55 protein-coding genes and 5 pseudogenes (1 of these 60 cut by a window edge) are annotated in these 54,145 nt (G+C 64.5%); 21 read left to right on the forward strand and 39 right to left on the reverse strand.

All coding sequences use genetic code 11. From position 1 onward, the window contains the following. From tsaA to ACVWYI_RS24265, 4 genes and pseudogenes are all read right to left on the reverse strand, one after another. Positions 1 to 330, reverse strand: partial view of a tRNA (N6-threonylcarbamoyladenosine(37)-N6)-methyltransferase TrmO gene (gene tsaA, locus ACVWYI_RS24250; protein WP_354104966.1) — the 5' portion only. Its footprint begins 162 nt before the window's first position; the window shows 330 of its 492 coding nt (coding positions 1-330); its start codon is at positions 328 to 330; its stop codon lies off the left edge, out of view. Positions 331 to 361: 31 nt separating this feature from the next. Continuing rightward, on the reverse strand, positions 362 to 712 hold the full coding sequence (locus ACVWYI_RS24255; protein WP_247340677.1) for an AzlD domain-containing protein: 351 nt from the start codon (positions 710 to 712) through the stop codon (positions 362 to 364). Continuing rightward, a pseudogene (locus ACVWYI_RS24260) lies at positions 709 to 1,450 on the reverse strand (AzlC family ABC transporter permease). The gene ACVWYI_RS24255 and the pseudogene ACVWYI_RS24260 overlap by 4 nt, the downstream one beginning before the upstream one ends. A gap of 106 nt (positions 1,451 to 1,556) precedes the next feature. Next, positions 1,557 to 2,598 (reverse strand): annotated as a pseudogene (locus ACVWYI_RS24265) (transglycosylase SLT domain-containing protein). 21 nt (positions 2,599 to 2,619) lie between these two features. On the opposite strand from ACVWYI_RS24265, the gene ACVWYI_RS24270 reads away from it, so the two are divergent. Next, a complete protein-coding gene (locus ACVWYI_RS24270) occupies positions 2,620 to 3,636 on the forward strand; it encodes a TRAP transporter substrate-binding protein (RefSeq protein ID WP_456663398.1) in 1,017 nt (338 codons plus the stop codon). A gap of 55 nt (positions 3,637 to 3,691) precedes the next feature. Here ACVWYI_RS24270 and ACVWYI_RS24275 read toward each other — a convergent pair whose 3' ends face one another. After that, a complete protein-coding gene (locus ACVWYI_RS24275; protein ID WP_247340679.1) occupies positions 3,692 to 3,892 on the reverse strand; it encodes a hypothetical protein in 201 nt (66 codons plus the stop codon). A 76-nt stretch (positions 3,893 to 3,968) separates the two neighbouring features. Beyond that, entirely contained in the window at positions 3,969 to 4,250 is a 282-nt protein-coding gene (locus ACVWYI_RS24280; protein ID WP_247444336.1) for a type VI secretion system-associated protein TagO, read from the reverse strand. A gap of 232 nt (positions 4,251 to 4,482) precedes the next feature. Here ACVWYI_RS24280 and ACVWYI_RS24285 point away from each other — a divergent pair, with 232 nt between their 5' ends. Next, complete coding sequence (locus ACVWYI_RS24285) at positions 4,483 to 5,121, forward strand: HAD family hydrolase (RefSeq protein WP_456663399.1); 639 nt, start codon at positions 4,483 to 4,485, stop codon at positions 5,119 to 5,121. Positions 5,122 to 5,124: 3 nt separating this feature from the next. Here ACVWYI_RS24285 and ACVWYI_RS24290 read toward each other — a convergent pair whose 3' ends face one another. Both ACVWYI_RS24290 and ACVWYI_RS24295 read right to left on the reverse strand, forming a co-directional pair. After that, the gene (locus ACVWYI_RS24290; protein ID WP_456663400.1) at positions 5,125 to 6,165 is read right to left on the reverse strand and encodes a phenylacetaldoxime dehydratase family protein; all 1,041 of its coding nucleotides are present in this window, start codon (positions 6,163 to 6,165) and stop codon (positions 5,125 to 5,127) included. Positions 6,166 to 6,193: 28 nt separating this feature from the next. After that, complete coding sequence (locus tag ACVWYI_RS24295; protein WP_456663401.1) at positions 6,194 to 7,210, reverse strand: carbon-nitrogen hydrolase family protein; 1,017 nt, start codon at positions 7,208 to 7,210, stop codon at positions 6,194 to 6,196. A gap of 187 nt (positions 7,211 to 7,397) precedes the next feature. On the opposite strand from ACVWYI_RS24295, the gene ACVWYI_RS24300 reads away from it, so the two are divergent. The 5 genes from ACVWYI_RS24300 to ACVWYI_RS24320 all read left to right on the forward strand — a co-directional run bounded on the left by ACVWYI_RS24300 (position 7,398) and on the right by ACVWYI_RS24320 (position 11,996). Then, positions 7,398 to 8,354, forward strand: coding sequence for an AraC-like ligand-binding domain-containing protein (locus tag ACVWYI_RS24300; protein ID WP_456663402.1), 957 nt, complete (start codon positions 7,398 to 7,400; stop codon positions 8,352 to 8,354). A gap of 101 nt (positions 8,355 to 8,455) precedes the next feature. Continuing rightward, on the forward strand, positions 8,456 to 8,692 hold the full coding sequence (locus tag ACVWYI_RS24305) for a hypothetical protein (RefSeq protein ID WP_456663403.1): 237 nt from the start codon (positions 8,456 to 8,458) through the stop codon (positions 8,690 to 8,692). A gap of 117 nt (positions 8,693 to 8,809) precedes the next feature. Then, positions 8,810 to 9,835: an aldo/keto reductase gene (locus ACVWYI_RS24310; protein ID WP_247444342.1), complete on the forward strand. Its 1,026-nt coding sequence runs from the start codon at positions 8,810 to 8,812 to the stop codon at positions 9,833 to 9,835. A 175-nt stretch (positions 9,836 to 10,010) separates the two neighbouring features. Continuing rightward, on the forward strand, positions 10,011 to 11,432 hold the full coding sequence (locus ACVWYI_RS24315) for an MFS transporter (RefSeq protein WP_456663404.1): 1,422 nt from the start codon (positions 10,011 to 10,013) through the stop codon (positions 11,430 to 11,432). 213 nt (positions 11,433 to 11,645) lie between these two features. Next, positions 11,646 to 11,996 carry a hypothetical protein gene (locus tag ACVWYI_RS24320; RefSeq protein WP_456663405.1) on the forward strand — a complete coding sequence of 117 codons (351 nt, stop codon included), beginning with the start codon at positions 11,646 to 11,648 and terminating at the stop codon, positions 11,994 to 11,996. Positions 11,997 to 12,102: 106 nt separating this feature from the next. On the opposite strand, the gene clpA is transcribed toward ACVWYI_RS24320, so the two are convergent. Together clpA and clpS are read right to left on the reverse strand one after the other, a co-directional pair. Then, positions 12,103 to 14,499 (reverse strand): ATP-dependent Clp protease ATP-binding subunit ClpA, encoded by a 2,397-nt coding sequence (gene clpA / locus ACVWYI_RS24325; protein WP_247444344.1) that lies wholly within the window; start codon positions 14,497 to 14,499, stop codon positions 12,103 to 12,105. A 286-nt stretch (positions 14,500 to 14,785) separates the two neighbouring features. Then, positions 14,786 to 15,118, reverse strand: a complete 333-nt coding sequence (gene clpS, locus ACVWYI_RS24330; RefSeq protein ID WP_247340690.1) for an ATP-dependent Clp protease adapter ClpS — start codon at positions 15,116 to 15,118, stop codon at positions 14,786 to 14,788. 478 nt (positions 15,119 to 15,596) lie between these two features. Here clpS and ACVWYI_RS24335 point away from each other — a divergent pair, with 478 nt between their 5' ends. After that, positions 15,597 to 16,949: a pilus assembly protein TadG-related protein gene (locus ACVWYI_RS24335; protein WP_456663406.1), complete on the forward strand. Its 1,353-nt coding sequence runs from the start codon at positions 15,597 to 15,599 to the stop codon at positions 16,947 to 16,949. Between the two features lie 73 nt (positions 16,950 to 17,022). Here the strand turns inward: ACVWYI_RS24335 and ACVWYI_RS24340 are convergent, their stop codons facing one another. Then, entirely contained in the window at positions 17,023 to 17,361 is a 339-nt protein-coding gene (locus tag ACVWYI_RS24340; RefSeq protein ID WP_456663407.1) for a phasin family protein, read from the reverse strand. 387 nt (positions 17,362 to 17,748) lie between these two features. Here ACVWYI_RS24340 and ACVWYI_RS24345 point away from each other — a divergent pair, with 387 nt between their 5' ends. Next, positions 17,749 to 19,596 (forward strand): serine hydrolase, encoded by a 1,848-nt coding sequence (locus tag ACVWYI_RS24345; RefSeq protein ID WP_456649576.1) that lies wholly within the window; start codon positions 17,749 to 17,751, stop codon positions 19,594 to 19,596. Positions 19,597 to 19,910: 314 nt separating this feature from the next. On the opposite strand, the gene ACVWYI_RS24350 is transcribed toward ACVWYI_RS24345, so the two are convergent. The 4 genes from ACVWYI_RS24350 to ACVWYI_RS24365 all read right to left on the reverse strand — a co-directional run bounded on the left by ACVWYI_RS24350 (position 19,911) and on the right by ACVWYI_RS24365 (position 23,703). Continuing rightward, positions 19,911 to 20,636 (reverse strand): DnaJ domain-containing protein, encoded by a 726-nt coding sequence (locus tag ACVWYI_RS24350; RefSeq protein ID WP_247444347.1) that lies wholly within the window; start codon positions 20,634 to 20,636, stop codon positions 19,911 to 19,913. 66 nt (positions 20,637 to 20,702) lie between these two features. Next, positions 20,703 to 21,452, reverse strand: coding sequence for a VWA domain-containing protein (locus ACVWYI_RS24355; protein ID WP_456663408.1), 750 nt, complete (start codon positions 21,450 to 21,452; stop codon positions 20,703 to 20,705). Between the two features lie 120 nt (positions 21,453 to 21,572). Further along, positions 21,573 to 22,433, reverse strand: a complete 861-nt coding sequence (locus ACVWYI_RS24360; RefSeq protein ID WP_247340699.1) for an alpha/beta fold hydrolase — start codon at positions 22,431 to 22,433, stop codon at positions 21,573 to 21,575. 346 nt (positions 22,434 to 22,779) lie between these two features. Next, positions 22,780 to 23,703 carry a division plane positioning ATPase MipZ gene (locus tag ACVWYI_RS24365; protein WP_456649574.1) on the reverse strand — a complete coding sequence of 308 codons (924 nt, stop codon included), beginning with the start codon at positions 23,701 to 23,703 and terminating at the stop codon, positions 22,780 to 22,782. 281 nt (positions 23,704 to 23,984) lie between these two features. Between ACVWYI_RS24365 and panC the strand changes: the two genes are divergently transcribed. Then, a complete protein-coding gene (gene panC, locus ACVWYI_RS24370) occupies positions 23,985 to 24,836 on the forward strand; it encodes a pantoate--beta-alanine ligase (protein ID WP_456663409.1) in 852 nt (283 codons plus the stop codon). On the opposite strand, the gene ACVWYI_RS24375 is transcribed toward panC, so the two are convergent. From ACVWYI_RS24375 to ACVWYI_RS24395, 5 genes are all read right to left on the reverse strand, one after another. Beyond that, the gene (locus ACVWYI_RS24375; RefSeq protein WP_456663410.1) at positions 24,833 to 25,273 is read right to left on the reverse strand and encodes a DUF1489 family protein; all 441 of its coding nucleotides are present in this window, start codon (positions 25,271 to 25,273) and stop codon (positions 24,833 to 24,835) included. The two genes, panC and ACVWYI_RS24375, sit on opposite strands and share 4 nt — an antisense overlap. Before the next feature lie 42 nt (positions 25,274 to 25,315). After that, positions 25,316 to 26,287, reverse strand: a complete 972-nt coding sequence (locus ACVWYI_RS24380; protein WP_456663411.1) for a hypothetical protein — start codon at positions 26,285 to 26,287, stop codon at positions 25,316 to 25,318. Between the two features lie 157 nt (positions 26,288 to 26,444). Beyond that, complete coding sequence (locus ACVWYI_RS24385; protein ID WP_007603227.1) at positions 26,445 to 26,648, reverse strand: hypothetical protein; 204 nt, start codon at positions 26,646 to 26,648, stop codon at positions 26,445 to 26,447. 178 nt (positions 26,649 to 26,826) lie between these two features. After that, positions 26,827 to 27,195: a YidB family protein gene (locus tag ACVWYI_RS24390; RefSeq protein ID WP_456663412.1), complete on the reverse strand. Its 369-nt coding sequence runs from the start codon at positions 27,193 to 27,195 to the stop codon at positions 26,827 to 26,829. Between the two features lie 88 nt (positions 27,196 to 27,283). Next, complete coding sequence (locus tag ACVWYI_RS24395) at positions 27,284 to 27,946, reverse strand: glutathione S-transferase family protein (RefSeq protein ID WP_456663413.1); 663 nt, start codon at positions 27,944 to 27,946, stop codon at positions 27,284 to 27,286. Positions 27,947 to 28,070: 124 nt separating this feature from the next. On the opposite strand from ACVWYI_RS24395, the gene ACVWYI_RS24400 reads away from it, so the two are divergent. Next, positions 28,071 to 28,784 (forward strand): DUF599 domain-containing protein, encoded by a 714-nt coding sequence (locus ACVWYI_RS24400; protein ID WP_247340708.1) that lies wholly within the window; start codon positions 28,071 to 28,073, stop codon positions 28,782 to 28,784. Positions 28,785 to 28,799: 15 nt separating this feature from the next. Here the strand turns inward: ACVWYI_RS24400 and ACVWYI_RS24405 are convergent, their stop codons facing one another. The 4 genes and pseudogenes from ACVWYI_RS24405 to mgtE all read right to left on the reverse strand — a co-directional run bounded on the left by ACVWYI_RS24405 (position 28,800) and on the right by mgtE (position 32,774). Further along, on the reverse strand, positions 28,800 to 29,747 hold the full coding sequence (locus ACVWYI_RS24405) for a hypothetical protein (RefSeq protein ID WP_456663414.1): 948 nt from the start codon (positions 29,745 to 29,747) through the stop codon (positions 28,800 to 28,802). Between the two features lie 49 nt (positions 29,748 to 29,796). Next, a complete protein-coding gene (locus tag ACVWYI_RS24410) occupies positions 29,797 to 30,615 on the reverse strand; it encodes an aldo/keto reductase (protein ID WP_456663415.1) in 819 nt (272 codons plus the stop codon). Positions 30,616 to 30,772: 157 nt separating this feature from the next. Then, positions 30,773 to 31,105, reverse strand: coding sequence for a helix-turn-helix domain-containing protein (locus ACVWYI_RS24415; RefSeq protein WP_247445856.1), 333 nt, complete (start codon positions 31,103 to 31,105; stop codon positions 30,773 to 30,775). Positions 31,106 to 31,351: 246 nt separating this feature from the next. After that, positions 31,352 to 32,774, reverse strand: a pseudogene (gene mgtE, locus ACVWYI_RS24420) (magnesium transporter). A 116-nt stretch (positions 32,775 to 32,890) separates the two neighbouring features. On the opposite strand from mgtE, the gene ACVWYI_RS24425 reads away from it, so the two are divergent. Together ACVWYI_RS24425 and ACVWYI_RS24430 are read left to right on the forward strand one after the other, a co-directional pair. After that, complete coding sequence (locus tag ACVWYI_RS24425) at positions 32,891 to 33,664, forward strand: polysaccharide deacetylase family protein (protein ID WP_456664571.1); 774 nt, start codon at positions 32,891 to 32,893, stop codon at positions 33,662 to 33,664. Between the two features lie 179 nt (positions 33,665 to 33,843). Further along, a pseudogene (locus ACVWYI_RS24430) lies at positions 33,844 to 35,126 on the forward strand (polysaccharide deacetylase family protein). Positions 35,127 to 35,131: 5 nt separating this feature from the next. Here ACVWYI_RS24430 and ACVWYI_RS24435 read toward each other — a convergent pair. Beyond that, complete coding sequence (locus ACVWYI_RS24435; RefSeq protein ID WP_456663416.1) at positions 35,132 to 35,506, reverse strand: hypothetical protein; 375 nt, start codon at positions 35,504 to 35,506, stop codon at positions 35,132 to 35,134. A 279-nt stretch (positions 35,507 to 35,785) separates the two neighbouring features. On the opposite strand from ACVWYI_RS24435, the gene ACVWYI_RS24440 reads away from it, so the two are divergent. Beyond that, positions 35,786 to 36,058, forward strand: a complete 273-nt coding sequence (locus ACVWYI_RS24440) for a hypothetical protein (RefSeq protein WP_354053088.1) — start codon at positions 35,786 to 35,788, stop codon at positions 36,056 to 36,058. Positions 36,059 to 36,079: 21 nt separating this feature from the next. Here ACVWYI_RS24440 and ACVWYI_RS24445 read toward each other — a convergent pair whose 3' ends face one another. The 6 genes from ACVWYI_RS24445 to ACVWYI_RS24470 form a co-directional block, all read right to left on the reverse strand. Beyond that, complete coding sequence (locus ACVWYI_RS24445; RefSeq protein ID WP_354107098.1) at positions 36,080 to 36,268, reverse strand: hypothetical protein; 189 nt, start codon at positions 36,266 to 36,268, stop codon at positions 36,080 to 36,082. A gap of 11 nt (positions 36,269 to 36,279) precedes the next feature. Beyond that, the gene (locus ACVWYI_RS24450) at positions 36,280 to 36,609 is read right to left on the reverse strand and encodes a four-helix bundle copper-binding protein (protein WP_247340719.1); all 330 of its coding nucleotides are present in this window, start codon (positions 36,607 to 36,609) and stop codon (positions 36,280 to 36,282) included. A 101-nt stretch (positions 36,610 to 36,710) separates the two neighbouring features. After that, a complete protein-coding gene (locus tag ACVWYI_RS24455) occupies positions 36,711 to 37,655 on the reverse strand; it encodes a cation diffusion facilitator family transporter (protein ID WP_456663417.1) in 945 nt (314 codons plus the stop codon). A gap of 18 nt (positions 37,656 to 37,673) precedes the next feature. Continuing rightward, positions 37,674 to 38,579, reverse strand: coding sequence for an NAD(P)/FAD-dependent oxidoreductase (locus tag ACVWYI_RS24460; RefSeq protein WP_456663418.1), 906 nt, complete (start codon positions 38,577 to 38,579; stop codon positions 37,674 to 37,676). Then, positions 38,576 to 39,652: a flavodoxin family protein gene (locus ACVWYI_RS24465; RefSeq protein WP_456663419.1), complete on the reverse strand. Its 1,077-nt coding sequence runs from the start codon at positions 39,650 to 39,652 to the stop codon at positions 38,576 to 38,578. Before ACVWYI_RS24465 ends, ACVWYI_RS24460 begins: the two co-directional genes overlap by 4 nt. Before the next feature lie 66 nt (positions 39,653 to 39,718). Then, positions 39,719 to 39,925, reverse strand: a complete 207-nt coding sequence (locus ACVWYI_RS24470) for a hypothetical protein (protein WP_247340726.1) — start codon at positions 39,923 to 39,925, stop codon at positions 39,719 to 39,721. Between the two features lie 62 nt (positions 39,926 to 39,987). Here ACVWYI_RS24470 and ACVWYI_RS24475 point away from each other — a divergent pair, with 62 nt between their 5' ends. Beyond that, positions 39,988 to 40,383 carry a hypothetical protein gene (locus ACVWYI_RS24475; RefSeq protein ID WP_456663420.1) on the forward strand — a complete coding sequence of 132 codons (396 nt, stop codon included), beginning with the start codon at positions 39,988 to 39,990 and terminating at the stop codon, positions 40,381 to 40,383. Between the two features lie 41 nt (positions 40,384 to 40,424). Here the strand turns inward: ACVWYI_RS24475 and ACVWYI_RS24480 are convergent, their stop codons facing one another. The 6 genes and pseudogenes from ACVWYI_RS24480 to ACVWYI_RS24505 all read right to left on the reverse strand — a co-directional run bounded on the left by ACVWYI_RS24480 (position 40,425) and on the right by ACVWYI_RS24505 (position 46,661). Continuing rightward, on the reverse strand, positions 40,425 to 40,625 hold the full coding sequence (locus tag ACVWYI_RS24480; protein WP_247340728.1) for a hypothetical protein: 201 nt from the start codon (positions 40,623 to 40,625) through the stop codon (positions 40,425 to 40,427). A gap of 134 nt (positions 40,626 to 40,759) precedes the next feature. Further along, complete coding sequence (locus ACVWYI_RS24485) at positions 40,760 to 40,942, reverse strand: hypothetical protein (protein WP_249803826.1); 183 nt, start codon at positions 40,940 to 40,942, stop codon at positions 40,760 to 40,762. A 173-nt stretch (positions 40,943 to 41,115) separates the two neighbouring features. Further along, the gene (locus ACVWYI_RS24490) at positions 41,116 to 41,862 is read right to left on the reverse strand and encodes a Crp/Fnr family transcriptional regulator (RefSeq protein ID WP_247340730.1); all 747 of its coding nucleotides are present in this window, start codon (positions 41,860 to 41,862) and stop codon (positions 41,116 to 41,118) included. Continuing rightward, complete coding sequence (locus tag ACVWYI_RS24495) at positions 41,862 to 45,023, reverse strand: CheR family methyltransferase (RefSeq protein ID WP_456664572.1); 3,162 nt, start codon at positions 45,021 to 45,023, stop codon at positions 41,862 to 41,864. The genes ACVWYI_RS24490 and ACVWYI_RS24495 overlap by 1 nt, the downstream gene beginning before the upstream one ends. 352 nt (positions 45,024 to 45,375) lie before the next feature. Then, complete coding sequence (locus tag ACVWYI_RS24500) at positions 45,376 to 45,642, reverse strand: hypothetical protein (protein ID WP_354053080.1); 267 nt, start codon at positions 45,640 to 45,642, stop codon at positions 45,376 to 45,378. Between the two features lie 10 nt (positions 45,643 to 45,652). After that, positions 45,653 to 46,661, reverse strand: a pseudogene (locus ACVWYI_RS24505) (chemotaxis protein CheB). Positions 46,662 to 46,748: 87 nt separating this feature from the next. On the opposite strand from ACVWYI_RS24505, the gene ACVWYI_RS24510 reads away from it, so the two are divergent. Next, positions 46,749 to 47,153 (forward strand): response regulator, encoded by a 405-nt coding sequence (locus ACVWYI_RS24510; protein ID WP_354053082.1) that lies wholly within the window; start codon positions 46,749 to 46,751, stop codon positions 47,151 to 47,153. A gap of 344 nt (positions 47,154 to 47,497) precedes the next feature. Here the strand turns inward: ACVWYI_RS24510 and ACVWYI_RS24515 are convergent, their stop codons facing one another. Then, positions 47,498 to 48,280, reverse strand: a complete 783-nt coding sequence (locus ACVWYI_RS24515) for an SDR family NAD(P)-dependent oxidoreductase (RefSeq protein ID WP_456663421.1) — start codon at positions 48,278 to 48,280, stop codon at positions 47,498 to 47,500. Between the two features lie 173 nt (positions 48,281 to 48,453). Here ACVWYI_RS24515 and ACVWYI_RS24520 point away from each other — a divergent pair, with 173 nt between their 5' ends. From ACVWYI_RS24520 to ACVWYI_RS24540, 5 genes are all read left to right on the forward strand, one after another. Continuing rightward, a complete protein-coding gene (locus tag ACVWYI_RS24520; protein ID WP_456663422.1) occupies positions 48,454 to 49,629 on the forward strand; it encodes a zinc-dependent alcohol dehydrogenase in 1,176 nt (391 codons plus the stop codon). 12 nt (positions 49,630 to 49,641) lie between these two features. Then, on the forward strand, positions 49,642 to 50,181 hold the full coding sequence (locus ACVWYI_RS24525) for a hypothetical protein (protein ID WP_456663423.1): 540 nt from the start codon (positions 49,642 to 49,644) through the stop codon (positions 50,179 to 50,181). A gap of 27 nt (positions 50,182 to 50,208) precedes the next feature. Continuing rightward, positions 50,209 to 51,813, forward strand: coding sequence for an alpha-amylase family glycosyl hydrolase (locus ACVWYI_RS24530; RefSeq protein WP_456663424.1), 1,605 nt, complete (start codon positions 50,209 to 50,211; stop codon positions 51,811 to 51,813). A 157-nt stretch (positions 51,814 to 51,970) separates the two neighbouring features. Then, complete coding sequence (locus tag ACVWYI_RS24535) at positions 51,971 to 52,150, forward strand: CsbD family protein (protein ID WP_247340741.1); 180 nt, start codon at positions 51,971 to 51,973, stop codon at positions 52,148 to 52,150. A gap of 53 nt (positions 52,151 to 52,203) precedes the next feature. Next, positions 52,204 to 53,322, forward strand: a complete 1,119-nt coding sequence (locus ACVWYI_RS24540) for a DUF305 domain-containing protein (RefSeq protein ID WP_456663425.1) — start codon at positions 52,204 to 52,206, stop codon at positions 53,320 to 53,322. 12 nt (positions 53,323 to 53,334) lie between these two features. On the opposite strand, the gene ACVWYI_RS24545 is transcribed toward ACVWYI_RS24540, so the two are convergent. Beyond that, positions 53,335 to 53,943: a cysteine hydrolase family protein gene (locus ACVWYI_RS24545; RefSeq protein ID WP_247445875.1), complete on the reverse strand. Its 609-nt coding sequence runs from the start codon at positions 53,941 to 53,943 to the stop codon at positions 53,335 to 53,337. Positions 53,944 to 54,145 lie beyond the last annotated feature (202 nt).

The raw sequence follows: 54,145 nt of genomic DNA on the forward strand, positions 1-54,145 counted from the left end.
CGGATTGGGCCGGACCGGCGAGCGCAGCGAGAAGGTGCCCCGGGTCTTCTCGTTGTTCTTAGGGCTTTGCAGGACGATGTCGCGGCGCGACTGGTCGAGCCAGTAGAGCACTTCGAGGTTGCTGTAAAAATCGACGCCCTTGATCGCCGGCACGAACGGTTCGAAGATCTCGAGCCGGCATATAGGGCCGTCATGCCGGCCTTGCCGCGGGGTCTCCAGCCGCGAGGTCCAGGGCGTGCGGATGCGGCCGATGAAGACGAGGCCGGCATCCTGCGTCGATGGCAGCTCGATAGAGACTTCACCCTCGCGGAGCTGGTTTTCGCGAACCATATTTCCAATTCCCTGCTGTTCGCCGGCGGTTTTAGCCCAACCACCACGTACCGGCCAGCATGAAGACTTCGCCCGCGACCACGCCGGCGAAGATCGAGCGGCGGGTCAGCAGGAAGACGATGAGGCCGGCGCCGACCGCACCGTAGCGCAAGGCATCCGGCACGCTCGCAAGCGCCCCGGGCGGCTCGACCACGATCTGGGCGATGACGCCGGCCAGGATCGCGGTGGCGACCGCCCGTACCCAGACCAGAAGCTCGGAGCCCTCGTCGATGCCGCCGCCGAACCACAGGCCGAGCATGCGCCATATCTGGTTGGGAACAACGCCAGCGACGAACAGCACGGCGAGCGCGTGCCAGTCGCCAATGAGCTGTGCAAAGCTCATGCGCGCACCTCGCGCCACCAATGCACACCATAGGCAATCGTGCCGGCCACGAGGCCGCTGACGAGGATGTCGAGGCCGGAGTTCATCTTCGCGGCCAGCGGATAGAGCAGAACCCCGAGCGCCAGCGCGACGCCGTCGGCGACCTCGCGGCTGTTGCGTGCGGTCGAGAACAGGAAGGACAGCGGCGTCAGCAGCAGGATCGCGGCGCCCAGCGTCTGCGTCAGATTTGCAGCGAGGAAATAGCCGACCGTGTTGGCGGTAAGACACACCGAGACGAGACCGAAGCCAAGTCCGTTGACAAAGGCGATCCGGCGCTCACGCGGCACCTGCGGCAGGAAGCGATGGCATTCGACCCACAGTGTCACCGCGGTGAGATGCGCCGCGAAAAACAGCTCGCGCCGTTTTGTCGTCGGCGTGCGCATCAGCGGCAGCACCGAGACCACCATCGGAAACAGGGCGGACGGCGCTGACCGTGACTGCGATCGCCGACTGGATGACGGTCGCGCCAGAGCCGAGCGTGGTGATCAGGATGATCTGCGCCGGTCCCGCCCAGACGAACAGCGTCGAGCAAAGCGCCCATAGCAGGCTGAAATGGCTATCGTGGGCGAGCGCACCAATGCCGAGATAGGTCGCGAACAGGACGAGGGTGAGGATCGTCTGCGTGATCGAGCGCAGTCCCCACGCAAAGGCGCGCCAGGGACTTTGCCATTGAGGTGAATCGAGCGGAGGAAGCGCCACGGGAGTCTTGGACGGATGAGGAATCGTGCCTGCATAACGGGCAATGCGGCGCCTCGCGTCAAGGAAGCGCGCGGCGGGGCTGGCATGCACGCCGGGACAGATGCCCCTACCCGCTCACGCCGCGGTTCTTCAGCACGAAGCACGCCCCGCCGGCCTTGCGGATGCGACCGCAGAGTTCATCCGCCTCGCTCCGCGTATCGGCGCCGATGCGCACCTGGTGAGAACGCGCGCGTGCCGCGGCTGCGCATCACCGAGCTCAGCAGGCTCGGATCACGTTCGCCGATCACGGCGCTCAGCCGTGTGACCGCGCGGGAATACATCGCCAGCGCCCGGTTGCGGTCGAAGCCGGCGGCGAGCTGCACGCCCCAGATCTTTGCGGCCGCGAGCTCCACATGCTGCTCGAGCTCGGCGACGAAGGCATTTGGCGCGCGCTTCAGGAGCACCATCAGATCGCGGCAGCTCGTCGGCGGCGAGCTCGGCGGGCCCTTGCCGGTGCTGCCGGCCTTGGCCCATGCATCGACGCTCGTGCCGGTGATGGCGAAGACGTAGTTGCGCGTCTGGTCCGGCATCGGACCGGCGCCGGCGAGCCATTCCTGGACCCGGCGCGGGCCGGCATTGTAGGCGGCGGCCGCCAAGCCGAGATTGCCGAATTGATTGCGCAGCTCGTTCAGAAATTCCGCCGACTTCGGCAGCGCCTGCACCGGATTGAAGGGATTGAGCAGTCCTCGCTCGCTCGCGGTGCCCGGCATGAATTGCGCGATCCCCTGCGCGTGCTCGCCGCTGCGCGTCATCGGCCCCACCGCATCAGCCTGGAAGCGGCTCTCCTGCCAGATCACGCGGGCAAAGAACTCCAGCGGCAGATTGGCATCGCGCGCGGCGGCCTCGATGATCAGGCAGATCGACTCCCGCGTATCATTCTCGCGCGCATCGCCGGACTTCGCCGGCGGCGTCGCGAGTTCCTCGACGCTGGGGACGGCGACGTCAGTCTTTGCAGGCGAGCTGTCCCATGCTGCGACCCGTGTCGCCGAGACAAGCAGTGTGGTGATGATGCACAACGCAATCTGCACCCATCTCGTGCAGGCATGGTGATGGCGCGCGCCGGCGCGGCGTGCAACAAGATGATCTGCCATGTTGTGGCATCGTGCCATGGTTCGACGAGTTGCCAATATATGCTGCCTGACCTGCTTTTCTCAATGCGATATCCCGCCAAACGGATCCGCGCGATCCTTGCCCTCGCCGCAATCATCCTGAGCGTCGCGCCAGCCGCCGCGCAGGTGAAATGGCGGATGACCACGGAATATCCTGAGAATAACATCTCCGGGATCGGGCTGACGACCTTCGCCAGCCGCATCTCCGAGCGCACCCACGGTTTCGTGACCCTGACCAACGCTTTCGACAACGAGCTCAAGATCAATTCGGGCGAGATGCCGCGCGCGGCGCTGGACGGCCGGATCGCGGGCGGCGATGCCTTCGCGGGCGCGCTCTCGGGCCTCGACCCTGTGCTCGGATTGTCCACCCTGCCCTTTCTCGTGCAATCGGTCGAGATCGCCCGCGCCGGCAATTTGCGAGCGCGCCCGCTCTATGAGAAGGCGCTCGCTGCGCGCGGCCTCAAGCTGCTCTATCTGACGATCTGGCCGGCCACGGGCCTCTGGTCGGAACGGTCGCTCGACAGCGCCGACGATCTGCCGAAACTGAACTTGCGGGCCTACGATGCCAATTCCAGCGAGGTCATGCGCGCGGCCGGCGCGAACGCGCAATTCCTGCCGATGGACGCGGCACTTGCCGGACTGAGGGAACACCGGCTGAATGCCTTCCTCACCTCCGGCGACGGCGGCGCGGGACGCAAACTGTGGGACTTCCTGCCGCATTTCACGGCCATCAACTACGCGATGCCGATCTCGATCGCCTTCGTCCGCAGCGACGCATTTGCCGAACTGTCCGAGCCGATGCAGCGCGAGGTGCTGGCTGCTGCGGCCGAGACTGAGCAAAGCCAGTTTGCGCTGCTCGCCCATCGCACATCCGAAAATTATGCGCGCATGCGGGACAATGGCGTCCATATCGCCGAGCCGGCGCCTGCGTTCCTTGTCACGGAGCTGCGGAAGGCAGCAAACGACGCGATCGCCGCCTGGGAAACCCAGGCAGGCGCGGAGGCGACCGCAATCGTCGAATGGGCGAGACAGCAATGAGGAAGCTGTAGCGGAATCTGCGATGAACGCTCCGCTGGCGTCGCTGCTTATCGCCCTAGGTTTTGACCGGAACCGGGATTTCGCCCCGGATGGCGCGGTCGAGGGCATCGATCAGCGCCTGGATCTCGATAAACTTGTTGCGCGCTCGCTCGGCCGTGTCGCGCACAAAGGGAGCGGCCAGCACTTTCGCATGCGCGTCCCTGTCCTCGATCATGCGATCACGGGCCTTCTGCAGAGTTTCAAGTCGCTCGCTCATCCGGCCTCTCCCAAAAAATTGTCTCGATCCTAGTCCGGACTCGCCGGTCGACGAGAACACGGCGAACAAGCAACCCTCAACAGCCGCGGCAGATGTTCTTCAGCTTCGCTGCGGTTTTGGCCTCTTCCGCAACGAACGGGTCCTTGTAGGCACTACGGGACGCATCGTTCTCCGCAGCAGCGGGCTTTTTCTCCTTCGGAGGAAATGCAGCATCGTAGCAGGCGAGACGTTCGCTCGTGCTTTCGATCGCGCGGCAGTCCGGTCCTGCCGCGACAGCGCCTTGCGACAGTGTGCCCAGCATCAATGCGACAAGAAGCGCTCTCCGGCGGATCCAGTCGACCAGACGAAATCCAGCCATATACGCTCCTGCTCAGTCGGCGGGAGCACTGGTGACCCTCAGTCACCGGTTGATGCCGATGGAAGGGCGGTGATGGCGCGACTCTACGCGTCCCTCCCGCGAATAGCGAGCTTTAAGGGATACGCAATATCAAGAAGGCGGATTTCGGCGTGGCAATTGTTGCGCGTTGCCTTGGTCCGCGGCCTCGTTTAGGTCAAGCAATAGACGGCGGCATCAACGCAGGCACGGCAACATGGTTACAATCTATTTCGATCTCGACGGCACGCTGACCAACCCAAAACCCGGGATCACGCGCTCGATCCAGTACGCCCTGGAGCGGCTGAACGCGGCGGTGCCGAGCGAGGACGAGCTGACCTGGTGCATCGGCCCGCCGCTGCACACCAGCCTGGAAAAGCTCACCGGCAGCGCGGAACTCGCCGACCGGGCGCTGCTGCTCTATCGGGAGCGCTTCAGCGATGTCGGCCTGTTCGAGAACGAGGCCTATGCCGGCATCATGGACACCCTGACAACGCTTGCCGCGACGACACCGCGCATGTTCGTGGCGACCAGCAAGCCCGCGGTTTACGCCACCCGCATCGTCGAGCATTTTGGACTAAAACCGTATTTCGAGCGCGTGTTCGGCTCCGAGCTCGACGGCACCCGCGTCGACAAGCGCGACCTGCTGCGCTACGCGCTCGACGAAGCCAAGGTCGATCCCGCCAGCGCGATCATGATCGGCGACCGCAGCCATGACGTGGTCGGCGCCCTCACCAATGGCATGACGGCGATCGGCGTGCTGTATGGCTATGGCAGCGAGGCCGAGCTGCGGGACGCCGGCGCGCATCACATATGCGCTGCGCATCCCGAGCTGCTCACTCACTGCGTGGCCTAAGTTCTAGGCACTGACGGTCTCCACCGCCGCCAGCATGCCGGTCTTGGCGTGGCAGTTCAGATATTCGAAGAACTGCTCGTCCGCCGCGGCCACAGTGACCTCGTGATAGAGCCGCAATTTTGCCGATGGCCCGAGCGTCGACAGATATTTCATCGCCGCGCCGAATATCTTGACGTGGGTCGGATGCGATTCCGCCCACCGCTCCAGCGCAGCCAGGCTCTTCCACCAGCTTTGGCCGTAGGACTTTTCGCTCGCGTTCCCGTCGGCTGCAAGCACGCGCATGTAGCGGTTGGCGTAGCAGCCGATGCCAAGACCGTCATCGCGCAAGAAATCCATCCCCTCGCGCAACACCGGCTCGACGTCGTCGAGATAGAGCTTTCGCTCCGAGGTCTCGGTATCGCTCCAATCCTGTCCTGACCGGATCAGGCAGAGATTGTCGTGCGCTTTCACGCGCAGCCGCGCGCCGTCGCGGATCAGCTCGGGATTGCCGCCCGGCGACATCGGATCGGTCTGCGACAGCGGGATGCGGTCGCGCATGCCGCCCCAATAGGCGTGCTCCTGCACCTCGCCGCTCATGCCCTGCGCAATCACCGCAACGCCCTCGGGCCGGTCGAGCGAGGAGAACAGCGTCTCGTGCCGCGCCACCGTGGGGCGCAGCACCTCGATAAAGGTGCCGACGCCCTCGAACTGCTTCCCGGTCCAGGCCTCGCGCGCCGGTCCGAACCAGGCGTCGAAGCGCGCGATGTCGTCCCAATAGGCCACTGAGACGACGTTCTCGTAGCCGGCCTGATCGACATATTGCGCGCGGTCCCAGTGCGAGGGCCCGTCTTCCGCCGCAAAGCGCTCCGCGATTTCGGCGAGCGCGTCCGTCGCGACCGCCGGCGCCGAGCCACGATATTGAACGCCGAAATAGGCCATCAACACGCGGCTCACGGCGGGCTTGTAGCGCGCCACGAAGGACGGATATGGCGGCCGGTAATCGTCCGGCACACGCTTGTGGCGCGTGCGCGGGGTCTCGAGATGCAGAGGAATTGCGGATTCCATGATCGTGTCCCTCCCTCGATCCCGACGATCAGCTCGCCGCCGCGGCAATGTCGGTGGGCTCGACGCTGTCGACCGGCAGCGCAAACTGCTCGACGCGCTGGTATCGCTTCTTGTTGAGCAGGAGCCGCGTCACGTCGGGCCGCGAATAGTGCCCGGCGGGATCAGCGGCGTTCTTGGCGACACCGATGGCGCCGAGATCGATTTCGGCGATCAACAGCCCTTCCTGGTCCGGCGCGAGCTTGTCTCCGATCTGGCTCCCGTCAGGGCCGTAGATCGCAGCAAAGCCACCGCCGGCATGCAGCAGCGCGTGCTTGTCCGGCCGATCGCAGAGCTCGTCGATCATCGCCTGCGAGACCGTCGCGCAAGGCGCCAGCACGAAGCAGGATCCTTCCACCGCGTAGACGCGCGAAGCGGCGTTGTTGACCTCGGCGCCGAGCGCTGGCGCGAAAGGATCGTAGAGCGAAAAACTCGGCCAGGCCGCAACATGCACCTGCTCGTTCTGGGCATACATCGCGTATTTCGACAGCGGCTGGAGATGCTCCCAGCAGCACAGCGCGCCGATACGGCCGATGTCGGACCGCGCATGCACGGCGAGATCGCTGCCGTCGCCCTCGCCATAGACGGTGCGCTCCGCATGGGTCGGCCGCAGCTTGCGGCGCTTTGCGATGGTCTCGCCATCCGGCCCGATCAGCCATTGCGCCAGGTAAAGACTGCCGCCGTCACGCTCTGACAGGCCGAACACGGCGGTGAGCTTGGCCTTGCGTACAGCGTCGCGCAGCCGCTCGGACTGCGGGCTGTCGTAGGACAGCGAATTGTCGAAATAGCGCTGCACGAAGCCGCGACCGATCGCCCAAGCCGGCGAATCCATCCAGATGTGCCAGGGGTAGCCGGGGATGAAGGCCTCCGGAAAGGCGATCAGCTTGGCGCCCTTCTCGGCGGCGTCCCTGATCAGGGCGATCGATTTGTCGATCGAGGCATCGAGGTCGAGCCAGGCGGGCGCCGCCTGCACCACCGCGACCTTGTATTTCGGATGTTGGATGCCCATTCCCGCCTCCCTTGCCGGTTGATCGGAAGCTACGTCCGATGCAGTCTATTGGGCCAGAGCCGGACCAGGCCCGCTCGACCGCCCCGGCACGAAAACTCGACTGGAACGGCGGTACGGGATTTGCCTCCGGTCAGGCGCGATCCGCGCAACATGCGATTTTACGGGATGTGAAAGGGAGGCTCTGCAGATGCCAATCCAGTTCACCACGGACGACAGCCCCGGCCACCGCCGGCTTGCGCTCTGGCAGGATATCGTCTGCGACGTCTTCGTCGGGCTCGACTGCAAGTCCGACCTTGGCAGCGCCTTTCGCGGCTCGGTCACCCGGGCGCCGCTGGGCAAGGCGGAATGCTCCGAGGTCTGTTCCGATCGTCAGCACGTGTTGCGCACGCCCTCTCGCATCGCGCGCTCGGATCAGGATTTCATCCTGATCGCGCTCGGCAATCGCGGCGCCGGCGGCGTGGTGCAGGACGGCCGCGAGGCCGTGGTGCATCCGGGAGAGTTTGCGCTCTACGACACCACGCGTCCCTACGAGCTGAAATTCGGCGGCACGTTCACGCAGACCATCTTCAAGGTGCCGCGCGAGATGCTGCAGCGCCGGCTCGGCGCGACCCAAGCCCTTACCGCCAGCACTTTCGGACCGGACTCGCCGCTGCAGAGGATCGCCTACGATTTCATCTACCGGCTTTGCCAGAGCGCGGATCAGATCGATCCGCTCCACGCCGCTGCTCTGTCGGAACAGGCCGTCGACGTCCTGGCGATGGTGCTGGGCGAGCGGCTAGGCCAGACGCCGCTGCCGTCCTCGACCCATCGCTCCGCCCTGCTCTACCGGCTGAAAGCGCATATCCGGGCTTATCTTGCCGATCCCGACCTCTCGCTGTCCGAGACCGCAGCGGCGCTCGGCATCTCCTCCCGCTACGTCAACGATCTCCTCGCCGACGAGGACACCTCGTTCCAGCGCTACGTTCTCGGTGAGCGCCTCGCTCAATGCAGGCGCGACCTCGCCTCGCCCGTGCTCGCCCACCGCCACATCAGCGAGATCGCCTTTGCCTGGGGCTTCAACGACCTCTCCCATTTCGGTCGCGTCTTCCGCGAGCATTTCGGGATGTCGCCGCGCGATTTCAGACAGAGCCAATTGCGGCATTGACATCCGGGGGCAGCCATTAGCCGGAGCCTTCGCTTCAGGCAAAGGCAATGCTCGTGAATTCCAGATTGTCAGGTGCTGCCGCCGGGATCAGGCTGGCGCACATGAGGACTCACGCCAACACAAGCGGATCGGAGGTCTTGCTGGGCATCATCGCGATCCGGCTCGCGGTGCTGGTCGTGGTGGGCTGGACCCTGACGCTCTTGCCGCGGCAGGCGCGCGAGAGTGACGCCGGCTGCCTTCCCTCACCTGTAACGTGGAGCGCGGCTCGGCTTCCGGCGACGACGACCGGCGCGCGCGTGACTGACGCAGCCTTCGACGACATGCTTCTGCACGACTAGGGCCGCTCCCAAGCAAGGCCGGTATGTGGGCGTGGAGTAGGACACGGCGCCAGCTTGCATTACCATTCGGCACCAAGGCCGTACCGTTCAACCAGCGGCCAGCCGAGGAGCATATCGATGGAATACCGACGCTTGGGCCGCTCAGGCCTCATGGTGCCCGCCTTGAGTCTTGGGACCGGCACCTTCGGCGGCGTCGGCCGCCTCGCTGCGTGGGGCACGACGGACGCAGCCGAAGCGCGGCGCCTTCTGGATATCTGCCTCGATGCCGGAGTGTCGATGTTCGACACCGCGAACGTCTATTCGCTCGGCGAGTCCGAGCGCGTTCTCGGCGAGGCCATCAAGGGCCGCCGCGACAAGGTTTTGATCTCGACCAAGGCAACGTTCCGCTTCGGCGACGGCCCCAACGACATCGGATCGTCACGGCAACATCTGCTCGCGGCCATCGATGCTTCGCTGAGCCGGCTCGGCACCGATTACATCGACCTGTTCCAGCTTCACGGCTTCGACGCCTTCACCCCGCCTGAAGAGGTGCTTGCGACCCTCGATGGGCTCGTGCGCGCCGGCAAGATCCGCTACGTCGGCGTCTCGAACTTCTCCGGCTGGCACCTGATGAAGTCGCTTGGCGTCGCCGACAAGCACGGCTTTCCGCGCTATGTCGCCAACCAGACCTACTATTCACTGATCGGGCGCGACTACGAATGGGAGCTGATGCCGCTCGGCCTCGACCAGGGGCTCGGCGCCGTGGTCTGGTCGCCGCTCGGATGGGGACGCCTCACCGGAAAGATCCGCCGCGGCCAGCCAAAGCCTGACGTAAGCCGCCTGCCCAAGACGGCCGAGTTCGGCCCGCCGGTGCCGGACGAGCACGTCTATCGTGTCGTCGAGGCCATCGACGAGGTCGCGAAGGAAACGGGCAAGAGCGTCTCGCAGATCGCGTTGAACTGGCTGCTGCAGCGTCCGACAGTCTCGACGCTGATCATCGGCGCGCGCAACGAGACGCAGCTTCGCGAAAATCTCGGCGCGGTCGGATGGTCCTTGACCAAGGATCAGATCGCAAAGCTCGATGCCGCGAGCAAGGTGACCCTGCCCTATCCGTACTGGCACCAGCGCACGACCTTCACCGACCGCAATCCGCCGCCGGTGTAGACACCTTCGGAAACGCGAAATCGCCTGGCAGGCTGCGAAAGCCGTCCTGCCCATGCCTCGCCGCCGGGAGACCCGCTCCCGGTGCAGGAACTGTCCGTCTCCTGCCGGGTTGCGATGCATCTCGCTATTTCCTATTCGGAGATGTACCACGGCTCGAATCAAGCGCGCCTCCACCATGTCGCCTGCCCCCATCGAGCATGCCGACGGCCTGCCGCAGCCGCAGCGCAACCAGGCGGTGCTGACGATTGCGCTCGGCATCATCATGGCGGTCGTCGACAGCGCCATCGCCAACGTCGCGCTGCCGACGATCGCGGCCGACCTCGACGCGAGCCCGGCCTTCTCGATCTGGATCGTCAACGGCTACCAGCTCGCGATCACGATCTCGCTGCTGCCATTGGCTTCGCTCGGCGAGATCGTCGGTTATCGCCGCGTCTATCTGGTGGGGCTGGTGCTGTTCACGCTCGCGTCGGCCTTCTGCGCGCTGGCGCACACGCTGCCGCTCCTCACGATTGCACGCATCGTGCAGGGGTTCGGCGCGGCCGGCATCATGAGCGTCAACGCGGCGCTGGTGCGCTTCACCTACCCGCGCAGCCAACTCGGCCGCGGCATCGGGCTCAACGCCCTCGTCGTCGCCTTCTCGGCCGCGGTCGGCCCGACGCTCGCCGCCGGCATCCTAGCGTTCGGCAGCTGGCCCTGGCTGTTCGCCATCAACGTCCCGCTCGGCGCGGTGACACTCGTCCTCGGCCTGCGTAGCCTGCCTCACACCAAGGCTGCGAGCCACTCCTTCGACTGGCAGAGCGCGGGGCTGTCCGCGATCACCTTCGGCGTCGGCATCGCGGCCGTCGACAGCGTCGGTCATGGCGAGGCCGCCATCACCTGCCTCGTGCAGTTTGCCATCGCCATCGTCGCCGGAGCGCTGCTGATCTACCGCGAAACCCACGTGGCTTCGCCGCTGCTGCCGGTCGACCTGTTGCGCATCCCGGTGTTCGCGCTGTCAATTGCGACCTCGATTGCCTCGTTCTGCGGGCAGATGCTGGCCTTCGTTGCGATCCCGTTCTACCTGCAGAGCCGCTTCGGCTATTCGGCGGTGCATATGGGCCTCCTGATCACGCCATGGCCGATCGCTGTGGCGTTCGCGGCGCCGCTGGCCGGCCGCCTGGTCGAGCATTATCCGGCGGGCTTGCTCGGCGGCATCGGGCTCACGCTGTTTGCGTGCGGCCTCGGCACGCTCGCCTTCCTGCCGGCGACGCCTACACCGCTCGACGTGATGTGGCGGATGGCGCTCGCCGGTGCCGGCTTTGGCCTGTTCCAGACCCCCAACAACCGCACCATGATCGCCGCCGCTCCGCGCGAGCGCGCCGGCGGCGCGAGCGGCATGCTGGGCACCGCGCGGCTGCTCGGCCAGACCACTGGCGCGGCGCTGGTCGCGCTGTTCCTCGGTCGCTATCCGATCGAAGGAACCAGGATCGCACTGCTCACCGGCGTCGGCTTCGCGCTCTGCGGAGCCATGCTGAGCATGTTGCGGCTGTCGCCCGCGGGCGCGCGCGGTGCCGAGCATGTCCGCGTGCAGGACGATCAGCGTCTGCGGGGCGATTAGCGGGCCTCTCTCCGACGACGCAATCCGTAGTTTTACGATGCCACGCAAGGAGTATTGCCCTCGCGCTTTGGTTGCGCTTCCCTGCAACCAGGCTGGGGATATTTTATGAGTTGTTTTAAGGTTCTGGCGCTTTGCGTCGTGGCTACGGCAGCAACTGGGTGTGCGGGTCGCGCTCCAACTCCGGTTTCGGTGGTGCAACCTCAGGACCGGTACATGGATTGCGCAGCCATCGGGATCGAGGTCCAGACCAACAACGCCAAGGTTCAGCAACTCGCTTCCGACAAGGGCTTGAAGGTCGCTCAAAACGTCGCTGCGGGAGTGGCGGGCTTGGTCATTCCCGTGCTTTGGTTCGGTATGGATTTCCAAGGTACGGCTGATACCGAAATACAAGCACTTCAGGCTCGCCAGCAGTATTTGGCTGCGCTCGCTGAGCAACGTCGCTGCGGAGAAGATACCGGAGAGGCGCAAAAGGTGGTCGCGGGGCCTTCGAAGAGACCCAAGGCGAAACCGAGGGCCGGGCCCGCTCCTATCGCTGCGGCTGCCCCGCCAGCGGAAGAAAAGTAAGCTTCGTCTCTCACGAGGGCATCGGCGCTCCCTACCTAAGGAAGCGTGGCCCTCCAAATAAAAAGGCCGGCTCTTCAGCCGGCCTTTTCAATTCATTGCGCGCAAATCAAGCTTTGACCAGCGGACCCTTGGTCGGCCCTTTCGAACCGCCCGGCTTGGACTTGCCCGGCGGGCGTTTGCGGGCGCCCGGGAGCTTCTCCTGCTTCGGCGTAACCGGACCCTCGACGAACTCGAAGCCGATCTTGTCCTTGGTCTCGTCGGCCTCGTCTTTGACGAGGACGACGCGGACGTGGCCGCCGCCCTTCAGCTTGCCGAACAGCACCTCGTCTGCCAGCGGCTTCTTGATGTGCTCCTGGATCACGCGAGCCATGGGACGTGCGCCCATCTGCTCGTCGTAACCATGCTTCACCAGCCAGGTCTTGGCGGGTTCGGACAACTCGATGGTGACGTCGCGATCGCCGAGTTGCGCTTCGAGCTGAAGCACGAACTTCTCGACCACCGTGCCGATCACCTCGACGCTGAGATGGCTGAACGAGACGACGGCATCGAGACGGTTGCGGAATTCCGGCGCGAACTGCCGGTTGATCGCCTCGTGGTCGTCGCCTTCACGCTTCGAGCGCGTGAAGCCGAACGCCTGCTTGGCGAGATCGGACGCGCCGGCATTCGTGGTCATGATCAGGATCACGTTGCGGAAGTTGACCTGCTTGCCGTTGTGGTCCGTGAGCCGGCCGTGGTCCATGATCTGGAGCAGCACATTGTAGAGATCAGGATGCGCCTTCTCGATTTCGTCGAGCAGCACCACGCAATGCGGATGCTGGTCGACGCCGTCGGTAAGCAGGCCACCCTGGTCGAACCCGACATAGCCGGGAGGCGCGCCGATCAGGCGCGACACGGTGTGCCGCTCCATGTATTCGGACATATCGAAGCGCAGCAGCTCGACGCCGAGTGACGCCGCGAGTTGCTTTGCGACCTCGGTCTTGCCGACGCCGGTGGGGCCCGAGAACAAATAGCAGCCGATCGGCTTCTCCGGCTCGCGCAGGCCGGCACGCGCCAGCTTGATCGAAGCGGCGAGCGACTCGATCGCCTTGTCCTGACCGAACACGGTGCGCTTCAGGGTCTGCTCGAGATGCTTGAGCACCTCGGCGTCGTCCTTTGACACGCTCTTCGGAGGGATCCGCGCCATCGAGGCGATCGTGGTCTCGATCTCCTTGATGCCGATGGTCTTCTTGCGCTTGTTCTCGGCGACCAGCATCTGCGCCGCACCGGATTCGTCGATCACGTCGATCGCCTTGTCCGGCAGCTTGCGGTCGTGGATGTAGCGCGAGGAGAGCTGCACCGCAGCCTCGATCGCCTCATTGGTGTATTTCAGCCGGTGGTAGTCCTCGAAGTAAGGCTTGAGCCCCTTGAGGATCGCGATCGCGTCCTCGACCGTCGGCTCGTTGATGTCGATCTTCTGGAAGCGCCGCACCAAGGCGCGGTCCTTCTCGAAGTGCTGGCGATATTCCTTATAGGTGGTCGAGCCCATGCAGCGGATGGTGCCCGAAGCAAGCGCCGGCTTGAGCAGGTTCGAGGCGTCCATCGCCCCGCCCGACGTCGCGCCCGCACCAATCACGGTGTGGATCTCGTCGATGAACAGGATGGCGTTGGGATGCGCCTCGAGCTCCTTCAGCACCTGCTTCAGGCGCTCTTCGAAGTCGCCGCGATAACGCGTGCCGGCAAGCAGTGTGCCCATGTCGAGCGAGAACACGGTCGCAGCGGCCAGAACTTCCGGCACCTCGCTGTCGACGATGCGCTTGGCAAGGCCTTCCGCGATCGCGGTCTTGCCGACACCGGCCTCGCCCACGAACAGCGGATTGTTCTTCTGCCGGCGGCACAGCACCTGGATCGCGCGGTTGATCTCGGAATTGCGTCCGATCACCGGATCGATCTTGCCGTCACGCGCCTTCTTGTTGAGGTTGACGCAATAGGTCTCGAGCGCCTCGCCCTTCTTCTTGGCGTCGTCGCTGCCCTTGGTCTCGGTCTCCTCGTCGACACCGCGCACGGGGCGCGCCTCGGAGACGCCCGGCCGCTTGGCGATGCCGTGGCTGATGTAGTTGACGGCGTCGTAGCGCGTCATGTCCTGCTCCTGCAGGAAATACGCGGCATGACTCTCGCGCTCGGCGAAGATCGCGATCAGCACGTTGGCGCCGGTCACCTCTTCGCGGCCGGACGACTGCACGTGGATCACCGCGCGCTGGATCACGCGCTGGAAGCCGGCAGTCGGCTTGGCGTCGTCGGCGCCGTCCGTCACCAGATTCTCGAATTCGGTCTCAAGATAATTGACGAGGCTCGTGCGGAGCTTGTCGAGATCGACGCTACAGGCGCGCATGACGGCGGCTGCATCGGAGTCGTCGATCAGGGAGAGCAAAAGATGCTCGAGCGTCGCGTATTGGTGATGACGCTCGTTTGCGATCGCCAGTGCACGATGCAGGGATTGTTCAAGGCTTTGGGAAAAAGTCGGCATTCGCGTCCTCTATGGCCCCCACCATCATGATCGTCATCGACCGGTCAGGCAACAACAACCTTTGTCACATATAGGTATATAAGATCGCGGCGAAAGGCCGGTTCCGCGACTCAGGCGGCTGCACAGCTGCGGTACTTTTTGATGCAAAACCCGTTCCGGTTCGGGCGCGATCGGCGCCGGTGCAGAATTCCGTAGTTTTGCCCGCAACGAACATCGCGCGCAGACCTCACGCGACGATCACACTGCGACATGCACAAGAGCCGGCCTCGAACGCGCCGTAGGTGTCTTACTTCTTTTCCATCACGCATTGCAGCGGATGCTGGTGCTTGCGGGCGAAATCCATCACCTGCGTCACCTTGGTCTCGGCGATCTCGTAAGTGAACACGCCGCACTCCCCGATCCCATGATGATGGACGTGCAGCATGATCTTGGTCGCGGCCTCGGCATCCTTCTGGAAGAATTTCTCCAGCACGTGAACGACGAATTCCATCGGCGTGTAATCGTCGTTCAGGATCAGCACGCGGTACAGGTTCGGCCGCTTGGTCTTGGGTTTGACCTTGGTGATGACGGACGTGTTTGGCGCGGAGGGACCGCCGGGACGGTTCTCGTCGTTGCTCATCCGGGGAGCGTGGGCGGCGGCGGACAATTCTGGTCTGGAAGACAATTGCGGCATGGCTCAGGCGTTCAAATTCCCCACGGAAGCGTATGACGGTTCACCTCGCAGCCCCGTCTTCGGAGCTTCGCACAGGCGCGCCGCCTTGTTGGATCGCCGCTTTCAACCGATCCGGTCCAAACCAGATCGGCTTCAGCGAATATGGGCCTGCCCCCGGCTCGCCGCAAGCATGCGACGGATCGGCCGATGCGGCCGCGGCGGCCCCGATTCTCGGTCGGAGCGATCCTCGGCAAGGTTAATCAATCCGGACCGATTTGACAAAAACTTCCGCTCGCCCGTTTAGAAGATGTTGACCAGGAACCCGGCCGTTGACGCCGCTGCGACGGTTTCGCGCGGGATACTTCGGTTTTCTACGGTTGAATTTACCGGGCGTTCAATGGCGTGGCGCGAAAACCGGCAAAGTCAAAGATTTTCGGAGATCGCCATGTCTCGCCTGCCCCTCGTCAGCCGTATTGGTCGACAGCTCGCCCGGTTCGGAGCGGCCGAACAAGGCAATATCGCCGTGATCTTCGCCATCGCGCTGCTCCCGGTTTTGACCTTCGTCGGAGCTGCGGTCGACTACAGCCGCGCGGTCCAGGGCCGTTCCGCGATGCAGTCGGCCCTCGATTCCACTGCGCTGATGGTCTCCAAGGATCTGTCGTCCGGCACCATCACGACGTCGCAAATCAGCACCAAGGCGCAGGACTATTTCAAGGCCCTGTTCACCGCCACCAACACCCTGCCGTCAGTCACCGTCGCGGCCACTTACACCGCAAGCACCAGCATGGGCTCCACGATCCAGGTCACCGGCACCGGCAGTTACACGACCACCTTCATGAAGGTCGCCGGCTTCCCGACGCTCGACGTCGGCGCCAATTCCACCAGCGCCTGGGGCCTGGTGCGCATGCGCGTGGCCTTGGTGCTCGACAACACCGGTTCGATGGCGCAGGACGGCAAGATGGCGGCGATGCAGACCGCCGCGAAGAGCCTGGTCGATCAGCTCAGCGCGCTCGCCAAGACCAGCGGCGACGTCTACATCTCGGTCGTTCCGTTTGCCAAGGACGTCAACGTCGGCAACAGCAATTCCAGCAAGTACTGGATTGATTTCAGCGATTGGGACGCGGCGAACGGCAGCTGGAGCTGCACGTCAGGCAGCAACAACAACTGCAACAATTGGAAGTGGACACCGGCCAACCATAATGCCTGGACAGGGTGCGTGGTCGACCGCGACCAGGATTACGACATCAAGAACACGACGCCCACGAGCGGCAATGTGGGGACGCTGTTCCCGGCCGAACAATACTCCTACTGCAACACAGGCAGTTCGTCCTATCTGCAGCCGATCATGCCGCTGAGCTACGACTGGAGCTCGCTCAAGGGCCGGATCGACGACATGAAGCCCACCGGTAACACCAACCAGGGCATTGGCCTTGCCTGGGGCTGGATGACGCTGTCGACCGGCGATCCCATGAACGCGCCGGCCAAGGACACCAACTACACCTACAAGGACGCGATCGTGATCCTTTCCGACGGTCTGAACACGCAGAACCGCTGGTACAGCAGCGCTTCGCAGATCGACACGCGGCAGAAGAAGCTGTGCGACAATGCCAAGGCTCAGCCCAGCAACATCACGATCTATACGGTGCAGGTGAACACCGGCAGCGACCCGACCTCCAGCGTGCTGCAATATTGCGCGAGCGGCACCGACAAGTTCTATCTGGTAACGAAGGCAGATCAGACCGTCTCGGTGTTCAAGGACATCGGGACGTCGCTGTCGAAGCTGCGCGTGGCGCGCTAAGACCGACCCGCCGCGACACAAAAAAGCCCGGCTGCTTCAGCCGGGCTTTTGATTCCAGGTCGCCCAGGAAACGTTAGTTGGCGGCCGGCGTGAACTTCGACACGATGGTCTCGACCGGCTTGAACGCCTGCTTGGCGAGATCGCTGTAGAGGCCGGCGATCTTCTGCGATTCCGCGACGAAGGTCTCGTAGGCGGAACGGGCGAAATCGGTCTGCGCTTCGACGGCCTTGTCCAGCGACTTCACACCGGAAAGCTTCTCGACGAAGGACTTGGTGTCTTCGAACGACTTCTTGGTGTAGTCGCCATAGGCGCTGGCGATCGCCTGAAGGCCGTGCTGCATCGAGGTCGCGGAGGCGACGTACTGCTCGAAGTGCTCTTTCCCGTAGCTCTGAAAGTCTTCAACCTTGAACATTCGGAATCCTTTTCCCTAGCTCTCGTCGGAAGCCCCGGCTCCCTGACTCTGCTCACAATTAGTGCAACGCACAAAAAAGTCAAGAATCTTGTGCGACGCACAAAAATGCATGCAAATTCGCGGAGATTCCCGGGGGTTCCCGCAATGGTTCCTTAAGCTTTTGGAAACCGCGGCCCCGTACTTTGATTCCCTGGACGTCTTCAACTTCCGCAAGCGGCCGAAAGCCGTTGAAGAACATCACCTTAGCCAGAATAGCGGCTCAGGCCCAACCTCCCCCGCGGCGAACACCTGTGGAGGGGCAGCCTGAGCAGGTAATGATCCCGGATCTCATGGGCACAATTTCGCCTCACGAGCCGGTGATCAAGTCAGAAACGGGGACGGGGTTTCATGCTTCGTAAAAACTTGTCTTCCTCGCGCTTGGCGCGGATTGGCGTTTTCGGGCTTCTTACGGTCACCACCGCAGTCATCTTCACCACCGATGCTGCCGAGGCGCGGCGCCATCGGCGCCATTACGCGCAGCATCGCGTGCAGCGCGATGTGTCCGAGAGTTCCAGCCCGAAATTCGCGTCGATCATCGTCGACGGCAATTCCGGCTCCGTGCTCCAGGCAACGAGCCCCGACGGGATCCGCCATCCGGCCTCACTGACCAAGATCATGACGCTCTATCTACTGTTCGAGCGTCTCGAGTCCGGCAAGATGAAGCTCGACACCGAGATGCCGGTGTCGCAGCACGCCGCCGATCAGGATCCGACCAAGCTGAACCTGCGTGCCGGCCAGACCATTCGTGTCGAGGACGCTATCAAGGGTCTCGTTACCCGCTCGGCCAACGACGCAGCCGTGGTGATCGCGGAAGCGATCGGCGGCGACGAGGACGACTTCGCCCAGATGATGACGCGCAAGGCGCGCTCGCTCGGCATGTCCAGGACGGTCTACCGCAACGCCAACGGTCTTCCCAACGACGAGCAGGTCACGACCGCGCGCGACCAGGCCACGCTCGGCCGCGCCATCCAGGAGCGCTTCCCGCGCTACTATCGCTATTTTGCGACCTCGACGTTCAACTGGCACGGACAGCCGATCCGGAACCACAATCATCTGCTCGGCAGTGTCGAGGGCGTAGACGGCATCAAGACCGGCTACACCCGCGCCTCCGGCTTCAATCTCGTGACCTCGATGCGCCGCGGCAACCGCCACCTGATCGGCGTGGTGCTGGGCGGCCGCAGCGGCGGCTCGCGCGATGCCATCATGCGCAACCTGCTCGCAGAGAACCTCGATAAGGGCGCGACCACCCACACCGTCGCCGCGGTCACCGAGCGCAATGGCTCTGGCGCCGCTGTCGAGGTCGCCGATACGTCGGATACCCCGGCCCCCTCCGCTCCGCAGGTTCAGGCCGCCGCCGCTCCTGGCCCCGAAACAGCCCCGCAGCGTCTCGCCTCGCGCCTGTCGGCGCTTGCCGCTGCGACCGCCGCGATGCCGCCGGCTCAGCCCAGATCTGAAACCAGCAAGCCTGAAGTTCGGCCGACTGAATCCAAGATCGAGCCCGCGCCGCTCACCAATGGCGTGATCTCGAGCCAGCCGCTCTCTCTCATCCCCGGTTCGTCCGAGCCGATGAAGCCGGTCCGGGTCAAGACTGTCCAGGTCAAGGCCGGCACCGTGAAGGTCGCCTCCGCCGCCCCGGCTCAGGTCGCACCGCAGGTCACGAGCACGATCGCGGCCCGCTCCGACATCGCCGAAACCTCCAGCGCCGTCGTCGCCCGGGCAGACCTCATCAACAAGCGTGAGGTCGTCGGCCAACCGGAAGCTCCGAGGGCCGAGCTCGCCCGTACCGAGCTGCCGCGGCAGCCGGCGGGCTTCGGCACCGGCAATGGCATCCTCGGCGTATTGCCGGCCGCAACCGCCGCCGCGCCCGCTCCGGCCGTCGCGAAGCTCGCTTCAGCCGACCCGACGCTGCAGCCGATCCAGATGAGCGCCACCACCAGGCCGGCCGTCACCCATAGCGGCTGGATTGTCCAGGTCGGCGCGCTCGAGAGCGAGAACGAAGCCCAGCAGCGCATCGACGCGGCGCGCAGCTCGGCCCGCGGCCTGCTCAGCAAGGCCGACCCGTTCACCGAGGTCGTCGCGAAAGACAATCGCAAGCTCTACCGCGCCCGCTTCGCGGGGCTCGAGCGCGACCAGGCCGAAGCCGTCTGCCGCACCCTGAAGCGCGCCGATATCTCCTGCATCACCGTCCGCAACTGATCTTTTGCATCGCGCCAATCAAAATGCCCGCGCCTTGCGCGGGCATTTTCATTTTCGGGATGCGGTGATGCCAAGACCTTTTGATGCCAAGACCTTTCGATACCAAGACCTTTCGATAGCAAGGCTGCGATGCCAAAGGCCGTGATGCCAGGCTGTTTGATACCGAGGCTGTTCCACGACAACCTCTCGTCAAGGATTTACGGTTAAAATTTTACGCAAGGGATCGACCACGCCGACAATGGCGGGCATCGGGCGACGGCAAACAGAGCAAGCGGGGCTCACACGGGACGGGCGTTTGTAGCGTGGTGCCGGAGTTAGCCGTTATGCGTACGAAGCAGAGTATCCTTGGCCTCGTTTACACGGGCAGCGAGATACGTCGAGCCCCCCTGGTCGGGATGCAATTTCTTCATCAGGGACTTGTGGGCGCGGCTGATATCGTCACGCCCCGCCCCCGGCTGCAAGCCAAGGATCTGATAGGCCTCCTCCGCCGTCATTTTGCCGCTCGCCACCGTGCGGCGCTGCCCCCCTGCCGCGTTGCCCTGCGCGTTCTGACGCCAGGCGGGAAACCGGCGGTCCAGATAGCTTTCAAGTAAGGCCACGCTCTCGGCGTCGAACGCCGGGACCATTGCCAGCAGGCCAGCGAGATCGAACTCGTCGAGATCGCGCCCGGCATGAGGCCCGGCGACGATCCGGCCTCCGAGCTGGCCAGACTCGTGATCGAGCCGCATATCCAGGAATTGCGAGCGCACGCGTGAGGCCTGACCGGCCGGGCGCGTCGCGCCCCCGCCGAACAGCCCGCCGACGTTGCCCAAGCCGGCGTTTGCCAGCGGTGTCCAGCCCAGGAGCCCGGCGCCGAAGATCCCGAGCGGGATCGCCACCACCAATTCGCCCCGCAAGCCCGTGAACGCTGCGACAGCCAGCGCCACCACGCCGCCACCGAACCTGATCGTGCGTGCCAGCACGGCCGGATTGGCGGAACGAAACATCTGGAGCAGCAGATAAAGGGTGATAACAGCGATAGCGCCGGCAATCAGGGTCATGGCCGGAATATACTCGGCCTATCGTCAAAATGCATGGTGTCTTGTCCCCCGCAGACCGCGCCAGCGCTACTTCATCTGGCCGATCAGCCTGGCCGCGCCGCTGGCGGTCTTCGCCAATTGCAACAGCGCCTCGCGTCCGCCGGCGGCGTAGGCGGCAGCTGCGCGCAACAGCTCGCGCAACTGCGCCGCCGCGCCCGGATCGAACCGGCACCAGGCGCCGCCGGTCAGGCGCGCAATTTCGCGAAAGGCCTGCTCGGCGACGGCGTCATGGCCTTCCTGAAACACGAACACAGGTACCTTGAGCATGCCAAGCTCACCGGCCTTGGCACAGAGCTCGTCGACGTTCTCTTCCATGGCGTCGCCGACGAAGATAACGGCGCGCACCCCGGATGCGACCGCCTCGCGCCGCGCCTCGCTCAGCACCTTGCCGATCTGGGTGTCGCCGCCGCGGCAATCGATCGTGCTCATCAGCGCCGCAAGCCTGGCGCTGTCGGAAATCCATCCCGTGGCGCGGCACTCGTTGAATCCGCGATAGTAGACGAGCCGGATGTCGAGACTGCCGAGCGCGGAGGTCTCACGGAACATGTCAGCCTGAAGCGCGCAGGCCATGTCCCAGGTCGGCTGCCGGCTCATCGTCGCATCCAGCGCGAAGATCAGCCGGCCTTTCGCACCGGGAGCATGTGGCGACAGCGCTCGCGCGTTTGCGACGAAGGCGGCGATGTCCTCCGAGGTCGACGCCCCCGCCTGCGGCACCGCGCCGCCTGGTTTCGCCGAGACGGCCTCGCGGCCGCGCGGTTTGATGGGTTCGCCTGACATCCATTGACCCTGCGTGAGCGGCTAATGTGGTTAGCGCGCGCAGCCCGGTCAATGTGCAAAGCCCCCGCAGGCAGGGCCGGCGGGGGCTTCGAAAATCGAATACTGACGATGAAGAAGACGTCAGCTCTTGGCAGGCGCCATCAACGCGACCGGACCAGGCTCGAGAATCTTGGGCGGGGACGATTGCGTGTCGACCGGCGCGACCTCGCTGTCAGTCGCGCTCAGGAACTTGTCGAGCATGCCCTGGATCGAGTTCTTGGCTGCGTCCGGACCGGTGTCGCGCATGTCGTTGTGCTGGAATTCGGTCTTCACGACCTGGATGCCGGCCTTCTCGCATTCCTCGTCGGTCGGGATCACACCCGCATCGGTCTTGAACTGCGGGTCCTGCGAACGGAACGACAAAATCTTGAACTTGCCGGCGGTGACGAAGGGCACGCGCAGATTGTCGAGCGTGACGACCTTCTTGACCTCGTCCGGATACTGCTTGGCGAAATACATCGTGATGTCGCCGCCCATGGAGTGGCCGACCATCGTCACCCTGCCGTAGTCGGCGTTGGGCTGAACCTTCTTCATCTCTTGCATGGCAAGATGGATGTTGGCGACGCCGCGCAGGATCTGCGGCAGCCGGCCGACATAGAGCTCGCCGGGCTTGGTCACCATCGGAGGATCGGTCGGCAGATCATGCTGCGGGCTGACGACGAGGTAGCCGCGCGCAGCGAAGATGTTGGCGAGGAAGCCGTACTCCGTGTTCTTGACGGTATTGCCGTGGTTGATCACGGCGACCGGCATCGTGATCATGCCGGCATTGGCCTGCATTTCCTTGTCGCGACGGATCGCGATATCGACAGGCACGGCGCGGTTGTCGCGCGAGGCGTCGTAGAAGGTGATGGTCTCGTGTTTGATCGCCCACTTGCTCGCCGTGAAATAGGCGACGCCGCAGAGGGCACTGACCGAAACCAGAACGGCAATTCCACGCTTCATTTTCGTCCTCAGCCTCAGGCTCGTGCGGCCTGAATCCCTGTTGAAAATCGTGTTCTTCCGGAGCTCTTCGGCCCCTGGTCGCCTATTCCCTAATATATGTCACAGGGGCGTGACAGGAAGGCCAAATATTGTGAACTGACAGCCCTTTCATTGTGCGTCGCACACGTTTCTTGGGCATCCCTGCTCTCATACGGCTACGTCAGGGTGCACGTCACCCTCCTACGCAACGGTCTCGGATTGGGTTCAATTTCGCAGTAAACGCGAGGTGAAAACGGCCGAGCGAAGGCTCGGTTCCCGTGGGGACCCGGCCGCTTTGATCGACTGGAAGTAGCAATATACCGCCGTCTCAAGCGCCGAGGATGTCGTGGACCTCGAGCGGCTTATCGACCTGGCTGAACCACTCGGCGCGGTTGGCCGCACGGCGGCGGCCGCGCTCGTCGAGCGGAAGCTTGAGCTGGCGGAGCAGACTCGTCACCTCCTCCCGCGCGGTCAGATGGCCGAGATTGGGCCGCATGCCGAGCGTGGCCTCGTCGATCTCGTCCAGCGCGGTCAGGCCGCGCGGGAAGAACTCGCGATAGACGACGCGTTCGGCGAAGCCGTCGACGTAGCGGAAGCCGAGCCGCAGCGACAAATCTTTCAACCCCTCGGCGACGAGCTGCTTGTTGCGGGAGCCGAGCATCGACAGGCGGTTGCGCACGACGATCCAGTCGGTGGTCGCGCCGTCGAGCTGGCGGCGCTTGCGACGGGTGTCTCGCACCATCTCGGCGTAGTGGCTCTCGCCCGTCACCGCGTAGTTGGCGGGATCGACGGTGCCGAGCACGTCGAAATCGAGGAAGCTGTCATTGATCGGGGTCACCAGCGTGTCGGCCATCGAGTGCGCAAGCCGCATCAGATAGCTGTCGGTGCCGGGCGTATCGATGACGATGAAGTCGAAGCTGCTCTCGACCGCCGAGACCGCCTCCATGAACTGAAGGAACTCGGAATTCTCGTTCTCGGCGACCTGCATGGTCTCGCCGAGCTTGATGCAGCGATGCAGCGGCAGTTCGAGGTCAAGCTTGGTGCGGCGCGCCCAGGCGGAACGGTTGTTGATGTAATGAGTGAAGCTCTGCTGACGGCAGTCGAGGTCGATGGTGGCGACGCGCTGGCCGGCTTTCAGAAGCGCGACCGCGATGTGCAGGGCGGTGGTCGACTTGCCGGAGCCGCCCTTCTCGTTGCCGAGCACGACCACATGCGCCGCGCCGGACTGGCCTTGGCTAGCTTGCACAAGCATCGCGATCCTTAACACCCCTAACAAATATCTTCGAGTTGGCCGCGCCTGCGGTCAAGTGAAATGCGTGACAGGTAATGCAATTCGCACTGCGCCGTCCTTCATCATGAATCGCGGCGTCTTCTCTCGTCTGTGATCCAACCCACAACGTCGCGACATCGTGCGCGGCCTTGCGCGGGATGCTGTGCCGCAGTCGGACGCATGGCGTCCACGGTCGCCGCTTGTTAAGGTTAGTCTGCCGGCGCCGGGACGCGCTCGCCGATTCCCAACCCCGTCGAGTTCTGATGTCACGCAGCCCCTTGATCGCCCGCACGGTCCCCGCCTTGCGACGCGCGGTCGACAATCTTCGCAAGCGAAAGGCCACGATAGCGCTGGTCCCGACCATGGGAGCGCTCCATGACGGCCATGTATCGCTGGTGCGCCTCGCCAGGCGGCGCGCGAGCCGCGTGGTGGTGTCGATCTTCGTCAACCCGACCCAGTTCGCACCGACCGAGGATTTTGGCGCCTATCCGCGAACCTGGAAGGCCGATATCGCCAAGCTCGCCGCCGAGGACGTCGATATCGTCTGGCACCCCGGCGCCGAGGCCATGTATCCGGAGGGCTTTGCGACCCGCATCGTGCCGGAGGGACCGGCGCTGGCCGGCCTCGAGGACCGCTTCCGCCCGCATTTCTTCGGGGGTGTCGCGACCGTCGTCGGCAAGCTGTTCACGCAGTGCCGGCCGGATGTCGCGATCTTCGGCGAGAAGGATTTTCAGCAGTTGCGGGTGGTGACGCAGATGGCGCGCGACCTCGACCTCGGCGTCAAGGTGATCGGCTCCCGCACCGTGCGCGAGCGCGACGGGCTCGCGATGTCCTCCCGCAACGTCTATTTGTCGTCACAGGAGCGGCAGACCGCAACCACGCTGTACCGCGCCATGAAGGAGAGCGCTGAGCGCATCCGCGCCGGCGAAGCGATCGCTTCCGCAATGGCGCGCGGTGCCGGTATGATCACGGCGGCTGGCTTTGCGCTCGACTATTTCGAGGTGCGCCATGCTATCACGCTGGCGCCGGCCACCTCGCGCACGGACGGCCCTTTGCGGATCCTGGTCGCGGCCAAGCTTGGCAGCACCCGGCTGATCGACAATATCGCGGTCTAGAGCAATCCGAGATTGCGCAGCTCGCGCCGCATCGGCTCCGGCATCGCGGCGATCGAGCCGGCTGCGGACTTGCCGAGATCAGGCGGCACGGAATCGTCGGCGAGATAGCGCCAGCCCTGGAACGGGCGCATCGGCCGCGGCGACACCGAGATCACCTTCGGCTGCATCACGATCCGGCAGCGGCCGATGCCGTCCTTGTCGCGGAACGGCTCGATGCCGATGATTTTTTCGCGCGCGGCGACTTCGCCCTTGATCACCCAATAGAGCGAACCGCCCGACAGGATCTCGGCGTCGCGCTTGGGCACCATGCGGGTGATGTGGATGTGATGTTGCGGCAGACCCTTCTTCTTGGCGGTCCGCATCCGTTCGGCGATCCACTCCTTCAATTCCTTGACGGAGTCGCAACCGACCGCGAGCTTGATCAGATGTAGTGGCATGCCCCAGCATTAGCCGGGCAGCCACGCATTTGGAATGCCGATCTACTCGTTATCCGCAGCCGCGGGCGCCGCGGCCGGCGGCGCCAGCGGAACCGGCGGTGCCACCGGCGCACGCGCAGCCTTCGGCGCAGACGGTTTCTTTGCGGCGGGCGCGGCGGCCTGTGCCGAAGCCGCTGCCGGCGCGCGCGGAGCCGGCGAGGCCCCAGCGTTTGCGGCGGGCGCCGCCTGGCGCGTTGGCGGCTCCGGATTCATGATGCTGATCGGCGGCGTCGACGAGGCGCTCGGGAACTCCGCATTGGTCGGCTTGCCCGTCGGCATCGACGGCGGCAGTCCGGCAAGCGCGGCAGTGGCCGGCAACTGCGACGTTGCAGGCGCATTCCAGGTCGGCGCGTAGCGCGCGACCAGCGTGTCGTAGAGATGGGAATCCATGTTGGCGGCGACCTGCTGCTGATCGGTCAGCGAGCGGAAGGCCGCGCAGTCGAACTGTGTGCAGCCGTCGCGCGCAACCAGCACCTGCGCGACCAGGCCGTAGCGATCACGTTCCAGCGATCTGCGCAGCACCCTCACGTCGAGCGTCAGGCTCTTCTCGGCGGTCGCGGCATCGCCGAGCGCCATCAGCCGGTCGATCCTGGCCGCGGTGTAGGAGATCGCCGCGGCGGCTGCGTCAGGCGCGCCGAACAGCGACTTCTCGCAGCCAATGGCCACGGCATCGCCGGCGAGATCCTCGAGACAGGACAGCGCCGGCAGGCTCGCGATGACCGCGGCCTGAGCACGCGCCTCGGTCGGCGTGGCCTGCCCCGCCGGTTCAGAGATGTGCACATTGGCAGCCAATGCGACGGCAATGGCGAGCAGTGCGATGACGGTCAGCGCGCCGTTGGCGACAGATCTTTCGGCACGCAGCAGCGTGATCAGGAGGATCAGTCCGAAGAAGCCGGCAGCCGCCAGCGTCATCCACATCGGAAAGACCGGCGAGCGCCAGATTTGGTCGAGCGGCGAGGCCCATGCCCAGTTCATGCGCGACGTCCCCTCACGCGAGCAGAGAGCGAATGGTCAAAGCGAGCACCGAGAGTCGGCAACTGCCCCCGGCCCACCTTTTGAAGGTGAAGCGGGCCTTTTGACGGCGGCAGAATGGAATTCCCCGGTACGCGCCAACGCGCGGATAGCGTCGGCTTCAGGACAGCGCGAGCTGGCTTTCCTTGGCGACGCGTTCGAAGGCTTCGGTCGAGCTCTTGATCCGGTACTGGCAGTCGTCACCATCCGTCGGCAGCAGGCGGATGATCTCATACGATCCGCTGGCAGCGGGGCGTGCGACATTGCTGGCCGTGAACAACACGCGCGATCCAATAGGGAATTTGTGCTTCAACACCCTCTCCATCACTCAAACAACGCCTGCCACGCCCATGGTCCCACTGCGTCGGCCGGCCGGAAACCCGGCCGTCATATAGCATGCGGCCGGCCTTTTTGGCCAGCAGTATGCGACATGGCAAACCTGCCAATTTTGCAGTTATTTCAGAGTGATGTCCCCGGCCGCTGATACCGCTGGAACCGGTTCTTCAGGCGGCATGGGGCAAATGGCCGTCGGGGCTGGCGTGATCCACGGCCTTGGGCAGTTCCTCGGCCAGAATCTGGCCCAGCTGGTCGACCGGGATGTTGTAGCGCGCAGCCAATTGGCGGACGGTGTCGCTGCCGAGCACGGCGCGGAGCTGGTCGGCCGAGATCGGCAGGTTCTGGCCGTTGCCGAGCCAGGATTTGACCTGGTCACCGAACCCCGCCTGCTGGAGTTTTGCGACGATCGCGCCGAGGCCGCCCTGATTGCTGCTGCCGACCACCTCGTTCAGCACGGCCGGCAACACGGCTGCGCCGAGCTGACCGAGCGCGCTATGGAGCGCCGGGTTGTTCTCCAGCGAGTCCAGGATTCCCATGACTGTGCCCTCTCCTAAGCCGTAGCTCGGCCGCGATTGAGCGCCGCCATGCGTCGTGCCGTCAAGCAGCGCTCAATCACATTCGCGACTACACGTTCTCGAACTTTTCGATGACGAGCGTTTCGGCGAGCCCGTCCCGGGTCCATTCCTGGAACGCCGGCAGCGCCAGCATCGTGTCCATGTAAGCCTTGGTCTCCGGCGTGATTGCGATCGCGTAGGTGCGGAAGCGGTGCACGATCGGGGCATACATCGCATCCGCCGCGCCGAAGCGCCCGAACAGGAACGGACCGTTGGCGCCATACCGGGCCCGGCACTCGCGCCAGATCTCCTGCACGCGCGCGATATTGGCCTGCGCGTCCGCCGACAACGTCACGGGCCGCACCGGGCGGTGCAGGTTCATGCCGCATTCGTTGCGCAGGGCCATGAAGCCGGAATGCATCTCGGCGCACACCGAACGGGCATGGGCGCGGGCGGCGGCGTCGTCGGGCCACAGCTTCACGTCCGGGAAGCGCTCTGCGAGGTATTCGATGATGCTGAGCGAATCCCACACCGTGATCTCGCCATCGACCAGCACCGGCACCTTGCCGGCGCGGCTGAACGAGATGATCTGCTCCTTGTCCGCGGGATTGTCGGTGTAGAGCGGGATGACGGTCTCGACGAACGGGATGTCGTTGGCGCGAAGCGCGAGCCAGGGCCGCATCGACCATGACGAGTAGTTCTTGTTGCCGATTGCGAGTTTCAGCGCGGCCATGTCATCAGTCCTTCCCGAGACGTCTTGAAGCGAGCTGCTTTTAACGCCATCGCCTGCCGCCAATCAATCGTTGCTGCACCTCGCCATGCGTGGCAAGCGTTGCGATCCTCGCCAGGAGACAGACATGAGCAGGCACTGGGTCGACATCACCGCCGTCGGCTTCTTCATCATCGAATGGCTGGTCTACGCGCTGACGCTGGAGCATTCGGCCTATGGCCGCGACAGCCTGTCGGCACGCATGAACCGCTACCGCGAGGTCTGGGTGCGCCGGCTGCTCGACCGCGACGCGCGCATGGTCGACATGCAGATCATGGCCTCGCTGCAGAACGGCACCGCCTTCTTCGCCTCCACCAGCCTGATCGCGCTTGGCGGCGCGCTGGCGCTGCTGCACGCGACCAACGACGCCATTGCGATTCTCGGCAAGCTGCCGATCGACCTCAGCCCCTCGCCCGCGCTGTGGGAGCTGAAATGCGTCGGCCTCGTCCTGATCTGCGTCTACGCCTTCTTCAAATTCGCGTGGTCGTATCGCCTGTTCAACTATGTCGCGATCCTGTTCGGCGGCATGCCGCCGGTCTCGCAGCGCGGCACGCCGGAGGCGGAAGCCCATGTCATCCGCACCTCGCGCCTGTTTGAATCCGCCGGCCGCCATTTCAACCGCGGCCAACGCTCCTTCTTCTTCGCACTTGGCTATCTCGGCTGGTTCGTCAGCCCCTGGGTGCTGTTCGTGACCACGGCAGCCGTGGTGATCGTGACCTGGCGGCGGCAATTCGCCTCGAGTGCGTGGGAGGCGATGGCGCCGGAGGTGGTGGATGGCGATGAGATGAAGCGCGGTCGTTGATGGGCTACGCGAGAGCTAGCCGCCGAAATCCCGCGGGCTGAACGGAAGGTCCATCACCTTCCATTCCCCGTATTTGTCGGCCGGCAGCATCTTGTAGGGCTGGCAGGCCTGGAGCGCGCTCATTGCGGACTTCACGAGGGCCACGCCCTTCGCGGACGGCGGGGCTTCGATCAGGATCGGCTCGCGCGCCAGCGTGCCGTCGGTGGCGAGCACCGTGCGCAGCTTGATGTTGACGTTGTCGGTCGGCGCGACCCCGGCCGGCAGTTTGGCGCAGCTTCGCAAGTGACGACGCAGCTCGGCGATGATTTCGGCCGGCAGCTTGGCTGCGATTGAATCCTTGGCGTCGCCGCCATCGTCCTTGGGGGCGTCTTTCGGCAGCTCCAGCGGCAATTCCGGCGGCAGGCCCAGCATGACGCCGTACTTGACGGTGACGTCAGGCTCCGGCGCCTGATAGGCCGGCGGCGGTGCGGCCTCTGGCTGCTGCATCGCTTGCGGCGGCGGCGGTTGCGGCTGTGCGTTGGCCTCGCTCGGCTTTGGCAACGGCGCCTGCTGTGGCTGTTGCTGCTGCTGCGCAGGACGTTGCGGCTCGGGCGAGGCCTGCGGCGCCGGCGATGGTGATGGTGATGACGATGCCGCGGCCTGTTGCTTGGCCGCAGACTTCGTCGCCGCGGCGGGCTTGTCTTTGTCCTTGTCGGTGAAATCCAGCTTCGGCAGTTTGAAGTCGGGGATCGGCTCCGGCGGTTTCTGCTTGAGCTCGTCCTTGAGCTCGTCCTTGGCCTTCTCCTCGGCTTTGGCCTCCTCCTGCTTCATCTGCTCCGGCGTCACGATGCTGACGGAAACCGATTCGGGCGGGCTGGCGTGAAACGGATGGACTTCGCTGATCACGATGATCAGCGCGACCAGCGTCAGATGGGCGATCGCCGACGCTGCAATGTCCGTCCGTATGATCTTCCGCAGTTCCATTGCCTGACTTCGGGTTGCCAAGCTGGTCCTAGCATACGGCAGCCCCCTCTCAATCCCATTTTGGCGCGAAGCCGAAATCGGTCAAGCGACCCCTGGGACTGGCCAGCGCGGCGATCTGGGCCATCTCGTCGTTCGAAAGCTCGAAATCGAAGATATCGATGTTTTCCGACAGACGTTCGACGCGCGAAGTGCGCGGGATCGCAGCGACATTCTGTTGCACCAGCCAGCGCAGGCAGATCTGCGCCGGCGTCTTGCGATGCAGACGCCCGATCTCCGCGAGCGTCTGGTCGGTCTTGATCCGCCCCTTGGCGATCGGGCTGTAGGCGACCAGCGCTAGCGCGTGCTGGTCGCAGGCCGCCCTCACCTTCGCCTGGTCCAGATAAGGGTGGTATTCGACCTGGTTGCAGACCAGCGGCTCCGGCGACAGTGCGACCGCCTGCTCGATCAGCGCCACCGTGAAATTGGAGACGCCGATGTGGCGGGTCAGGCCCATGCGCTTGGCATGCGACAGCGCGCCCAGCGTCTCCTCGAGAGGCACGTGCGAATTGGGCCAGTGCAACAGCAGGAGATCGACGGAGGGAAGCCGCATGCGCGCCAGGCTCTCCTTGACCGAGCGCTCGAGATCGTGGGGTGCGAAATGGTTGGTCCAGACTTTTGTCGTCAGGAAGATGTCGTCGCGGCGCACGCCGGAGGCGCGCAAGCCGTCGCCGACCTCGCGCTCATTGTCGTAGACCTGTGCGGTGTCGATGTGGCGATAGCCGAGCCGGAGCGCCTGCTCGACCACGCGCGCGCACATGCGCCCGCTCAGCTCCCAGGTCCCCAGCCCGATCGCCGGTATCCTTGCGCCATTGGCCTCGACGAACAGCATGAGGAATCCTCTCTGTCGCGGTCGCCCCAAATCATCTTCCAGGCGTCATTATGAACCCGGCTGGTGACACTGCCAACGGACGACGCCGGCTGCCAGGCCGGATATTCGGCGCAATGCTAACGGGAGGTTCGCACCAGCTTTACGTCAGGTCTGGAGTTCAGGCTTTGGCGAGCGCCTGGAACACGGTGTCGGGCGCATGCGCGATCACGGCAAGCAGCGCGCGGGCCGGTCCCCGCGGGGCGCGCTTGCCCTGCTCCCAATTGCGGATGGTTTCGACGGGAACGCCCAGTTTGGCCGCGAACTCCATCTGGGTCAGGCAGGCGCGGCGGCGCAAATCGCGCACCGCGAGCGAGCTGGCTTCGGCCGGCGCTGCGCTGCCCGCAGGCTGGATTGGAAAGGGCTGGATCGGAAGCAGCTGGACAGGAAATTCTTGCCCGTCCCTCAACTCGACGATCCGTCCGTCCGCCTTCAACCGCACACGCATGCTCATTCCCCCAAGCAAGGCGATGATGCGGCAGGCCGCTTAAGTTCGGATTAAAGATAGCGGCGGCGTATACGGTCTCGTGCCCCCGGACGCAGCGCAGCGCTTCTTCAGCGGCGCGCTGCAGAGCCGGGGCCCATGTCGCCGCAATATCGTGTCGCTTCCGGGTCCGGTTCTGGGCAGCAGCGCCATAAGCGCGTTTACGCGCGTCTTCGACGCGCTACGGCGCCGCAGCGCGCCCGGGACACGAGAGACCTATCTCAACCCGAACCACAACGTCGCGATACCTAGGAAGGAGAAGAATCCGACGACGTCGGTGACCGTAGTCACGAACGTGCCGGAGGCCACGGCCGGATCGGCCCTGACACGTTCGAGCGCCATCGGGATCAGGATGCCGCCGAGCGCCCCGGCGAAGAGGTTCACGATGATGGCGAGCCCGATGACGATGCCAAGGCCCGGGATATTGAACCAGGCCACCGCCGCGATTCCCGTGATCACGGCGAAGGCGAGGCCGTTGACGAGGCCGACCAAGCCTTCGCGCATCACCACGCGCCAGGCATTGGAGGAGCCGGAGCTCGCGCGTCGCCAGCGCGCGCACCGCGACCGTCATGGTCTGGGTCGCGGCATTGCCGCCCTGGCTCGCGACGATCGGCGCCAGCACGGCGAGCGCCACCATCTTTTCGAGCTGGCCCTCGAACAGGCCGAGCACAGAGGACGCGAGGAAGGCGGTGGCGAGATTGACCAGCAGCCAGTTGAACCGCGCGCGCGCAATGGTGAACACGGTGTCGGAGAGCTCTTCGTCGCTGTTGACGCCGCCGAGCGCCTTGAGGTCCTCGTCTGCCTCTTCCTCGATCACGTCGACCACGTCGTCGACGGTGATGACGCCGACGAGGCGATCCTGGGTGTCGAGCACCGGCGCTGCGACGAGATTGTATTTGCCGAACATGCGCGCCACCTCCTCCTGGTCCTCCAGGACGGAGACGCGGCGGCGATCCTCGTCGGTCAGCTCAACGAGCGCCACCGGGCGGCGGGCGCGCAGCAGCACGTCGAGCGAGACCGCGCCCTGCCAGTGCTGCTCCTTGTCGACGACGTAAATCTCGTAGAAGCGCTCGGGCAGATCCGGCGTCTCGCGCATGTAGTCGATCGCCTGGCCCACGGTGAAATCCTGGGGCACTGCGATGAACTCGGTCTGCATCCGGCGGCCGGCGGAATTTTCCGGATAAAGCAGGCTGCGCTCGAGCACGACGCGTTCCTTGAGCGGCAGCTTCTCGAGGATCTCCTCCTGATCGGCCTGGTCGAGGGTTTCCAGCAGCTCGACGGCGTCGTCGGATTCAAGCTCGCGGACACCTTCCGCGACGGTCTCCGGCGGCAGTTCCTCGAGGATCTCCTCGCGCACGCCCTCATCGAGCTCGTTCAGCGCGGAGAAGTCGAAATCGCGCCCCGTCAGCTCGACCAGGCGGACGCGGTCGTCGGGCTCGAGAGCCCCGATCAGATCGCCGAGATCGGCCTCGTGCAACTCGGCAACGCAGGCGCGCAGCGCGGCGCTGTTGCCGGCCTCGATCGCATGGGCAATTTCCTCGACGAATTCGTGACGAATTTCGCCGTCTTCATTGCGCATCGGCACGTGGTCGAGTACCGACTCCGCGGCAGATGCGGCACCGTCCATATGTTCGTCCATGGCGCGCCTCGCCGTTTGACAGGTTGGAACGAGTGGTCTGAGCTGATGGTTCAGGCAATACCCACAAGGCAACTCTGAGCGCAATGACAAAGATGCTTCGACTGAGGTGGGGCTCGATGGCGGCAGGCGCAGCGCTGACCGCCCTCGCCGGTATCGCCTCGACTGAAGCCGCCGAGTGCCCGCGCAAGGACGCGCTCGGCACCTCCCGCGTTCTGAGCGTCGACGCCAGGACCACGCCGCGCGTGGGCCTGAAGAGCTTTCCGCAGACGTTAGCCCTCGCCGATCACGAGGTCGTGCTGACCTTCGACGACGGACCGCATCCGCCGACGACCTCGAAGGTGCTGGCGGCGCTGGCGCAGGAATGCGTGCGCGCGACCTTCTTCCTGATCGGCCTGCACGCCTCCGAACACCCTGACATGGTCAAGCGCATCGCCCGCGAGGGCCACACCATCGGCCACCACACCTTCTCGCATCCGTTCATGGCGCGGATCCCGTTCGACAAGGCGAAGAGCGAGATCGACCGCGGCATTGCCGCCGACGAGATGGCGCTACACGGGACGTCAACGACGACACCTTCGACGCCGATCTTCCGGTTTCCCTATTTCGAAGCCACGCAAGCCGAGCTCGACCTGCTTCAGTCCCGCGGCATCGTCGTGTTCGGGGCTGACCTCTGGGCCAGCGACTGGAACGAGATGACGCCGGAGCAGGAATTGAAGCTTGTCACCGAGCGCCTCGCCGCCGCCGGCAGGGGCATCATCCTGTTCCACGATCCCAAGGCACGCACGGCCGCGATCATGCCGGCCTTCCTGCGGTATCTGAGGGAGAACGGCTATCGGGTGGTTCACGTCGTACCGACGGGCACATCACAGAAGAATGCCGACGCCCGTTGATGCCGGAATGTCACGCCGGCGCAAGATGGGGTGATTTGGACCCTATTAACAGTCTGTTCATGCTACGCCATGCAAGTATTAGGGGATGCTTGTAACGGGAAAGGTTCTTGCGCCTGAACCATTTTCTGATGTCTCCGACCTACTATGGCGGCAGTCGCATAAGAGGGCAGACGGGATTCATGATCGGAAGTAGCGTTGTTGTTCGGACGCGATCGTGGATCGTCCTTTGCCTTGGCGGATTCCTTGGTTTCCTGACCATCGGCTCGACGGCGGCCGTTGCGGCCGACTGCCCGGGCCATCCGGACGCGCTCGGGACTTCGCGCACCCTCGTGGTCAATCCGCACGAGCATCCGCGCATCGGCACCATGCAGTACCGCGAGACGCTGCCGCTGAAGGACCATGAAGTCGTCCTGACCTTCGACGACGGTCCGCTGCCGAAATATTCGAACCAGATCCTCCAGATGCTCGCCGACGAGTGCATCAAGGCGACGTTCTTCATCATCGCGGCGAACAGGCCAAGGCGAATCCGGAAGGCGTGCGCAAGCTGGTGGCGGCGGGCCACACCGTCGGCACCCACAGCATGAACCATCCGCTGACGTTCGACCGGATGCCGCTCGATAAGGCCGAGGCGCAGATCAACGGCGGCATCGAATGGACCTCGGCTGCGATGACCGATCCGTCCAAGCTGGCGCCGTTCTTCCGCATTCCAGGCCTGATGCGCGCCGAAGGCGTCGAGAACCTTCTGATCTCGCGCGGCATCCAGGTCTGGAGCGCCGATTTCCCGGCCGACGACTGGCGCCATGTGTCGTCCGATCGCGTCTATCAACTCGCGATCCAGCGGCTGGAGGCCAAGGGCAAGGGCATCCTGTTGCTGCACGATATCCAGGCCCGCACGGTGGCGGCACTGCCGAAGATCATCCGCGACCTCAAGGCGCGCGGCTATCGCATCGTGCATGTGGTGCCCGCGACCGCCGAGCGGCCGGCGACGCCGACGACGCCGGTGGAATGGCTGCTGCATCCGCCGACCGAGACCACGCCGATCGCGCGCTGGCCCGCCGTGCCGAACTTCGTGTTCGCGCAGACCAAGATACTGTCGGCGCCCTCGCTGGCCGACCTCAACGCGCAGACCGATCATCAACCGCTGCTGCCGCGCAGGACCATGGCAATGGCCAATGTCGCGGCCACCCTGCCCGTGCCCGGCCGCGATCTCTTTGCTATCCCTGAAGGCTCGGTAGAGGTGCTGCTGTCGACGACCTTGTCACGGCGCGCCGCAACGCGGCTGGCGATGGCAGCCGAGACGCCTCGGGCGGCCAGTGGCAAGGCCGGCAAGTTGCGCGGACATCGCACTGCACATGTCGCGCCGGCGGGAGCGAAGCATGCCGCGGCCCCCAAGAGCGCTGCTCCGAAGGGCGCTGCGACGCATCCGACGCACGTCGCGAGCCTGAAGAAGCGCGCGCAGTAAAAGCCCTACTGCCGCATGATGTTGGCGACGCAGAGCAGCACGATCAGCGCCAGGAAGAACAGGTCCATATAGGATTTGAGCTCGCCGTCGCGCCGCAGCCGCGCAACGTCGGCCACGACCTGCTTGCGCACATTCGTTCCGCCCGCGCCGGCATTGAGCGGAGCCTGAAGGCGCTTGGTCTCGGCCTCAAGTTTCTCGATCTTCTGGAAGAAGAAGAAAGCCCGCAGCGTCGAGGCCGCGCGCATACCGGTATAGACCAGCACCAGGATCGCGATGATCGCCCGGTTCTGGTACTTCTCCATGAAGTTCAGGCTGAAATAGACCATCGCCATGAATGCGAAGTTGGTCACGAACCGATAGACGAAGCTTAGAAAGACCATGCGGGCTCAAGCCTTGAAGGGGTGGCGCAACCGGATCGTGTTGCGAATACGGGATCAGGGGGCCCAGAGCGGAACAGCCGGCCTGGATGCCGTGCAGGCCCCGTCTACGCCAATTTTGTTTCAACAAAGATACTATTGCCCCTGCAATTGCCGCCTTTTAGCCACGCGCGCGCCGCCATAATGCAAGCCGGAGCACGGCTGTCGGCCCCGTTCCGCGCGCTGCTGCTGCAACGGCTCAATGGAGATTTGGCGAAAGCCGCGATAGACTACCGCCACCACATGTGGGGGCTGCCGATGCCGAAGAAGGGAATCACCGGCCACGACGACTGGGTTCTGACCGAGGCGCTGGCGACCGCGCTGGTCGCGCTGGAGCAGCTCGAAACCAAGCACCAGCCGAACGCGCATATGGACGATATCCGCAAGATGCTCTCGAACGGCAAGGAGCCGGCGGCGGTGAGCCTGCACCTCGCCCAGGCCAAATGCCGGCTGTTTCCCGACCTCGATCCCCTGGAGATCTACCGGGAATACGGCATCGGCGACGAATACGGCTGAGGGCGCCGTTGACCGGCGCAACTAGGGGCCGCCGGAGACCGATCCCGCGATCACCATGACCAGCGCGGCAAGGTCAATCTTGCCGTTGACGATCAGCTCCTCCGAGCTTCTCAGAGCGTCCGTGTCCTGGACCTTGAGCGATTGCGGCCGGTTCGCCGCCTGCCGCTGCAGTTCGCCGATGATGGCTTCCTTGAGCTTCTCCTCCAGCATGGACTTTGTCCTCAGGCTGCCATCGCACGGCAGGATTGTGCGCAGGAGCGGCACATGGCGACGCACTCGTCCATGCCGCCGAGCCGCTCGCAATCCTCGGCGCATTCCGTGCAGATTTCGGCGCATTCGCCGCACGTATGCCGGTGATGCGGCGTGTTGATCAGCATGAAATGCGCCGCCGTCCGGCACATTTCGGCGCACGCCATCATCAGGCGGAAATGCTTGGGCTCGACGTGCCTGCCGCCGGTCTCGAGGCAATGGTTCATCGCCGTGCCGAGGCAGGTCTGGTAGCAGCTCATGCAGAGCGCGATGCAGCGCGTCATGTCTTCGGATTGAGCCATCCGTTTTCTCCAATGCTCGCCCCCTGCACCGGTCAACCAGTGGGATGTTGTGATCGTTCCAGCCGTCGTGCCGATTGCGACATCGGGGGAACCTCGCAAAGCTAGCCGTAACGCGTCGCGCGCACCGCCCGGTAGCGAGCATCGGTCTGCGGCTTGATGAACAGCGCCGCCACGCTCGGATGGCGTTTGCGTATCTCGGTCTCGATCGAAATGACGCATCGCTCGATGTCGTCGGCGCGCTTGTCATCCGCAAATTCGATGCTGAGGGCCGCAACAACCTCGACCGGCGACAGCTGCACCGTCAGAAGGCCGTTGGCCCTGAGCACGCCGGGCGAACGCCTTGCGATGTCGAGGACCGATCGCGCAAGCTCCGGATCGGCAGGCTCGCCGATCAGCAGGCTCTTGCTCTCGCGCGCGAGACCGATCGACACGATCGCCAGCAATATCCCGATCAGGATCGACCCGATCCCATCCCAGACCGGCTGGCTCAGCAATACGGCGGCCGCAGTGGCCGCCGCAGCAATGGCGATGCCGACCAGCGCCGCACTGTCCTCGAGCAGCACCATGAATGCCGGAGGATCCTTGCTGCGAACGAAAGCCTGATAATATCCCAACCGCTGGCCGTCCGAGCTGAAGCGCCGCAGGGCAATCAGCCAGGAGCCCCCTTCAAACAGGAACGACAGCCCGAGCACCACGAAGCTGACGATCGGACTTTCGATCGGCTCGGGTGCGGCGACATGCAGAATGCCCTGATACAGCGAGACACCGGCGCCCAGCGCGAAGATGAGCAGCGCAACGATGAAGCTCCAGAAATATAGCTCGCGCCCATAGCCGAGCGGATGGGATTCATCGGGCGAACGGCTCGCGCGCCGGTAGCCGTAAAGCAGTAGGATTTCGTTGGTCGTGTCGACGAGCGAATGCACCGCTTCGCTCGTCATGGCCGAACTCCCCATCCACGCGGCGGCGCCGATCTTCGTGACCGCGACGAGGACATTGCCGAGCAGCGCCGCATAGACCGCGGTCCTCGAGGATGATTCTGTTGCCAATGTCCGATACCCCGTTCCTCATGCCAGCCGTCGCGGCAGGCTGCGGTGGATCGTGCAGGCGGCGACCGCGGCGTGGCCGAACGCGACCGAGATCTGGTGCAAGTCGGTGACGACGTCGCCGATCCCGTAGAGCCCGTCGACGGAGCTGCGCTGATGGTCGTCGACTTTCAGGTAACCCTCCCCGGTATGTTCGGCCCCAAGCGTCATCGCGAGATGCGAGCGCACCTCCGCACCCATCACCGGGTAGACCATCTCGAATTGCGCCGTCCGGCCGCCTTCGAAGACGGCTTCGACGCCGTCGTCTCTCCGCCTCAGGCGCACGCCGGGCGCAACCACGACCTCGACACCTGCTTCAGTCAGCTCCGACACTGCAGCCTTCCCGTCATCCTCGCCCGTTGCGAGCAACGTCACGTCGCGGGAGTAGCCGCGCAGGAACAGCGCCTTGCCGGCGGCACGGTGAAGCGGGCCGACGATTCCGATACGGTGGCCGATCGCCTCGAAGGCGTCGCAGACCGGACAATAGCGCAACAGCCCGTCCGCGACCGCGGCGCGCCATTCGTCGAACGGCGGATGGGTGTCGACGATACCGCAGGCAAGGATGACGGTGGCGGCCGCATGCACGTCGCCATTCCAGATCGCCTGAAAACCGTGGTCGTGCCGCCGCAAGGCGGTGACCTCGGCGGTCACCCGCGTGACCGCGAGCTCGTCCAGCTGCGCCGACATGCGTGCCATCAAGTCGGTGCCGGACAGGCCGTGGACGAAGCCCGGCACGTTGTGACTGCGCGGGATCAGCGCCGCCCGGCTCGCGCCTGCGTCCACGACACAGACACGGCGCCGAAATCGCGCGAGGTAGATCGCGGCCATCAGCCCGGCCGGGCCGCCGCCGACGATCAGGCAATCATACGATTGATTTTCCCCGCTCATTTGGGATTCGGATCGGACAGGCCCTCACCGGGCTCGCGAAGCTGTCCGCTCCGCGCCAGCCGGACCGCATTGCCGAGCGCGCGCGCCGCATTCCGCACCTCCTCCTGGAATTCGCCGTCGTCATCGAGCGCGCGGTGCGAGGCGGCGTATTGCTCCATGTAGCCAACGTAGCCGTCCAGCTCGGCGAAGCGGCCCGCCGAGATCAGCTGCATGTCGGTCAGCCAGTCCGATAAGGCGCGGCGCACGCCCTCGGCACCCACCGCATCGCCGTGAACAACGAGGCCGAAATGACGGCCGGCGAGATGGCGGGGATAAGACCAGCCCTTCAGCTCCAGCGCCTTCGCCTCGGCGGCCTCCTTGCCGTGGGTCGAGGTCGGATCGGGATTGCCGCCGTCGGCGCAGACCATGCGGTCCATCATCGCCTTGAGCCCGGCGGGCACGTGATACCAGTTCACCGGCGTCACGATCAGGATGCCGTGGGCCGCGACCCACAGCGGATAGATATCGTTCATCCAGTCGCCGGTCTGCCCCAGCGAATAGTTCGGATAGCAGCTGCAGGGCCAGTGGCAGAGCGGCATCGCGGTTCCGACGCAAGACTTGCAGGGATGGATATGCTTGCCGAACTCCGAAGCCAGGCGCGACAGATCGAGGATGTCGACGGCAAACCCAAGCTCGGCAAAAACCGGTTCAGCGAGCTCGACCAGACGCCAGGTCTTGGACATCTCGCCGGGACAGGTGTGCTCGCTGCGGGCCGAGCCGTTGATGATGAGGATACGCGGCGTCTCGTCCGCATCGTCATGAATTCGCTGCGCCGCCAGGATTTTCGCGCGCGTATCGAGCCAGTCAATGGAGATGTCGTAGTCGGGATCGGAGAATCCGGCGCCCGCCTTTCGCGTCAGCGGGACCTTGCGTGAATGGCTGTAGGCATCCCAGGCAGCGCCGACGATGGCATCGAGCTCGCGCTGGAGCGGTGCAAAGGCGGGATCGATGAACTGGTTTTTGTAACGCCGTTCGAACGCCTCGCGCGACAGCTTGACGGGCGGCATCCCCTTGCGAACGTCGGCTTCCGTCATGCTGGCTCCTGGCGAAGTCGGACCAGCCCGACCAACCCGGGACGCAGCGCGCGGTTCCTCGTTACCCTAGCAGTGAGCGACGTCCGGCGGCAGGTCGAATTGCGCGATCCGCTGGTCCAGCCGCCACAGCTCGATGCGGTGGCCCAGCACGAGCGATGCCGCTTCGCGCTTAGCCTGCTCGTCATCGTCGCAGACGAGATTGATGCATCCGAACACATGCCCGTCCGGATCGATCTGGAATGCGCGGTAGTGCCTGATGCTCCGCACCGTCATCCTCCACGTCTCGGGTAGACGGGCGTGCTCAACCATTCCGTCAGGTGCGAGGTCGCGTCGTTTTGCTTGGCGCGCCGAAGCAGCATGTCGCGCTCCTTGCCGGGCGGCAGGCTGCGCGCGCGTTCGCGAGCGGTTTCGGCGAATGTCGCCAACCGCTCCTGGAGCGATTGGGTCTGTTTCCTGCGATTGCGTTTGGCGGTCATTGTACTTTCACAAAGCGCTTTGATTGGAAGGAAATTGGCCCCGGCGGGAGGTCTGGCGCCAGGGCCCAGGTTTCCGTGCCGGTTGGGGCGGCCCAGCCCGGCAACGTTGGCAGCTTCGGCCGCAACCGCCGGTTCCGGCATTTCAATAAGTTAACGGTGCATGATTTTGCTGGTGCGAAGCACCGCGACCGGGCAGCGGATGCGCATCACTTCGCGCGCCGGCGCAACTTCGACTGCGCCGCGAAGCGGCGTTGAATGGGGCACCATTCCGGCGCTGCGCATTCGCTTCGCCGGCCCTATTCCGGCGGCTGCAGCCCCGGCGACCGTAGCCACTCGCTCATCTGAGAACCGGTTTCCGCCTGACGCGCCCTGCGCAACATCTCGTCGCGTGCAGCGCCGGGCGGGAGCGACTTGGCCTGTTCGCGAAGCCGCTCGGCTTCCGCGGCCAGGCGCACTTCCAGTGCATCCGTTTGCTTGACACGATGCCGCGTCAACATGAAGAATTCTCCCTGTTCGTGGACAGAGCGCGCCGTTGCGTCCTTCTCTGACGGCTTCCATAGCCAGACCGGATCGGAGCCTCAACGTTCCGGACCGCGAACGGTTTCTCCATGCCAGGCAAGTATCGGAGGGCCTACTCTTCCCGGTGGTCGCGAAGGGCCTTGATCTCCGAGCGCAACATCGCGCTTTCCATCACCACTCGGCGCACCTCGCGCGTGGCATCATCAAGCTGATCCGCGAGCGCTCTGTGCTGCGCCCGGAGGGCGCGGCTCGCTTCGATCGCGCGCTCAGCGCGGGCAAACAGGACGTCGTTCATGGAGCGACGATAGAAGCTTCGGAACCACAGCGCCTTCACGTAAGTTACGTAATTTACTCAAAACCAGCCATCCGCTCAAAATCATCCGCGAACATTAACCTGGATCAAGTATCTCGCAACCTGTCGACCGCCCGCGACCGAGGACCCACGTACTGTCCCAAGCAAAAGAGTGCTTAGCCCCGCCGATAGAGTTGCAGATAGCTCGGCGAGAACAGCGCCGCATCCTTGAGCGCATCGAGATCGGTGATGGTCAGCGTGCGATCGCGCAGCACGATCAGGCCGGAGGCCCGCAATTCCTGAACCGTGCGGTTGAGATGGACCACCGACAGCCCGGTGGCGTCCGCAAGATCCATTTGCGTCACCGGCATCACGCAGGAATTGCCGTCGACCATGCCGACGGGACGCAGCCGCTCGATAATCTCGCAGAACAAGTGGGCCACGCGTTCAAACGCCACCCGGCGGCCGAGATTGATGGCCCATTCGCGCTGGATGGCGTTGTTGACGAGGGTCTCACACCAGAACGCTTCCGCCAGCGCGCGGTCGCCCGCCACCAGACCCTCGAACCGCGCGCGCTTGATTTCGGTGTAGACAACCGGCGTCATCGCGGCGATGGAATGATCCATCACCGACAGCAGGAACGCGTGCGCGTCGCAACTCTCGCCGGGAAACAGAAAGTTGACGATCTGGCGCCGACCGTCCTCGAGCGTCTTGTAGCGGCAGAGCCAGCCTGACAGCACGAGGCGGACACTGTCGACCGGATCGCCCTCCGAGATCAGATCCTCGCCCGATCCTGCGCGCTGGATTCCCTCGAGCATTGCGTATTCAAGCGAGCTGCGGGCCTCCGTCGACAAGGGCCTCAGCACGTTCAGCCGGCGAATGACCGGGTCCACCATGCTGCGATCTAGCGTCGACAAGGGCATCAGTTGGCCACCGCCGGTGTATGAAAGGCCCGCTTGCTAAGAGGAATGGTGATCGTGCATTCCAATCCCCTGGGATTGAATGCCATCGTGGTCTGCCCCTTGAACTCGAACGCGAGTGTGCGCTCCAGAAGCTCGGTCCCAAATCCTTTGTGCGGCGGCAGCGCAACCGGCGGCCCGCCGCGCTCCCGCCACTCGAACACCAGCTCCGCCGGCTCGGTGCCCTGCTCAATGCGCCAGGAAATCTCGATGCGACCTATCGGTCGGCTCAGGGCGCCGTATTTCAGCGCGTTGGTCGCGAGCTCGTGAATGGCAAGCGCGAAGGTTTCCGCTGCCTTGGAGTGAAAACGCACCGTGGGACCGCTGACACGCACCTGCTCGCCTTCCCTGGCATTATAGGCCAGCAGCTCCTCGACGGCGAGGTATTCGAGATCTACGCCGCCTTCAGGATCGCGGGTCACGAGTGCCTGGGTACGGGCGAATGCGTTGAGCCGGCCATCGAGATGGGAAGCAAACTCCTCGACTGTCGAACTGCTATCGGCCGTGCGACGGGCGATCGAGCGCACCACGCCGAGCGTGTTCCGGACCCGATGCTGGAGCTCGGCCAGCAGCAGGCGCTGCCGCTCCTCGGCGCGGGTAATGGCGGTGATGTCGACGAAGGTGATGACGACCCCGGCGATGAAATTGTCGATGCTGCGATAAGGCAGGATGCGCACGATGTAGCGCGTGCCGCTGTCCGGCTCCCTCAACTCGCGCTCGGCGCTGGCAAGCGTCCGCAGCACGCCGCGAATGTCATCATAGAGCTCCTCGATCGGGATGCGCGCCTTGATGTGCGCGATGGGCCGGCCCGTGTCGGTCTCGACGAGATGCAGAACCTGCGTGATCGCCGGCGTGAAGTTCATCACGCGCAGATCGTTGTCGAGGAACACGGTCGCGATCTGCGTGCTCTCCAAGAAATTCTCGAGATCGCTGGTGGCGCGCGTCAATTCCTGGACCCGATGAGCCAGCTCGCCGTTGACAGTGGTCAGTTCCTCGTTCACCGACTGCAATTCCTCGCGCGAGGTTTCGAGCTCTTCGTTCGCGGACTGAAGCTCTTCGTTGAGCGACTGGTACTCCTCGTTCGAGGACTTCAGCTCCTCATTGGTGCTTTCGAGCTCCTCGATGGTCGCCTGAAGGCGCTCCCGCGTCGCCCGCAGCTCGCCTTCGATACGCTCGACATGCTCGGTCTGCACCAGCGCATTGGGATAGCCCTCGTCGGCATCCATGGTGCGCACCGGGCCATCCTTGAACAGGACGACGAAATTGCGGTGGTCGCCATCCTGGATCGGCTCCACCGTGATATCGACGAGAATGCGATGGCCGTTGACGCCGAGCTGCACCTGCTCGGCATGGGCGGGCTCATTGGTCTCCGCCGCGCGGCTGAGCACCGTTCGCAGCTCCAGGCGGAGATCGCGATGGACGAGTTGGAGCAGGTCGAGCGTGGCGGCGCCTGCCGTCGGCTCGATGTAGCGGCCGGTGCGCCCGGAGAAGTGTAAGACCTGAAAGTTGCCGTCGGTGATGACATAGGCGGGCGCGTAGCGCTCCGCGACCCGTTGCGCGCGGCGCTCCAGACCCACGTCGGGACGGAACGAGCGCAGCGGCGGCACCTCGGCGGGAGCCCTGCCCGCAGCGGTCGTGATCGGAAATTCCGGCGGCAGCCGCGTTCCGGTCTCGAGCTTCTTGAAGATGCGGGCGCGGCGGTCGATCGGCACGAACAGTTTTGGATGCCGCGTCACGTTCTCGGAATTGCCGAGGAACAGGAAGCGATCCGGCAGAAGCGCGAAGTGGAATAGCGGAATCACCCGGTTCTGCAATTCGGCATTGAGGTAGATCAGCAGGTTGCGGCAGGAGACGAGATCAAGCTTGGAGAACGGTGCGTCCTTGATCACGTTGTGCTGCGAGAAGATGCACATTTCGCGCAGGTCCTTGACCACGCAATAGGTATCCCCCTCGCGCACGAACCAGCGCGCCAGGCGCTCCCTGGTCATGTCCGCCTCGATCTTGGTGCGGTAACGACCGACGCGCGCGGTCGCCAGTGCCCGTCCGTCGATGTCGGTAGCGAAGATCTGAACCTGCGGGGCGGAGTCCATTTTGGCCATGTGCTCGCGCAGGAGGATACCGATCGAATAGGCCTCCTCTCCCGTGGCGCAGCCGAGCACCCAGACGCGAACCTGCTGGCCCGCGCTCTTGCCTTCGAAGATCTTCGGGACGATCTGGCTCTCCAGCACTTCGAACTCGCGCTTGTCGCGGAAGAATTCGGTGACGCCGATCAAGAGATCGTTGAAGAGGTGCAGCGCCTCGTCCTGGTCGTTGCGCAGGAAATCGACATAGGCGGAAATCTCGGCGATCTGAACCACCTGCATCCGCCGCTGCACGCGGCGCAGAAAGGTGTTCTGCTTGTAGCCGTGGAAATCATTGCCGGTCTTGCTGCGCAGGACGTCGGCGATGCGCGACAGCGAGCTCGCCGCAGCGGCCAGTCCCTCATCGAACCCCTGCTTCTCGTCCAGCCGCCGCAGATGACGAGCATAGACCTGAATGTGCTCGGCGATCTCGTCCGCGGTCAGCACGTAGTCGGCGATGGCTGCCGGCGTATTGGCGTCCTTCAGATGATCAGCCTCGTCACTCGCGCCCTTTTCGGCGATGGCGAGACCACCGTGATCCTTCAGCGTCGCGGTACCCAGCGTGCCATCGCCGCCGATGCCGGACAGGATCACGCCGATCGATTGCTCGGCGCGTTCTTCCGCCAGCGACACCAGGAAGCTGTCGATCGTGGCTCGCTCGCCGGGCGCCTGCTCGGCCTCGCGGACCGCGAAGCGACCGCCATGGATCGTCGTGATCATCGCCGGCGGGCACAGATAGACCGTGCCGCCCTCGATGGTCTGGCCGTCGCTGATGTCGGTGATCTTGCCGCCGCTGGAATTTCGCACGATCCGGCGCAGCCGCGGCTCGTCGAGCGCCTCATGATGTTGAAGCGCCAGCACGACGGCCTGGTCGACGCCTACGGTCAGCTTGGCAAAGAAGCGCTCGATGCTATCCAGAGCTGCCGGCGGGGCGCCCACCCCGATGATCAGCGGGGACCTGGTCTGGTGCTCTCTTTCGACCGGCTGGTCGCCGATTTCATGCATGATCTCGGTAGCTCTCATTCAGTGACGTGAACCAGCGGGTCGCCCCGCTCGCCGCAAATAGCAGAATTGATGTTATCCCAACAGGTGAAAGCCGGATATGTCACGCTGCGTTCCATACCGCGAGCATCGTTGTCAATTCCCGGCCAAAGGCCCATAGTTGCGTGCGGCAGGAGCCCCGTGATGCAGACGTCCGACAAACTCGCGGCCCTGATCAGGCGGGCCGAGGACGCCACCGCGACCGCCCGTCGGCTGCTCCGCGAGAACGATCGTTTGCGCCGCAGCGCCGAGCGGCAACTCGATTTTATGTACGAGCTCGGCGTAGAGTTCGGGCGGCCTGCCAGCGCGCCCTGGATCACTCCGGGCCGACTTGCTGCCGAAGATAGGCAATCCGCTGCTGGATCAGGACGCGATGGCGCAGCCATTCCGTCAGAGTCTGCTTCAGCGCCTCCACCAAGCGTTCCGCCTGGCCCGCGTCGCAGCCGCCGGCACTGAGTTGACGGACCCGATCCTCCTGGTCGCGGATGCGCTGCGAACCCTCCTCGATATCACGATCGGCCTTGATCAGATGGCGGCGCTCGGTATCGAGCTGCTCGGTCCATTCGGCGAGGGAAATGGTCATGGCGACACCCTCAAGCCTCCCGCTTGCGAACCGGAGGATCGAGCGACTTTAGCACAACGCGCCGGATCATGTCGGCATATTCGCGATATTCGGCAGCCCGCGTCTGGTACATCTCGGCGACCGCAGGCCGGCCGCTGCGCCGGCCGTCGGTCGCCATGCGCTGCACCAACTCAGCCCGCTCCTCGATGATGCGCAGCGCGACCCGCAGGGCTTCATCCACCCGCCCCTCCTGCTCCTTTGCGAGGATGTCGCCGGTGAAGGCGTGGCCGACCTGGCAACGGAAACGCATCGGACGCGCTTCCTTGATCTCGGACAGCACGCCCCCGCAGGCCGGACAGGTCAGCGCAACCGGATCAGCCACGGAGAGGAGATTGTCACTGCCGATCCGTTCGCCCGCCGCGATCTCGACCTCGAGCCGAATCTCCGGCGGGATCGGCAGCGCGGCGCCGGCAGTCTCCCTGGCGAGATCGGACAGGACATCACCCATTCCGGCGCCGGGGACGCAAAGATCGATGATGGTCGCCTCCAAGGGCGCTCCTTGGCATTTCATCGGCGATGGCGTCCGAGGGGTCCTGAACCACCGAGATCCCTCCGCAACGCTTGATGGCGTTGAGACCGGCCGCACCGTCGGACAGCAGGCCGCTCAGGAGCACGCCGATCACGCGCGGGCCGTAATTGATGGCGGCCGAGCGAAACAAGGCGTCGATGGCCGGCCGGACCATGTTCTCGCGCGGACCGCGCCCGAGGAACACGCGATCCTCGGACAGCAGCAGATGATGGTCCGGTGCGGCCAGATAAACCTGGCTGGGCTCTATCTTCATGCCGTTTTCGGCCTGCCGGACCGGAAGCGGGCCCGCGCTGCTGGCCACTGTCGAGAGAATGCCGATGCCCTGCGCGGGAATGTGCAGGACGATGAACACCGCCGCGGGCAGATCGGGCGGCAGGCGGCCCAGTATCTGCTTCAGCGGTGCGGTCGCGCCGGCCGAGCCACCTATGACGATGATGTCGCGGTTGCTCATGGAACCCACTTTCTTCTGTAGCGTTTGTACCAAGGCGGGTCACCGCCCTATGTTCCTAGGACGGGAAAGGAAAGCATGGGAGGCACCATGACGATCTCGCCCACGTGGTCACATCCGCTGTCGCCGCTCAGCGGGCGGCGGATCTTCGTTGTCGAGGACGAATATTTTCTCGCCGATGACATTGGCAGGGCATGTCGCGCGCTCGGCGCAGATGTCGCGGGCCCGGTGGGTGATCTCGACGACGCACTCAGGATCCTGCACGACGGCAGCATCCTCGATGCCGCCGTGCTCGACGTGAACATCCGCAGTGAGATGATCTTTCCGGTGGCCCGTGAACTGAAGGCAAGGAACGTACCCTTCGTCTTCACGACCGGATACGACAAGGTCGCCATTAGTCCGGAATTCCACGACGTGCCGATCCTGGAAAAACCGATTGATCTGCCGGCGATGGCACAGAGGCTGGCCGCGCTCATCGCCGATCCGCACGGTTGAGCCGAACGGCGATCAGAACAGATGCGCTAAAGCGAGCCAGCCGCTCACCGCCAGGCACAGAAGGACCGCAGCATAAGGCAGCATGACGCGCAAGACATGACCCCTTCCCGCCGTCAGCCCATCATCATCCAGACGATTGCGCCCAACATCACGAGGAAACCCGTGATTGCCGTCGCGACAAAAGCCTGTTCGACGCGATCCATCGCCACCACAGCCCCTCTTTCCAGCCGAACCAGTCTGACGGCTCGAGGAGCTTTGCGCATTAGGCTATGTGAATCGGCGTTCTTCTTTGTCGGTCCGTGGGATTGGCCGCGCCGCTCAGCGCAGATTGCGACCGTATCGTTCTACGACTTCGCCGTGCCCGGCTCGGCCATCTTGCGATGCTGCTTGGCCAACATCTCATTCGGTGTGACGTTGGCGACCGTGGTCTGGATCTTGTTCTTCAGTCCGGTCACGATGTCGGACTCGCCGGCCAACATGGCGTCGAAGCCGGCCTTCGCGACCTCCGCCGCGTCGTCCTTCTTCTCGGTGCCGACCTTGGTGTCCATCATGTCGGCGCGGTGGAAGAACTCCGTTTCCGTGGCACCCGGCATCAGGCAGGTGACGGTGACGCCGCTGTCGCGAAGCTCCTCGCGCAGTGCAAATGAGAATGAATCGAGGAAGGCCTTGCTGGCGTTGTAGACCGCCTGAAAACTGCCCGGCGTGAATCCGGCGATCGAGCCCGTGATCAGGATGCGCCCCGAGTTGCGGCGAAGCATCTCGTTGCCGGCCCGATGGATCAGATACAGCGTGCCGGTAATGTTGGTGTCGACGAGGTGTTTGACCCTGGCAAAATCCTGATCGAGGAACGCCTTGCCAAGGCCGACACCGGCATTGGCCAGCAGCGCGCCGATTGGCCGGTCGCCGACCGCGGCGCAGAGCTTGTCGACACCTTCAGTGGTGGCGAGATCAGCCTCGACCGCCTCGACGCTGGCGCCGAGCTTGCGGAGATCGACGGCCACTCTCTCGATCTCGGGCTCGTCCGCCGCGATGACAAGGTTGAAACCGGCTTGGGCACAGCATCTGGCGAGTTCCAGGCCAATACCGGTGGAGGCGCCGGTGACGACGGCGAACTGCTTGGCGGACATGAGCGTATCCTTGCGATGGCGTTGATGACGCTCCAATGGCTGCGACCGCCTCTCGTTCCTATCCAAGCCAAACCTCTAGTCAAAGCATGTGCGGTGCGACGATTTTCCAAGTGCAATAGCAACCATCGTTCGTTGTTCGACTTGGATGCCTCGTAGCTCGCGGGAGGACAGAGATGAAGGCGCTGGTTTGGCACGGCAAGGAAGACATCCGCTGCGACACCGTCACCGATCCCGAGATTCAGGACCCGCGCGATGCCATCATTAAAGTCACGAGCTGCGCCATCTGCGGCTCAGACCTGCACCTCTTTCACAACTACATTCCCGGTATGCTGCCCGGGGACATCATGGGCCACGAGACCATGGGCGAAGTGGTGGAAGTCGGCTCGGGCGTCGACGGCAAGCTGAAGAAGGGCGACCGCATCGTCGTCCCCTTCACGATCATTTGCGGCGAATGCGACCAGTGCAAGCGCGGTAATTTCTCGGTCTGCGAGACCACCAACCGCAAGCGTCACCTCGCCGAAAAAGCGTTCGGTCATTCCTGCGCCGGCCTGTTCGGCTATACGCATCTGACCGGCGGCTACCCCGGGGGCCAGGCCGAATATCTGCGCGTGCCGTTTGCCGACGCCACCCACATCAAGGTGCCCGCCAGCATTCCCGACGAACAATTGCTGTTTCTCAGCGACATCTTCCCGACCGGCTGGCAGGCCGCGGTGCAATGCGACATCGAGCCGACCGATACGGTCGCGATCTGGGGCTGCGGTCCCGTGGGGCAGATGGCGATCCGCAGCGCCATCCTGCTCGGCGCCAATCAGGTGATCGCGATCGACTGCCTTCCCGAACGGCTCAGCATGGCCGAAGCCGGCGGCGCTACAACCATCAACTTCGAAAACGAAAGCGTTCTGGAGCGGCTCAAGGAGCTCACCGACGGCAGAGGCCCCGAAAAATGCATCGATTGCGTCGGGATGGAGTCGCACGTGACGGCCTCGCTGCCCGACACGCTGCTCGACCGCGCCAAGCAGATGGTGATGGTGGAGAGCGACCGGCCGCATGTGCTGCGCGAGATGATCTATGTCTGCCGCCCCGGCGGCATCATCTCGGTGCCGGGCGTGTACAGCGGATTCTCCGACATGCTTCCGATGGGCGCCTTCATGAACAAGGGCCTGACGATGCGCACCGGCCAGACCCACGTCAACCGCTGGACCGACGACCTGCTCCATCGCATTGAAGAAGGTCAGATCGATCCGTCCTTCGTCATCACCCACACCGTCCCGCTCAGCCAAGGCCCCGAGATGTATCAGGTGTTTCGCGACAAGCGCGACTCCTGCGTCAAGGTCGTGCTGAGGCCCTGAGGAGCTAGATCAATGTTTCATTTCTCCAACATCGTGCGTACCAAGGGTGACCCCAAGATCGTCGCGAGCGGACCAAGCCTGAGGCGGCCCGAAGACCAGCTTGCCCGTGCGCTGGGCTGGTTCAGCATCGGGCTCGGCGTCGTGGAATTCTTCGCGCCGAGGCGCGTCACGGAAACGCTGGGCATGGAAGGCCATGAGACGCTGGTCCGCGCCTTCGGCGTGCGGGAGATCATGGCCGGGATCGTGTCGCTCTCGGTCGACAAGAACGCCGGCCTGTGGGCCCGCGTCGGCGGCGACGGCCTCGATGCCGCCGCGCTGCTCTCGGGGCTGACCGCGGACAATCCCAAAAATGGCAATATCGCGCTGGCACTGCTGATGGTCGGCGGCATCGCGATGCTCGACTATCGCGCCGCTCAGGACACCAGGCCGCGGCGGCCGACGCGCGATGCACGGCGCAAGCTGTATCCGAACCGCAGCGGCTTTCCCAAGGGCATCGAGAGCGCCAGAGCCGCGGCAAAGCAGATCGCAGCGCACGCCGCGGGACGGACCTGACGAAGCACGCCGAGGTGATACAAGGCAATGAGCGACGAGTCCCGTGACGAAGGCCTGTGGTGGGAATCCGCCGTCATCTATGAAATCGCACCGATCTCGTTCCAGGACTCGGACGGCGACGGCAAAGGCGATCTCGCTGGCCTGATATCGCGCATCGATTATCTGAAATGGCTCGGCATCGACGCGGTTTGGCTGACGCCGATCTACAAGAGCCCCTTCCGCGACCTCGGCTACGACATCTCCGACTACTGCTCCATCGACCCTGCCTTCGGCGGCCTCGACGCGTTCGACCGCCTGCGCAAGGCCCTGCACGCGGCTGATATCCGCCTGATCCTCGATCTCGTGCCCAATCACACTGCGAACGATCACGCATGGTTTGTCGAGAGCAGCAGCTCACGAAACAGCGCGAAGGCCGATTGGTACATCTGGGCCGACGCGGCCGAGAATGGCGGTCCGCCCAACAACTGGCTGAGCCGCTTCGGCGGCAGCGGCTGGGAATGGTGCGAAGCGCGGCGGCAATATTATTATCATTCCTTCCTGGTCGAGCAGCCCGATCTGAACTGGCGCAACCCGCAGCTGCGCGCCGCGATCGCCGATGTCATGCGCTTCTGGCTCGATCGCGGCGTGGATGGCTTTCGCGTCGATGCCAGCGCGGTCCTGATCAAGGACGAGCTCCTGCGCGACAATCCGCAGAACCCGCAAGCGAAGGGCAAGCCGCCGCCGCAGCGCCAGACGGCCGTGTTTACCGACGACCGGCCGGAGACGATGGGTTGCATCGAATTCATCCGCGAGGTGATCGACGGCTATCCGGAGCGAATGTTGTGCGGCGAAGTCCAGGGCAAGACCGACCGCATCGGTCACTTCTACAGCAACGATCGGCCGCGCCTGCATCTGCCGCTCAATTTCGCGCTGCTCGACGCACCCTGGGATGCGTTGTCGCTGCAAGCGGCGATCGACGCGTATTTCAACGCCATCCCGGATCATGCATGGCCGGTCTGGGTGATCGGTGGTCACGACAAGCAACGGATCGCGAGCAAAATCGGCGACGCGCAGATGCGGGTTCTGGCGATGCTGCTGATGACGCTGCAGGGAACGCCGTTCTTCTTCATGGGCGACGAGATCGGCCGCAAGCGCGTTCCCGTTCCGCCCGACCGCGTCCGCGATCCCTTCGAGAAGCTCGTGCCGGGGTATGGCCTTTGCCGCGATCCCGAACGCGCTCCGATGCGTTGGGACGACAGCACCAACGGCGGCTTTACAACCGGCGATCCATGGCTGCCGCTGGAGCCGCCCGACGGCGCGGCCAACGTGGCCACGCAGCAGCGCGACCCGCGTTCGATCCTGGCACTGTTTCGCGCACTGATGACGCTACGGCGCGAGCATGCCTGCCTGCGCCACGGCGATTACGAGCCGCTACGCTCACAGAACGACGTTCTTGCCTACCGCCGGACGGTTGGCGGCAGCGACATTCTGGTCGCGCTCAACATCGCCGCCGAGCCGCGGAAATGGCACTGGCAAGGTTGCGGCCGTCTGCTGATGTCGACGCATCTGGACCGGCCGTCCGAGCCGTTGCCGGACGCCTCCATCCTGCTCCGCGGCAATGAAGGTGTGATCGTCGCACGCGAGGCAAGATGACGGCCGAGGAACCATCCGCGCCTCAGAGAGTCTCTTCACGCTTCCGGCGTCCCCCTGCCGGAGACTGAATAGACGAACCCGCGGCCCCGGCGCTCACCCCTTTTCAAGCGCCGGGGTAGCGGCGTGAGCTTGGAGGCAGATCTATTGGAGGCAGCTCATGGGCAAGACGACGGGTCTTGAACAACGCATCGGCGGCAAGACAAGGCAGGCAATCGGCGAGATCATCGGGGACCAGGACCTCCACGATGACGGCAAGGCGCAAGCGCAGCGCGGCCGCGACGATCAGGACAAGCCGGGCGAGCCCGATCCACTGAAAAAGCTCAAGCAGCGGACGTGAACGCGGAGCCGCGACTGGCGCTTTCAAATGCAGCGTGGCGCACTGACGGAAGCGTGCCTCGAGCCGCCAAGAGACGGCGCCGTTCGCGCTGGATCGCCGCTGCCGAGCTGGGCCTGATCAGCAGCACCTTCTCGACCATCGTCAGCCAGCTCTTCGCCGCGCGGATCGGGCGCGATGCCGCCGTCGACTGGATGACGGTCGCCTCCATTCCCGCGCGCGATTGGACGGTCAGCGCAGAGCCGTCGTGCAGCGCGATCCTTGCCGGGATCGCCTTTCACCAATGGGCGGACTTTTCGTGGGCGCTGGTCTTCTTCGGCGTGCTCGGGCGTTGGACCGCCGACCGGCGGCCGCTCACGATCCTGCTGCTCGCGCTGCCCTGGGCCGTGTTCTCTTCAAGCATGGAATGGTTCGTGCTGGTGCCGCTGTTTCCGTTCTGGCAGCCGCTGTTCACGCTGCAGCAGCCCTACTGGATCGGCCTGCTCGTCCATAGCTCCTCGGCCGTGATGTACCCCCTGTTCGCCCGGCTGCGCTGGACGCGGGGCGCAGCACCCGAGCGCGATGTTCGCTTCACCAGTGCCTGGACCACCGGCGCGCTGGCCGTGATGATGCTGCTCGGGGTGGTCGCGTTGTTCGGCAGCCATGGTTACGAGCCGCCGTGGATGGGCCGCGACAGGGACGCGGACCAGACCTACATCCGTCATATGACCGCGCATCACGCCCAGGGCATCGAGCTGGCGCGCATCGGCGCGGAGCGCGCGCAGGACCCGCATCTGCGCAAGCTGGCGATGCTGATGGTCGCGAGCCAGTCCGGCGAGAACCGGATTTTCGAGACCTGGTGGCTGAGCTGGTTCGACACCGAGATGCCCGACTGCAACACGGAAGAACGTGCCGCGATGCCGGGCTTCCTGACACAGGCCGCGATGCGACAGGTCAAGACCGCGCCGGCGGACCAATTCGACACGGTGTTCGTCGAGACGATGAACAAGCATCACGCCGGCGCAGTCAGGATGGCCGACCAGATGTGGCATAGCAGCGGCGATCTGCGCCTGCGCGTCATGGCCCACGCCATCCGACACGAACAGCAGGGCGAGATCGCGCTGATGCACGGCGCCAGCGGCATCGCCGCCGTCGCCACGGCCTTCCGCAACATGCTCGGCGACAACGTCAATTGAGCGGACCGCCCCCTACTCCCGCCAGAACTCCGCCAATTCCTCGGCGGTCACCAGATCGACCTGGCCGTGAAAGCGGGTGCGGTACATCGTCATGAGCGCATCGTGGCCGACATCGGAGGAGCTGCACAGCGCATCCTCGATGATGACGACCCTGAAGCCGAGATCGACGGCGCTCAGCACCGTCGAGAGCACGCAGACGTCGGTCTCTGCGCCCGTGATCACGACCGTGCCGACGTTCTTCTCGATGAGCAGGCTGGTGAGGCCGGGATTGCTGAATGCGGAATAGGCCGGCTTGTCGATGACAGCAGCGGGCGGAACGAAGCGACTCAGAGCCGGCACGAGTTCGAGACCGGATGGCGGCAGATGCTTGCGGGTCGCCTCGCGCCAATGACGAAAATAGCTCTGCCACTGTCCGGGACGATCTTCCGGATCCTCCGGCGTGATGAATCGGGTGAAGATCGTTCTGGCCTGATGACGCGAAACGATCGAGGCGACCGTCGGCAAAACTCTCGCCATCCAGGGCGTCGCCCAGAGGCCGCCCGGAGCGAAAATGTTCTGCATGTCGATGCAGAGATGAACGGCATCGCTGATGTCGGCAACCTCCGACGCGCTGTCTCTCATCGTCCTCCACCGTCGAACCATAGCCACGCGCCGGCAGCCGGCATTTGCCCGGCGACCTCACCGACTGCAATGCGATTCCGACGGTCATCGTTCCCCATTAGCCCACACTGTGACGATCCAGCTGTCAAAAAGAAGTGGCCTGCCAAGAAAGGCGGCACAAAAACCGAAGCAGAACGCCGAGCCCTCCCTGATTGGGGCTCGC

The sequence above is a fragment of the Bradyrhizobium sp. LB13.1 genome (genome assembly GCF_054056815.1).

Excerpts from the sequence above, each read along its gene's own strand:
- ACVWYI_RS24530 (WP_456663424.1), top strand. The coding sequence starts at position 50,209 with ATGAGCGACGAGTCCCGTGACGAAGGCCTGTGGTGGGAATCCGCCGTC.
- ACVWYI_RS24545 (WP_247445875.1), bottom strand. The coding sequence starts at position 53,943 with ATGAGAGACAGCGCGTCGGAGGTTGCCGACATCAGCGATGCCGTTCAT.
- ACVWYI_RS24275 (WP_247340679.1), bottom strand. The coding sequence starts at position 3,892 with ATGAGCGAGCGACTTGAAACTCTGCAGAAGGCCCGTGATCGCATGATC.
- ACVWYI_RS24270 (WP_456663398.1), top strand. The coding sequence starts at position 2,620 with ATGCTGCCTGACCTGCTTTTCTCAATGCGATATCCCGCCAAACGGATC.
- panC (WP_456663409.1), top strand. The coding sequence starts at position 23,985 with ATGTCACGCAGCCCCTTGATCGCCCGCACGGTCCCCGCCTTGCGACGC.
- ACVWYI_RS24390 (WP_456663412.1), bottom strand. The coding sequence starts at position 27,195 with ATGGGAATCCTGGACTCGCTGGAGAACAACCCGGCGCTCCATAGCGCG.
- ACVWYI_RS24410 (WP_456663415.1), bottom strand. The coding sequence starts at position 30,615 with ATGCTGTTCGTCGAGGCCAATGGCGCAAGGATACCGGCGATCGGGCTG.
- ACVWYI_RS24375 (WP_456663410.1), bottom strand. The coding sequence starts at position 25,273 with ATGCCACTACATCTGATCAAGCTCGCGGTCGGTTGCGACTCCGTCAAG.
- ACVWYI_RS24500 (WP_354053080.1), bottom strand. The coding sequence starts at position 45,642 with ATGACCATTTCCCTCGCCGAATGGACCGAGCAGCTCGATACCGAGCGC.
- ACVWYI_RS24395 (WP_456663413.1), bottom strand. The coding sequence starts at position 27,946 with ATGGCCGCGCTGAAACTCGCAATCGGCAACAAGAACTACTCGTCATGG.
- ACVWYI_RS24525 (WP_456663423.1), top strand. The coding sequence starts at position 49,642 with ATGTTTCATTTCTCCAACATCGTGCGTACCAAGGGTGACCCCAAGATC.
- ACVWYI_RS24355 (WP_456663408.1), bottom strand. The coding sequence starts at position 21,452 with ATGTCAGGCGAACCCATCAAACCGCGCGGCCGCGAGGCCGTCTCGGCG.
- ACVWYI_RS24445 (WP_354107098.1), bottom strand. The coding sequence starts at position 36,268 with ATGCTGGAGGAGAAGCTCAAGGAAGCCATCATCGGCGAACTGCAGCGG.
- ACVWYI_RS24385 (WP_007603227.1), bottom strand. The coding sequence starts at position 26,648 with ATGGAGAGGGTGTTGAAGCACAAATTCCCTATTGGATCGCGCGTGTTG.
- ACVWYI_RS24450 (WP_247340719.1), bottom strand. The coding sequence starts at position 36,609 with ATGGCTCAATCCGAAGACATGACGCGCTGCATCGCGCTCTGCATGAGC.
- ACVWYI_RS24340 (WP_456663407.1), bottom strand. The coding sequence starts at position 17,361 with ATGTTCAAGGTTGAAGACTTTCAGAGCTACGGGAAAGAGCACTTCGAG.
- ACVWYI_RS24440 (WP_354053088.1), top strand. The coding sequence starts at position 35,786 with ATGTGGGGGCTGCCGATGCCGAAGAAGGGAATCACCGGCCACGACGAC.
- ACVWYI_RS24400 (WP_247340708.1), top strand. The coding sequence starts at position 28,071 with ATGAGCAGGCACTGGGTCGACATCACCGCCGTCGGCTTCTTCATCATC.
- ACVWYI_RS24485 (WP_249803826.1), bottom strand. The coding sequence starts at position 40,942 with ATGAACGACGTCCTGTTTGCCCGCGCTGAGCGCGCGATCGAAGCGAGC.
- ACVWYI_RS24320 (WP_456663405.1), top strand. The coding sequence starts at position 11,646 with ATGGATTGCGCAGCCATCGGGATCGAGGTCCAGACCAACAACGCCAAG.
- ACVWYI_RS24470 (WP_247340726.1), bottom strand. The coding sequence starts at position 39,925 with ATGACGGTGCGGAGCATCAGGCACTACCGCGCATTCCAGATCGATCCG.
- ACVWYI_RS24465 (WP_456663419.1), bottom strand. The coding sequence starts at position 39,652 with ATGACGGAAGCCGACGTTCGCAAGGGGATGCCGCCCGTCAAGCTGTCG.
- ACVWYI_RS24520 (WP_456663422.1), top strand. The coding sequence starts at position 48,454 with ATGAAGGCGCTGGTTTGGCACGGCAAGGAAGACATCCGCTGCGACACC.
- ACVWYI_RS24280 (WP_247444336.1), bottom strand. The coding sequence starts at position 4,250 with ATGGCTGGATTTCGTCTGGTCGACTGGATCCGCCGGAGAGCGCTTCTT.
- clpS (WP_247340690.1), bottom strand. The coding sequence starts at position 15,118 with ATGAGCAACGACGAGAACCGTCCCGGCGGTCCCTCCGCGCCAAACACG.
- ACVWYI_RS24380 (WP_456663411.1), bottom strand. The coding sequence starts at position 26,287 with ATGAACTGGGCATGGGCCTCGCCGCTCGACCAAATCTGGCGCTCGCCG.
- ACVWYI_RS24495 (WP_456664572.1), bottom strand. The coding sequence starts at position 45,023 with ATGCATGAAATCGGCGACCAGCCGGTCGAAAGAGAGCACCAGACCAGG.
- ACVWYI_RS24405 (WP_456663414.1), bottom strand. The coding sequence starts at position 29,747 with ATGGAACTGCGGAAGATCATACGGACGGACATTGCAGCGTCGGCGATC.
- ACVWYI_RS24285 (WP_456663399.1), top strand. The coding sequence starts at position 4,483 with ATGGTTACAATCTATTTCGATCTCGACGGCACGCTGACCAACCCAAAA.
- ACVWYI_RS24305 (WP_456663403.1), top strand. The coding sequence starts at position 8,456 with ATGAGGACTCACGCCAACACAAGCGGATCGGAGGTCTTGCTGGGCATC.
- ACVWYI_RS24460 (WP_456663418.1), bottom strand. The coding sequence starts at position 38,579 with ATGAGCGGGGAAAATCAATCGTATGATTGCCTGATCGTCGGCGGCGGC.
- ACVWYI_RS24295 (WP_456663401.1), bottom strand. The coding sequence starts at position 7,210 with ATGGGCATCCAACATCCGAAATACAAGGTCGCGGTGGTGCAGGCGGCG.
- ACVWYI_RS24345 (WP_456649576.1), top strand. The coding sequence starts at position 17,749 with ATGCTTCGTAAAAACTTGTCTTCCTCGCGCTTGGCGCGGATTGGCGTT.
- ACVWYI_RS24310 (WP_247444342.1), top strand. The coding sequence starts at position 8,810 with ATGGAATACCGACGCTTGGGCCGCTCAGGCCTCATGGTGCCCGCCTTG.
- ACVWYI_RS24425 (WP_456664571.1), top strand. The coding sequence starts at position 32,891 with ATGGCGGCAGGCGCAGCGCTGACCGCCCTCGCCGGTATCGCCTCGACT.
- ACVWYI_RS24350 (WP_247444347.1), bottom strand. The coding sequence starts at position 20,636 with ATGACCCTGATTGCCGGCGCTATCGCTGTTATCACCCTTTATCTGCTG.
- ACVWYI_RS24290 (WP_456663400.1), bottom strand. The coding sequence starts at position 6,165 with ATGGAATCCGCAATTCCTCTGCATCTCGAGACCCCGCGCACGCGCCAC.
- ACVWYI_RS24255 (WP_247340677.1), bottom strand. The coding sequence starts at position 712 with ATGAGCTTTGCACAGCTCATTGGCGACTGGCACGCGCTCGCCGTGCTG.
- ACVWYI_RS24360 (WP_247340699.1), bottom strand. The coding sequence starts at position 22,433 with ATGAAGCGTGGAATTGCCGTTCTGGTTTCGGTCAGTGCCCTCTGCGGC.
- ACVWYI_RS24300 (WP_456663402.1), top strand. The coding sequence starts at position 7,398 with ATGCCAATCCAGTTCACCACGGACGACAGCCCCGGCCACCGCCGGCTT.
- ACVWYI_RS24335 (WP_456663406.1), top strand. The coding sequence starts at position 15,597 with ATGTCTCGCCTGCCCCTCGTCAGCCGTATTGGTCGACAGCTCGCCCGG.
- ACVWYI_RS24515 (WP_456663421.1), bottom strand. The coding sequence starts at position 48,280 with ATGTCCGCCAAGCAGTTCGCCGTCGTCACCGGCGCCTCCACCGGTATT.
- ACVWYI_RS24415 (WP_247445856.1), bottom strand. The coding sequence starts at position 31,105 with ATGAGCATGCGTGTGCGGTTGAAGGCGGACGGACGGATCGTCGAGTTG.
- ACVWYI_RS24315 (WP_456663404.1), top strand. The coding sequence starts at position 10,011 with ATGTCGCCTGCCCCCATCGAGCATGCCGACGGCCTGCCGCAGCCGCAG.
- ACVWYI_RS24435 (WP_456663416.1), bottom strand. The coding sequence starts at position 35,506 with ATGGTCTTTCTAAGCTTCGTCTATCGGTTCGTGACCAACTTCGCATTC.
- ACVWYI_RS24535 (WP_247340741.1), top strand. The coding sequence starts at position 51,971 with ATGGGCAAGACGACGGGTCTTGAACAACGCATCGGCGGCAAGACAAGG.
- ACVWYI_RS24490 (WP_247340730.1), bottom strand. The coding sequence starts at position 41,862 with ATGCCCTTGTCGACGCTAGATCGCAGCATGGTGGACCCGGTCATTCGC.
- ACVWYI_RS24365 (WP_456649574.1), bottom strand. The coding sequence starts at position 23,703 with ATGCTTGTGCAAGCTAGCCAAGGCCAGTCCGGCGCGGCGCATGTGGTC.
- ACVWYI_RS24510 (WP_354053082.1), top strand. The coding sequence starts at position 46,749 with ATGACGATCTCGCCCACGTGGTCACATCCGCTGTCGCCGCTCAGCGGG.
- ACVWYI_RS24480 (WP_247340728.1), bottom strand. The coding sequence starts at position 40,625 with ATGTTGACGCGGCATCGTGTCAAGCAAACGGATGCACTGGAAGTGCGC.
- clpA (WP_247444344.1), bottom strand. The coding sequence starts at position 14,499 with ATGCCGACTTTTTCCCAAAGCCTTGAACAATCCCTGCATCGTGCACTG.